This is a genomic window from Enterobacter kobei, assembly GCF_001729765.1.
GTDB classification, from domain to species: Bacteria; Pseudomonadota; Gammaproteobacteria; order Enterobacterales; family Enterobacteriaceae; genus Enterobacter; species Enterobacter kobei.
On sequence record NZ_CP017181.1, the window covers coordinates 2627021 to 2683377 of the forward strand.

At 53.3% G+C, this 56357-nt stretch carries 60 protein-coding genes, 2 tRNA genes and 2 pseudogenes (1 of these 64 cut by a window edge); 14 read left to right on the top strand and 50 right to left on the bottom strand.

Annotated elements, in window-relative coordinates:
• From BFV64_RS12695 to BFV64_RS12745, 11 genes are all read right to left on the bottom strand, one after another.
• Positions 1-484 carry the 5' end (the start) of a phage tail tape measure protein gene (locus BFV64_RS12695; RefSeq protein WP_069602142.1) on the bottom strand. 1964 nt of this gene lie to the left of the window's left edge, so the window shows 484 of its 2448 coding nt (coding positions 1-484); it begins with the start codon at positions 482-484; its stop codon lies off the left edge, out of view.
• Complete coding sequence (locus BFV64_RS12700; RefSeq protein ID WP_240326290.1) at positions 474-632, bottom strand: GpE family phage tail protein; 159 nt, start codon at positions 630-632, stop codon at positions 474-476. The genes BFV64_RS12695 and BFV64_RS12700 overlap by 11 nt, the downstream gene beginning before the upstream one ends.
• On the bottom strand, positions 629-937 hold the full coding sequence (locus BFV64_RS12705) for a phage tail assembly protein (protein ID WP_014884126.1): 309 nt from the start codon (positions 935-937) through the stop codon (positions 629-631). The genes BFV64_RS12700 and BFV64_RS12705 overlap by 4 nt, the downstream gene beginning before the upstream one ends.
• Positions 938-997: 60 nt before the next feature.
• Positions 998-1516 carry a phage major tail tube protein gene (locus BFV64_RS12710; protein WP_069602143.1) on the bottom strand — a complete coding sequence of 173 codons (519 nt, stop codon included), beginning with the start codon at positions 1514-1516 and terminating at the stop codon, positions 998-1000.
• Between the two features lie 12 nt (positions 1517-1528).
• Entirely contained in the window at positions 1529-2722 is a 1194-nt protein-coding gene (locus tag BFV64_RS12715) for a phage tail sheath protein (protein ID WP_069602144.1), read from the bottom strand.
• A gap of 122 nt (positions 2723-2844) precedes the next feature.
• A complete protein-coding gene (locus BFV64_RS12720) occupies positions 2845-3249 on the bottom strand; it encodes a tail fiber assembly protein (RefSeq protein WP_023333113.1) in 405 nt (134 codons plus the stop codon).
• Between the two features lie 11 nt (positions 3250-3260).
• Positions 3261-5312, bottom strand: a complete 2052-nt coding sequence (locus tag BFV64_RS12725; RefSeq protein ID WP_069602145.1) for a phage tail-collar fiber domain-containing protein — start codon at positions 5310-5312, stop codon at positions 3261-3263.
• 11 nt (positions 5313-5323) lie between these two features.
• Positions 5324-5854 (bottom strand): phage tail protein I, encoded by a 531-nt coding sequence (locus tag BFV64_RS12730; protein WP_069602146.1) that lies wholly within the window; start codon positions 5852-5854, stop codon positions 5324-5326.
• Positions 5847-6755: a baseplate assembly protein gene (locus tag BFV64_RS12735; RefSeq protein WP_069602147.1), complete on the bottom strand. Its 909-nt coding sequence runs from the start codon at positions 6753-6755 to the stop codon at positions 5847-5849. Before BFV64_RS12735 ends, BFV64_RS12730 begins: the two co-directional genes overlap by 8 nt.
• Positions 6756-6760: 5 nt before the next feature.
• Complete coding sequence (locus tag BFV64_RS12740; protein ID WP_069602148.1) at positions 6761-7111, bottom strand: GPW/gp25 family protein; 351 nt, start codon at positions 7109-7111, stop codon at positions 6761-6763.
• Positions 7108-7749 carry a phage baseplate assembly protein V gene (locus BFV64_RS12745; RefSeq protein WP_069602149.1) on the bottom strand — a complete coding sequence of 214 codons (642 nt, stop codon included), beginning with the start codon at positions 7747-7749 and terminating at the stop codon, positions 7108-7110. Before BFV64_RS12745 ends, BFV64_RS12740 begins: the two co-directional genes overlap by 4 nt.
• A 188-nt stretch (positions 7750-7937) precedes the next feature.
• Here BFV64_RS12745 and BFV64_RS12750 point away from each other — a divergent pair, with 188 nt between their 5' ends.
• Complete coding sequence (locus tag BFV64_RS12750; RefSeq protein ID WP_069602150.1) at positions 7938-9122, top strand: DUF2971 domain-containing protein; 1185 nt, start codon at positions 7938-7940, stop codon at positions 9120-9122.
• Between the two features lie 39 nt (positions 9123-9161).
• On the opposite strand, the gene BFV64_RS12755 is transcribed toward BFV64_RS12750, so the two are convergent.
• The 11 genes from BFV64_RS12755 to BFV64_RS12800 all read right to left on the bottom strand — a co-directional run bounded on the left by BFV64_RS12755 (position 9162) and on the right by BFV64_RS12800 (position 14836).
• Positions 9162-9614: a phage virion morphogenesis protein gene (locus tag BFV64_RS12755; RefSeq protein ID WP_069602151.1), complete on the bottom strand. Its 453-nt coding sequence runs from the start codon at positions 9612-9614 to the stop codon at positions 9162-9164.
• Positions 9607-10074: a phage tail protein gene (locus BFV64_RS12760; RefSeq protein WP_069602152.1), complete on the bottom strand. Its 468-nt coding sequence runs from the start codon at positions 10072-10074 to the stop codon at positions 9607-9609. Before BFV64_RS12760 ends, BFV64_RS12755 begins: the two co-directional genes overlap by 8 nt.
• Positions 10037-10282: an Rz1-like lysis system protein LysC gene (gene lysC / locus BFV64_RS25915; RefSeq protein ID WP_081330962.1), complete on the bottom strand. Its 246-nt coding sequence runs from the start codon at positions 10280-10282 to the stop codon at positions 10037-10039. Before lysC ends, BFV64_RS12760 begins: the two co-directional genes overlap by 38 nt.
• Entirely contained in the window at positions 10170-10595 is a 426-nt protein-coding gene (gene lysB, locus BFV64_RS12765) for an Rz-like lysis system protein LysB (protein WP_069602153.1), read from the bottom strand. Before lysB ends, lysC begins: the two co-directional genes overlap by 113 nt.
• Positions 10592-11101 (bottom strand): lysozyme, encoded by a 510-nt coding sequence (locus tag BFV64_RS12770; protein ID WP_069602154.1) that lies wholly within the window; start codon positions 11099-11101, stop codon positions 10592-10594. Before BFV64_RS12770 ends, lysB begins: the two co-directional genes overlap by 4 nt.
• Positions 11085-11306: a hypothetical protein gene (locus BFV64_RS12775; RefSeq protein ID WP_001354073.1), complete on the bottom strand. Its 222-nt coding sequence runs from the start codon at positions 11304-11306 to the stop codon at positions 11085-11087. Before BFV64_RS12775 ends, BFV64_RS12770 begins: the two co-directional genes overlap by 17 nt.
• The gene (locus BFV64_RS12780; protein ID WP_069602155.1) at positions 11297-11500 is read right to left on the bottom strand and encodes a tail protein X; all 204 of its coding nucleotides are present in this window, start codon (positions 11498-11500) and stop codon (positions 11297-11299) included. The genes BFV64_RS12775 and BFV64_RS12780 overlap by 10 nt, the downstream gene beginning before the upstream one ends.
• Positions 11500-12006: a head completion/stabilization protein gene (locus tag BFV64_RS12785; protein ID WP_069602156.1), complete on the bottom strand. Its 507-nt coding sequence runs from the start codon at positions 12004-12006 to the stop codon at positions 11500-11502. The genes BFV64_RS12780 and BFV64_RS12785 overlap by 1 nt, the downstream gene beginning before the upstream one ends.
• Before the next feature lie 99 nt (positions 12007-12105).
• The gene (locus BFV64_RS12790) at positions 12106-12855 is read right to left on the bottom strand and encodes a phage terminase small subunit (RefSeq protein ID WP_069602157.1); all 750 of its coding nucleotides are present in this window, start codon (positions 12853-12855) and stop codon (positions 12106-12108) included.
• Between the two features lie 3 nt (positions 12856-12858).
• Complete coding sequence (locus tag BFV64_RS12795) at positions 12859-13926, bottom strand: phage major capsid protein, P2 family (protein ID WP_069602158.1); 1068 nt, start codon at positions 13924-13926, stop codon at positions 12859-12861.
• A 55-nt stretch (positions 13927-13981) separates the two neighbouring features.
• A complete protein-coding gene (locus BFV64_RS12800) occupies positions 13982-14836 on the bottom strand; it encodes a GPO family capsid scaffolding protein (RefSeq protein WP_069602159.1) in 855 nt (284 codons plus the stop codon).
• A gap of 167 nt (positions 14837-15003) precedes the next feature.
• Here BFV64_RS12800 and BFV64_RS12805 point away from each other — a divergent pair, with 167 nt between their 5' ends.
• Positions 15004-16773 carry a terminase ATPase subunit family protein gene (locus BFV64_RS12805; RefSeq protein ID WP_069602160.1) on the top strand — a complete coding sequence of 590 codons (1770 nt, stop codon included), beginning with the start codon at positions 15004-15006 and terminating at the stop codon, positions 16771-16773.
• 1 nt (position 16774) lies between these two features.
• A complete protein-coding gene (locus BFV64_RS12810; RefSeq protein WP_069602161.1) occupies positions 16775-17800 on the top strand; it encodes a phage portal protein in 1026 nt (341 codons plus the stop codon).
• Between the two features lie 356 nt (positions 17801-18156).
• Here the strand turns inward: BFV64_RS12810 and BFV64_RS12815 are convergent, their stop codons facing one another.
• From BFV64_RS12815 to BFV64_RS12845, 7 genes are all read right to left on the bottom strand, one after another.
• On the bottom strand, positions 18157-18711 hold the full coding sequence (locus BFV64_RS12815; protein WP_032609409.1) for a hypothetical protein: 555 nt from the start codon (positions 18709-18711) through the stop codon (positions 18157-18159).
• A 147-nt stretch (positions 18712-18858) separates the two neighbouring features.
• Positions 18859-19143, bottom strand: coding sequence for a hypothetical protein (locus BFV64_RS12820; RefSeq protein WP_032609411.1), 285 nt, complete (start codon positions 19141-19143; stop codon positions 18859-18861).
• Positions 19140-21437 (bottom strand): replication endonuclease, encoded by a 2298-nt coding sequence (locus BFV64_RS12825; protein ID WP_069602162.1) that lies wholly within the window; start codon positions 21435-21437, stop codon positions 19140-19142. Before BFV64_RS12825 ends, BFV64_RS12820 begins: the two co-directional genes overlap by 4 nt.
• A 1-nt stretch (position 21438) precedes the next feature.
• Complete coding sequence (locus tag BFV64_RS12830) at positions 21439-21702, bottom strand: DUF5405 family protein (protein ID WP_045630572.1); 264 nt, start codon at positions 21700-21702, stop codon at positions 21439-21441.
• Positions 21703-21724: 22 nt separating this feature from the next.
• The gene (locus tag BFV64_RS12835) at positions 21725-21943 is read right to left on the bottom strand and encodes a DUF2732 family protein (RefSeq protein WP_014884152.1); all 219 of its coding nucleotides are present in this window, start codon (positions 21941-21943) and stop codon (positions 21725-21727) included.
• Positions 21944-22009: 66 nt separating this feature from the next.
• A complete protein-coding gene (locus BFV64_RS12840) occupies positions 22010-22510 on the bottom strand; it encodes a replication protein B (protein ID WP_069602163.1) in 501 nt (166 codons plus the stop codon).
• A 166-nt stretch (positions 22511-22676) separates the two neighbouring features.
• Positions 22677-22952: a regulatory phage cox family protein gene (locus BFV64_RS12845; protein WP_032658818.1), complete on the bottom strand. Its 276-nt coding sequence runs from the start codon at positions 22950-22952 to the stop codon at positions 22677-22679.
• A gap of 135 nt (positions 22953-23087) precedes the next feature.
• Here BFV64_RS12845 and BFV64_RS12850 point away from each other — a divergent pair, with 135 nt between their 5' ends.
• Both BFV64_RS12850 and BFV64_RS12855 read left to right on the top strand, forming a co-directional pair.
• Complete coding sequence (locus BFV64_RS12850; RefSeq protein WP_069602164.1) at positions 23088-23384, top strand: helix-turn-helix domain-containing protein; 297 nt, start codon at positions 23088-23090, stop codon at positions 23382-23384.
• Positions 23385-23447: 63 nt separating this feature from the next.
• Positions 23448-24491: a phage integrase gene (locus BFV64_RS12855; protein WP_069602165.1), complete on the top strand. Its 1044-nt coding sequence runs from the start codon at positions 23448-23450 to the stop codon at positions 24489-24491.
• A gap of 110 nt (positions 24492-24601) precedes the next feature.
• On the opposite strand, the gene leuE is transcribed toward BFV64_RS12855, so the two are convergent.
• Both leuE and BFV64_RS25405 read right to left on the bottom strand, forming a co-directional pair.
• Positions 24602-25237, bottom strand: coding sequence for a leucine efflux protein LeuE (gene leuE / locus BFV64_RS12860; RefSeq protein WP_014884157.1), 636 nt, complete (start codon positions 25235-25237; stop codon positions 24602-24604).
• Between the two features lie 106 nt (positions 25238-25343).
• Positions 25344-25517, bottom strand: coding sequence for a YciY family protein (locus BFV64_RS25405; protein WP_017384232.1), 174 nt, complete (start codon positions 25515-25517; stop codon positions 25344-25346).
• 143 nt (positions 25518-25660) lie between these two features.
• On the opposite strand from BFV64_RS25405, the gene cls reads away from it, so the two are divergent.
• Positions 25661-27121, top strand: coding sequence for a cardiolipin synthase (gene cls / locus BFV64_RS12865; RefSeq protein ID WP_023330570.1), 1461 nt, complete (start codon positions 25661-25663; stop codon positions 27119-27121).
• 33 nt (positions 27122-27154) lie between these two features.
• Entirely contained in the window at positions 27155-27484 is a 330-nt protein-coding gene (locus tag BFV64_RS12870) for an HI1450 family dsDNA-mimic protein (RefSeq protein WP_003856748.1), read from the top strand.
• Positions 27485-27515: 31 nt separating this feature from the next.
• Here BFV64_RS12870 and BFV64_RS12875 read toward each other — a convergent pair whose 3' ends face one another.
• The 7 genes from BFV64_RS12875 to BFV64_RS12905 form a co-directional block, all read right to left on the bottom strand.
• A complete protein-coding gene (locus tag BFV64_RS12875; protein ID WP_023330571.1) occupies positions 27516-28385 on the bottom strand; it encodes an ion transporter in 870 nt (289 codons plus the stop codon).
• Positions 28386-28399: 14 nt separating this feature from the next.
• Positions 28400-29404, bottom strand: coding sequence for a murein tripeptide/oligopeptide ABC transporter ATP-binding protein OppF (oppF, locus tag BFV64_RS12880; protein WP_014884159.1), 1005 nt, complete (start codon positions 29402-29404; stop codon positions 28400-28402).
• Positions 29401-30414, bottom strand: coding sequence for an ABC transporter ATP-binding protein (gene oppD / locus BFV64_RS12885; protein WP_014884160.1), 1014 nt, complete (start codon positions 30412-30414; stop codon positions 29401-29403). Before oppD ends, oppF begins: the two co-directional genes overlap by 4 nt.
• A gap of 11 nt (positions 30415-30425) precedes the next feature.
• Positions 30426-31334 (bottom strand): oligopeptide ABC transporter permease OppC, encoded by a 909-nt coding sequence (oppC, locus tag BFV64_RS12890; RefSeq protein WP_014884161.1) that lies wholly within the window; start codon positions 31332-31334, stop codon positions 30426-30428.
• A 12-nt stretch (positions 31335-31346) separates the two neighbouring features.
• Positions 31347-32267: an oligopeptide ABC transporter permease OppB gene (gene oppB, locus BFV64_RS12895; protein ID WP_014884162.1), complete on the bottom strand. Its 921-nt coding sequence runs from the start codon at positions 32265-32267 to the stop codon at positions 31347-31349.
• Positions 32268-32350: 83 nt separating this feature from the next.
• Positions 32351-33982, bottom strand: a complete 1632-nt coding sequence (gene oppA / locus BFV64_RS12900) for an oligopeptide ABC transporter substrate-binding protein OppA (RefSeq protein ID WP_023330572.1) — start codon at positions 33980-33982, stop codon at positions 32351-32353.
• A gap of 771 nt (positions 33983-34753) precedes the next feature.
• Positions 34754-35401, bottom strand: a complete 648-nt coding sequence (locus BFV64_RS12905; RefSeq protein WP_006810888.1) for a YchE family NAAT transporter — start codon at positions 35399-35401, stop codon at positions 34754-34756.
• A 481-nt stretch (positions 35402-35882) separates the two neighbouring features.
• Between BFV64_RS12905 and adhE the strand changes: the two genes are divergently transcribed.
• Positions 35883-38561 carry a bifunctional acetaldehyde-CoA/alcohol dehydrogenase gene (adhE, locus tag BFV64_RS12910; protein WP_023330573.1) on the top strand — a complete coding sequence of 893 codons (2679 nt, stop codon included), beginning with the start codon at positions 35883-35885 and terminating at the stop codon, positions 38559-38561.
• A 64-nt stretch (positions 38562-38625) separates the two neighbouring features.
• Here adhE and tdk read toward each other — a convergent pair whose 3' ends face one another.
• Positions 38626-39240: a thymidine kinase gene (tdk, locus tag BFV64_RS12915; protein WP_045135478.1), complete on the bottom strand. Its 615-nt coding sequence runs from the start codon at positions 39238-39240 to the stop codon at positions 38626-38628.
• A gap of 550 nt (positions 39241-39790) precedes the next feature.
• Between tdk and hns the strand changes: the two genes are divergently transcribed.
• The gene (gene hns, locus BFV64_RS12920) at positions 39791-40204 is read left to right on the top strand and encodes a histone-like nucleoid-structuring protein H-NS (protein WP_008502781.1); all 414 of its coding nucleotides are present in this window, start codon (positions 39791-39793) and stop codon (positions 40202-40204) included.
• 200 nt (positions 40205-40404) lie between these two features.
• Here hns and galU read toward each other — a convergent pair whose 3' ends face one another.
• The 5 genes and pseudogenes from galU to rssA form a co-directional block, all read right to left on the bottom strand.
• Entirely contained in the window at positions 40405-41313 is a 909-nt protein-coding gene (galU, locus tag BFV64_RS12925; RefSeq protein ID WP_014884167.1) for a UTP--glucose-1-phosphate uridylyltransferase GalU, read from the bottom strand.
• 200 nt (positions 41314-41513) lie between these two features.
• Positions 41514-41684, bottom strand: a pseudogene (locus tag BFV64_RS24260) (two-component system response regulator RssB); the annotation flags it as partial.
• A gap of 14 nt (positions 41685-41698) precedes the next feature.
• Positions 41699-42396, bottom strand: a protein-coding gene (locus tag BFV64_RS12930; protein ID WP_223216367.1) for an IS1 family transposase whose coding sequence is annotated in 2 segments (ribosomal slippage) — positions 41699-42147 and positions 42147-42396 — 699 coding nt in all. Because the reading frame shifts where the segments join, the coding sequence is not laid out codon by codon here.
• 55 nt (positions 42397-42451) lie between these two features.
• Positions 42452-43303, bottom strand: a pseudogene (gene rssB, locus BFV64_RS12935) (two-component system response regulator RssB); the annotation flags it as partial.
• A gap of 91 nt (positions 43304-43394) precedes the next feature.
• A complete protein-coding gene (rssA, locus tag BFV64_RS12940; protein WP_023330575.1) occupies positions 43395-44297 on the bottom strand; it encodes a patatin-like phospholipase RssA in 903 nt (300 codons plus the stop codon).
• Between the two features lie 114 nt (positions 44298-44411).
• Between rssA and BFV64_RS12945 the strand changes: the two genes are divergently transcribed.
• The 4 genes from BFV64_RS12945 to BFV64_RS12960 all read left to right on the top strand — a co-directional run bounded on the left by BFV64_RS12945 (position 44412) and on the right by BFV64_RS12960 (position 46120).
• On the top strand, positions 44412-44870 hold the full coding sequence (locus tag BFV64_RS12945; protein WP_023330576.1) for a YchJ family protein: 459 nt from the start codon (positions 44412-44414) through the stop codon (positions 44868-44870).
• A gap of 46 nt (positions 44871-44916) precedes the next feature.
• On the top strand, positions 44917-45759 hold the full coding sequence (purU, locus tag BFV64_RS12950) for a formyltetrahydrofolate deformylase (RefSeq protein ID WP_014884171.1): 843 nt from the start codon (positions 44917-44919) through the stop codon (positions 45757-45759).
• A gap of 156 nt (positions 45760-45915) precedes the next feature.
• A tRNA-Tyr gene (locus tag BFV64_RS12955) sits at positions 45916-46000 on the top strand.
• Positions 46001-46035: 35 nt separating this feature from the next.
• A tRNA-Tyr gene (locus tag BFV64_RS12960) sits at positions 46036-46120 on the top strand.
• An 84-nt stretch (positions 46121-46204) separates the two neighbouring features.
• Here the strand turns inward: BFV64_RS12960 and BFV64_RS12965 are convergent.
• A complete protein-coding gene (locus tag BFV64_RS12965) occupies positions 46205-46648 on the bottom strand; it encodes an Lrp/AsnC family transcriptional regulator (RefSeq protein ID WP_032636269.1) in 444 nt (147 codons plus the stop codon).
• Positions 46649-46756: 108 nt separating this feature from the next.
• Here BFV64_RS12965 and BFV64_RS12970 point away from each other — a divergent pair, with 108 nt between their 5' ends.
• Positions 46757-47653, top strand: a complete 897-nt coding sequence (locus BFV64_RS12970; RefSeq protein ID WP_045281226.1) for a DMT family transporter — start codon at positions 46757-46759, stop codon at positions 47651-47653.
• On the opposite strand, the gene narI is transcribed toward BFV64_RS12970, so the two are convergent.
• The 5 genes from narI to BFV64_RS12995 all read right to left on the bottom strand — a co-directional run bounded on the left by narI (position 47650) and on the right by BFV64_RS12995 (position 56086).
• Complete coding sequence (gene narI / locus BFV64_RS12975; RefSeq protein ID WP_045281225.1) at positions 47650-48327, bottom strand: respiratory nitrate reductase subunit gamma; 678 nt, start codon at positions 48325-48327, stop codon at positions 47650-47652. The genes BFV64_RS12970 and narI overlap by 4 nt on opposite strands.
• Positions 48327-49037: a nitrate reductase molybdenum cofactor assembly chaperone gene (narJ, locus tag BFV64_RS12980; protein ID WP_069602166.1), complete on the bottom strand. Its 711-nt coding sequence runs from the start codon at positions 49035-49037 to the stop codon at positions 48327-48329. The genes narI and narJ overlap by 1 nt, the downstream gene beginning before the upstream one ends.
• Entirely contained in the window at positions 49034-50569 is a 1536-nt protein-coding gene (gene narH, locus BFV64_RS12985; RefSeq protein ID WP_063943228.1) for a nitrate reductase subunit beta, read from the bottom strand. Before narH ends, narJ begins: the two co-directional genes overlap by 4 nt.
• Positions 50566-54309 carry a nitrate reductase subunit alpha gene (locus BFV64_RS12990; RefSeq protein WP_023338400.1) on the bottom strand — a complete coding sequence of 1248 codons (3744 nt, stop codon included), beginning with the start codon at positions 54307-54309 and terminating at the stop codon, positions 50566-50568. Before BFV64_RS12990 ends, narH begins: the two co-directional genes overlap by 4 nt.
• Positions 54310-54688: 379 nt before the next feature.
• Positions 54689-56086, bottom strand: coding sequence for a NarK family nitrate/nitrite MFS transporter (locus BFV64_RS12995; RefSeq protein ID WP_069602167.1), 1398 nt, complete (start codon positions 56084-56086; stop codon positions 54689-54691).
• Between the last annotated feature and the right edge of the window lie 271 nt (positions 56087-56357).

Here is a 56357-nt window from a genome sequence, read left to right on the forward strand (position 1 = left end):
GCGCCAGTGCCCCGCGTTGCCGGTTTAGCTGTGCGGTCGTCTCACTGATGCTGGTTTTCAGGCGGCGCTCATCCGCCGACAGGGTACGGGTATTAATACCAGCCCGCGCGAGTTCGGTGCGCTGGCGCTGTACCGACAGCCTGAGGCTGTTGTATTTGAGCTGCAGGTCAGCGGCGGATTTCTTCGCCGCCTCCATCGCGCGCGCCTGCGCGGTAGTCGGGTTCTGCGTGTTTTTAAACTGGACGGCCAGCGCGGCGGCTTCCTGTTTCGCCTTGTTAAGCGACTGGCCGGTCACGGCAAGCTGTGCGCTCGCTTTCCTGAATCCGTCAATTCGGCCAGCCTGCGCATTCAGATCGCGCAGGCTGTTTTGAGAAGTGCGGATATCGCCAGCAAGGGTCTTGCTGGCAGTCTGGATAGCTTTGAGCGGTCGGCTTGCCCGGTCGACTGCGTTCAGCAGTACCTCAATCCTGACGTTATTGCTCATGGTGGTGTCCGCTTCGCTGCAGCGCCTTTTCGCGCCATGTGATGAGCTCGGTCACGCTCAGGGAATTCAGCTCTGATGGCGGCCAGTGAAATATCACCGCGATATCCGCCATCAGGTCATCGACCGAAAGGTTATCCGGGAAGGTCAGCGAGCCGAAGATGGCGACAAAAAACCGACCACCTTACCGGCGAACAAAATCAGGTCTGACGCTTCCAGACGCATGACCTCATGCTCGGTCAGCGCCGGGTACGTCATACGCGGCAGCACCTTAATCAGCGCGTCGACGTCAGAGTTTGCCAGCGACGCCAGACTCACGCCGCGCAGGGTTCCCGCGTTGGGTTTGGTCACAGTCACCTGTTCGATTTTCTGCTCACCGCGCATGACGGGATTATCGAGGATCACAATGTTCGGATTTTCGTTTACGGTGGTGGCGGTTTCGTTGATGTTTTCCATGATGTTGCTCTCTTTGAATCTGAGTAAGTGACCGGCCAGCCTGGCTGACCGGTTAACGGGTTACAGGCCAATCGCCCGGCGGTGCTCAGCGAGACGGTCGACGCCGTCGACTTTCATCACCATGTTGATGACGTCAATCTCGATGACCTCTTTGCCGTCAATCGTGAGCTGGTAGTAAGAGCACTCGGTCGCGATTTTAGTCGTGCCGCTTTCACCCTGTTTGTTTTCGCCGCCGTCGAACTCCTTATGACGGCCACGCATGACCACCTCAACGGCAGAAATAGCGCCAGTGTCATCGCGCTGGAATGAGCCGGTGAAGCGCAGCGGCACGCTATCCGCCCCCGGTGACGCGTACTGCGCCCACAGCTCGACGTCAGGCAGACCGCCCAGCGTCCACTCAAGCGACAGCGCGTCGTCATCGAGACCGAGGTCAATCGACACCGAGCCGGGCATCCCGCCGCCACGGTATTTCTCAAGCTTACGGGTCAGCTTTGGCAGGGTGACGGATTCAACGGCGCCCATATAGCTGAGACCGTCGTTAAACATGTTCAGGTATTTCAGTTTGCGTGGTAACGCCATGCTCTGAGCTCCTTAGCTGTTGACCGAGTCTGACAGGTCTGCCAGATAGGTATCGGTGATGCGCTGGCGCAGGGTCAGGTTTTCCAGCGGCGGGACGGGGGTGTAGTCGTAATCGATATACAGCTTCCCGGCTTTCAGGGTTTCCACGCTGTTCGACTCCGGGTCGTACCAGCACGTACCGTCAACGATATAGCCGTTGTTTTTCAGCTCGCGGAATTTGGCATTGATACCGGCGACAATGTCGCGGATAAGCGTTGCGGTAACGGGTTTATCAATCGCCCACGCGTGCGCCTCCGCCATCGTGTCGGCCAGCACCTGCGCCGTGCGGGTGTAGTTTTCAAACAGGAAAAGCGGGTCATCTGAGCAGGTACGGTTGCCCCAAAATTTAAAGCCGTCGTTACGGATGAGCGTTGTCACCCCGGCCTGATTTAACAGGTTCGCGTCAGTGGCCTTCTCCTGCAAATCCCATGAGACCGAGGTACTGACGCCGGTGACGCCATTCACGCCGACGTTAGAGAGCGTTTTGTGCCAGCCGGTCTCCTGGTCGATTTTGGCGCGCAGGCCGAGCGCGCGGGCGGTCGCCCATGCGGTCTGGGTTTCGTTCGTCGTGGTGTCCCATGCCAGAAAATCAGGGTGAATGACCATCAGCTCGCGCTGGCTGAAGTTTTCCCGATAGGTGATCGCCTCGGAAATGGTCTTGCAGCCCCACGCGCTCACGTAGCCGAACGCGCGCAGGCTCTGGCAGGTCGACGCAAGCGCGGTCGCCACTTCCTGCGTATCCAGTCCCGGCACGCCGAGAATGCGCGGCTTAACGCCGGTGACGGTTTTCGCCGTTAACAGCGCTTTCAGCCCGGTGTATTTGCCGTTTTCATCGGTCGTGCCAATGATGTTGGAAATGGTTTCTTTCTGCGCCGCTTCCGGGTCTTCCGGGTCGTCGATACCTTCGGGAACGCGCACCACCACAATGACCGGCTTGGACTGGTCGGCGATGGCCTGCAGGGATTTTGACAGCGTGCCTTTTTTACCGGCTTTACCGATAGCTGTTTGCACACTGGTAATCAGCACCGGCTCGTTAAGCGGAAACGTCTTTTCGTCAGCATCGCTGGCCGTGCAGACCATGCCGATAATGGCCGTCGAGACAGTGGAAATGGTGCGCGTGCCATCGTTAATCTCGATGACCTCGACGCCGTGATGATAGTCGCCCATCTGTTTAACTCCGTGGTTAAGGGGTGCGACTATTTTCTGTTGTGTGCTGCACGGGTGCGATGCAATGCCGTTGGTGGGGGAATGAAACAACAAACAAAAGCCCTCCGGGTGGAGGGCTCAGGTCAGACTGGTTTTTCAGGCCATTCTATTGATGGCGCCGCGCTGATATCGAGTCGGTTTAACATCACCCGGTAACGCTTCCAGCGGGTGAGCAATTCAGCCTCTTCCCCGGTGTCAATCCCGAGCTCGTAAGCATCCTGCAGCGGCGTGATTCTGGCGTTAGCCTCAGCCATCAGTGCAGTCCGGGTTTCTTCAGCCAGTGCAATGAGCGCATCAGCCGAGGGCTCCGGCGGGTCGACTAAAATGGGGTTTCCGGCCTCGTCAGCGGCAATCACTTTTCCCGTGGATTGCCCCTCACGCAGCGAAAAGTATGATTCTTCACTGATTTCCACGGCATCAGCAGGAGTGGATTTATTCACCTCATCGCAATAAAAACCCAGCGTTGTTTTCGAAAAATAATAATTCATCTTTTATCTTCCTAATAACCAATTGCAAACCAGCATAACTGGCGATCTGTTGCGGCAGTATTTGACAGGGAATATTGTGATGCCGATTTAATAAATCCCGTCATTGAGTTTTCGCCAGCCGTTCGCTCGATGTTGTTTGATACCGTCAGCGATGCGCAACCAGTCGGAAACGAAACCGGGAAACTGAATGTCCGCGTGGTTGCCCCGCTAACGCTCTCAATCCCCCACTGAAATATCATTCCCGTGTTTGAATCTTTAAACCATCCGCGAGACCCTCTCGATGCAGTATTGACCTTCTGGAAAGTGCTGTTAGCCAGCGTCTTGGTATAAAACCGGTTATCGAAATTTTCATAACTGCCCGGCTTAATCTGGCCTCTCGCCTCCACATGCCCGCCACGGGTATCGACAAAGACCGTGACGCCCTCACTGCCGGTGAGAGTGCAATAAAATCCGATACCGTTCCATGATTTCAGCATCAGGTTATTACTGGAAAAACCTGCGGCATCCTCACCCTGATAAATCCCCGTTGCGTTCCTGATTTTCACACCTTCAGAGAACGTAACTTCTTTCTGGTAAGTGCCGCCCTTTGACGCTGAAACGGCATCGACTTCATCAGCCGAGGGTGGGTTATTTGAATCGTAGAGCTTAATCCAGCCCTGCCACTCGCCGTTCATTTTTGTGCGGTGGCGCAATGGCTCATCCGGGCGACCTGCACGCCAGCCAATCTGACGGCCGGTATTCTGGTCGTACTGGCAATGAATCAGCTCAGAAGCCTGATTCGCAACCGGGCCATGAATACCCTCGGCGCTCATTCTGAAAAAACCATTAAAATTGATATTATTAGCATCAGTCAGGCCGACTCCTGCCACCGCACCAACACCAAAATCACCCACCTTCAAGACCCGCCCGCCAGTGGTATCGATATTGGAGGTGGTCACATCTTTTGTGGCAGCTGTACCCGCATCATCCAGATTCGTGGTTTTCAGGGTGATATCGGACGTACCATCAAAAGCCACTCCGGCAATTTTTCGCGCGGTGGCGAGTTTCTTTGCGGCTTCCGCTGTGCCTTTGGCCGGTAACGCGCCGACATCATCGGCGGTGGGTTTATACCCTTCATGGTAGATAGCCTTATCGTCATACTTCAGCTCGCCCGTATGCTTCAGTTGCAGAAACTTATTCGACGTACCGTTAGCGATATACACATCTGAGTTACCCACCCCAAACGACACGCTGCCAATAGAGGTTTTAATTCCAAACCCGCCTGTCAGCCAGCCGCCCGCTATCGGTAAACGGGTATTCGCATTTTCATTGGCCGCTTTCGCATTATCGTTTGCTACCTTCACCGCTTTTGGCGTCGCTGCGACACTCTCTGAGGTGCTGTCTACCGCGCTACTGAGCTGGACGATACCCTTTTGCGTCGTGGTGGCGTCCTGAGCCGTATATTTCCCTTTCGCAAGGTCATACGCCGCCTTAACCGCTTTTGACGTCGCTGCGACGCTCTCAGACGCGCTGTCAGTAGCACTGCTTAACCGGGTGAAACCCTTTTCGGTGAGCGTGGCGTCAGGATGACGACGGGACTGCTCATGCTCCGCGAGCTTGTCGTCAACGTAGTCCTGCGTTGCCATCACCATTGAGGTGTCAATCGTGAGCTCGACCGACTCGATGTCGCTTACCATGATGACCATACGCACGGTCTGCGCACGGCCTGACCCCTCTGCCAGCGCTGGCTTGTAGCTTTCGGCCATGTTACCGACCGCAATTAGCGTGCCGGTATCATCATAAAGACCCATTTCACGCATCCAGAAACCGCCGGTCTCCGGCGGGATAAGCAGCTCCGCCACGACATAATTTTTGTTTTTATTGTCCTGGCTGATTTTGTTCAGCGCGTGACGCCAGACCTCTTTGACGAGCTTTGTCTGGTTCGGGTCAGGCACCGGCAGCGTGCCGCCACCGTCGCCGATGGCCATCGCCGTAAAATTCACTTTTTTACCGTCAGGGACGGTCGCTGCGGCCAGCTTAACTGCACCGGCTTTGGTGATGACCGTTTTGTATTTCACTGTCATTGTTCTCTCACTTATCCGGGATAAACCGTGATGATGTCGCCGTCATAGGTCAGGGCTCCGGTGTAGAGGTAGCCGGGAATGTCCTGAATAATGGTCAGGCCGATAAGGTGGCGGCTGGCTGGTTTGGCATCCGCGATGAGCCGTTCCATTTCGTAATACATTTCCTCGGTGATGCCGGTCTCTAACACACCGATATCGAGGCGAAACGTGCCGGGCGGGTCGTTAGTTTCCCACCACTCGGACACGTTAATCAGGTAGCCGAGCGGCTCCACCACGCGACGCACAGCCCCAATCGTTCCTTTGTGCGCATGGATAAACCACGCCGCGCGGATCACATCCCGCTTTGTGGCCTCCGGCCAGTTCTCATCCCAGCGGTCAACAGAAAACGCCCACGCCAGCCACGGCAGCAGATTTGCCGGGCAGTCGTCAGGACTCCAGAGGCGACGCAGCGGAACGGGGGTATTTTCAATCTCAGCGCAGGCGCGAGCCGCCGCCACCTCAAGCGGTGATGAACCCACCGGCAGCAGGCGGGTATCATTCATCGTTGCCTCCGATAGTCACACTGTACTCGCTGCACCATGACGCCTGCGTGTCATCGAGCACGATGTCGGCCACCGGTTCTGCCAGCTCGACACGCTGCACGCCTTCGACGTGGAGCGCGGCGTAAATCGCTGATTTGCGGATATCGCGCCCGAGCCGGTGCTGCGCGGTGATGTACGCCTGCAGCTTAGTTTTTGCCGCGCTGAGCACCGGCTCGCTTTCGGGGCCAGGGTAAAGGTAAAGCGATGCGGTGATTTTATAGTCGACAATGTTCGCCGACTGCACGGTCACGCGGTCAGCGACCGGCCTGACGTCCTCATCGTTCAGCGCGGAGCGCACGATGGCGAGCAGCTCGTCAGAAGCTATCCCGTTATTTTCGCGGGACAGCACCGTGACCGTGACACACGCAGGCTCGGGACTGATAACCGAAATATCGGCGACCCGCCCGTCAGCACTGCGGCCATGAAACTGATAGGAGCCGGTAGAGCCTGCGGTACTCAGCCCCTCAAAAGCCTGCTGAATACGCAGCCGGTAGTCGGTGTCCGACTCCATCACGGCAGGCGTCGGCGGTAACGTCGTATCGTCTGCAGGCGTGATGACAAGGCGCTCGACGTTGTAATTTGCGCCTATCTGGTCGAGGTCTGCGTCGGTGGCGTAGGCCAGCATGACCGCGCGCGAGGCTTCGTTGACGCGCTGTCGCCAGATAACCTCCCGGTAGGCGTTTTCCTGCAGTAGCTTCACCAGCGGCTCAGACTCAAGCGAGAGCGTGCGCGCGATCGCGTCCTGCTGGTCTTCCGGGTACAGCGAGACGAGCGTCGCCTTTCGCTCGCTCAGGATGGTTTCATAGTCCAGCTCTTCCACCACGTCGGGCGCGGCGAGCTGGTTAAGGTCAACGATTGCCATAGCGTTTAACTCAGTGGAATGGTGAGTGAAAAAGGCTGGCCGCCGGTTGAGCGGGTGCCGGTGATGTCGACATACAGCCCGCCGCTGGTCTCCGACCGTTCAAAGGTGATGGTCGTGAGGCTGACGCGTGGCTCCCACTTCTGGATCGCGGAATAGCACGCGGCCATAATCTGCAGGCGCAGCGCCGGGGTCTGCGGCTGGTCAATCATCTGCGACAGGAGCGAGCCGTATTCACGGCGCATGACGCGCGACCCAACCGGCGTGACCAGAATGTCGCGCACGCTTTGCCGGATATGCTCAACCTCAGAGATACTGAGGCCGGTCTGGCTGTTCATTCCCAGATAACGCACCGTCATTGCGTCCCCTTAGTCCAGCTTCCGCCGCTCTGTACGTTTCCGTGCGCGTGGTTATCCAGCTGCACGCCGTTTGATTTCAGTGTCCCGCCGGTGTGCTCGATGTTCCCGCGCATGGTGCCGCCGTTCTGCACTTCTAGCGTGCCGGTCGTCAGCTTGTTGGTGCAAACCACCTCCGGCGTATCGAGCGTGATGCGGCTCGACGCTTTCACCAGCACCACCGGCACGGTGGCCGTAATGGAATCCGACGCGGTGACGTCTGCGGTTTTGATGCCTGACACGGTGAGCGCGCTGTTTTCGGGCTCGTACTCAATAACCGCCCCGTCAGGAAAGGAAACATGAAGCGCATCACGGGAGGCAGACGGCGCGGGATTGTCATCCGAGAAAATGCCGGGCAGCACAAACGCCGTATCGAGCTCGCCGCCGACAGCCAGCAAAAGCACCTGCTCGCCAACGGAGGGAGCCCACCATACGCGTGAGCGACCGGCGCGGCAGGTAAGCCAGTTCAGCCAGGTGGTTTCCATGCCGCCGGTCTGGACACGACAAAGCCCCTCGTCGTGGTCGACGTCGGTCACGATGCCGGTGCGGATAAGGTTGCGGATCGCGCGTGCGATTTCCTGCAGAGAATTTAGATTATTCATGGGGAAAGGATGCCGCCGGGCGAGGCTATCGGCAATGAAGCGGTGTTTTGTGGTGGATACAACAACGTATCCTGTTGTTCTCGTGCCTAATGCTTTGAAGATCTTTGATGGATAAAAAAATTAAGATTTGAAAAGTAAAATCAACTCCTATTTAATCTGTAAGCATGATTCACACATAAGGAATTGAGATGTATTTTTATAAATACCTGAGGGTCGATAACCTTAATCTTTCTATGCTTCGTCACGGAGAGGTTTTCTTTGCATCACCAAAAGAGTTAAATGACATTCATGAATGCAAACCGCAATTTATATTTAATGCCAGCCGTGAATTATGGTCAAGGCTTATCCATGAAATTATCACCGGCATTTGCATTGAAATGAAGTTAAAAACAAAATCCTATGTATTGATGACGCTATTCTCTTTCAAGGAAGACATCGTCACAGCTCTTTTAAATAAAAAAAAGAAACTATCGCTTAATTATGAAGAGACAATAAATAGAATTTCACACGAAATCAGCACAAAGGCCATCGAAAATTTAGATTTTGTTGATGCACGAAAAGTGATAAAAGCCCTCGACTCATATATACAAGATAAGTTAAATACCGAACTAAACGATAAGCTATACATCACATCCTTTTCAAAGAGCGCTACCATTCTGACAATGTGGGGGCATTATGGTAATGCAGAAAAAGGTTTTGCAATTATTTATGAAACAAATGACGGGAACATTAACTTAGAAAGCAATATAAAAATATTCCCTTCACATACAAAGCTATCTGAATCAAATTATTCACTAGGTATATCAAGATTCAGTAAAGCTGAACTCCTCGAGGTAGAGTACAAGAACAAACCTGTTAGAGCAAATGGCTTCAGGAAACTAATACCTGCGTTTTCTTTTAGTGAACAGGAAGACTTTTACGATTGCCGAGAGTCTTTATTATCAGATATCCCAAAATACAATGAGAATGATATAGGGCGAGTGAAATACACCGACTGGAAGTATGAAAAAGAACTGCGCTTACACTTACCGGTCTATGATGAATTACCACCACCACTAAGAAGCATAAAAATATCCACGCAGCACATTAAAGGTGTTATTTTTGGAACAAACACAAGTGACAATGACAAAGAAAGCATTCTTTCCGCTTGTTATTACCTAAAAAAATCGCATACAACCGAAAGTGAGCTGTATATTTTTCAGGCAAAATCCATCCCAGGGCAATATAAAATAAAAGCGTTCCCCTTAGGTAGAGTATGTGACATTCAAGTTCGAGGATTACCTTTCATAGAGAAAGTAAACCCCAAAAATATAGAACACACTAAACACCATGAAGAAATATTAAAAATGACAGAAGCAATAAATGCAAGTTAGCATTCGGATGCTTATAAGCCCCTTGCAAGGGGTTTTTTATTATATATTGCTGAGGTGCTTTATAATCAACTTTTCTACCATATCCTTGCTATTCTGGCTAAACCCTAATAACTGGCGCTGTGGGTATTGCACGTCACTGCTTTGCGGATTTGGCCTATCCTTTAGCCCGTACTGATGGACTCGCGCGATACGCTGCACTTTGCCGGTAAATTCCACCACCGCGCTGTTTTCACGGCCAGTGGCTTTCATGTATCGGCTTGTGCGTAGCTTCTGGAACATCGCCCGTTTAATCCGCCCGGTCTTAGCCCTGAGCGGCTGACGCTTTCGCGCCTGATACGGTGAGCCGTCCGGTGCTTTCTGCAGCTTGATACGTTGCTGTTGCGACTTGCGCAGCTCCTTTGCTATCTCTCCGGCCAGCTTACGGCGTGCAGCCGGTGACAGGGCAGCTAACAGACCATTGAGCCGGTCGTCAAAGGGCTTAAATTCACTCATCCCATTTGCTCACCAGTTCGCCGTTGATATAGAGCTCTTTAGGCCGGGTGACGGGCTCCGGCAGCGGCGGCTCAGGGGCATAGCTTACGTGCAGCGCGCCGTTTTCCTCCCTGATGAGGGTGCGCTCGGTGAGCTGCAGGCTGATGCTGATATCGACGCTGTCCCCGTCGTTCAAATCCATCTGGAAACGGTAGCCCTTTTTGCGGCCGTCATCGAGCGTGCAGATATCCGGCTGGTTTTCCCTGAGCCATGCGGCCACCGGCACGAAAATCAGGTCAGGGTCGCCCACAAAGTCACACACGATCACATTCAGGGTGTAAATCTTTTCGTGTGACAGCGTGGCCGCGAGCCGCGCATCGATATTCCCCTCATCGGCAAAGATGCGCATCATTTCGGGGTTTGTTTCAAGCTGCGGAACGGCTTTAATCAGCGCTTCGCGCAGGCTGCGTGCTTTCTTCATCGAGTTTATCCTGACAGTCTTTGACGGTTTCAACCTGCAGCGCGCAGGCGGCGAGCGCGTGCTCAAGCCTGCGAATATCGGCGCTCAGATCGCCATTAGTGGTCGGGTCGCTTCCCTGCATCGGGCAATAGCTCACTTTCGGGCAGGCGCTGTAAACAATGACCGGCGGAGGCACAGGCGGCGCGGGTGTGCAGCCGACGCACAACATCAGGCAGCTCAGCGCTGTACCAGCGGCGTAAGGTTTCATTCTCATTTATCAGCCTCGTAATGGTTTGTTCACGCCGCACGGCCATCGCACCGGCGGCCAGCAGTTCGCCGCGTAGACTGACCTGCGCGGTTTCATTTCGCCTGGCAATTCCCTGCGAAACGGAAAGCTGATTTTTCAGCATTCCGATCGCGGTTTTTTGTTCAGTGGCGACCCTGTTCGCCCGTTCAAACGAGCGCGTCAGGTTGCCGTTTTCATGACGCTGCCAGAGCACAACCGCAATAAGCGCGGCCAGTAAAAACAACATCACTTTCATTGAATCCCCCTGAGGCAGTAAGCACGCTCACGCGCGCGGCGGTTTTCCAGCCCCTTGTTAATTTCGCCGTTCACGTAAACCCAGCGGGTGAGCTGGTCGCACGCCTGCGCCCATTGCTGGCGTTTGATAAACGAGACCAGCGTCGACCGGCAGGCCGCGCCGGTTCCCACGTTGAATGAGAAACTGACCAGCGCGTCGTAAACCTGCGGCGGCATTTTCACCGGCGCGCACACGGCCAGACGTTTCTCGACGTTCAGCACATCCGCGACGAGGTTAGCCGCCGCCTGACGTTCGGTGATTTCCCCTTTCGGCACGACGCCTGCAGTGTGGCCGATGCCCGACGTCCACACTCCCGCGCTGCACTGGTAAGGCGTCAGGCGACAACCTTCGAGGTCGGCAATCAGCGCCAGCCCCCCGGGCGAGGTGTTAAGCAGACGAAAATCAGGCATCAGCGCTGCCAGCGCCAGCACGGCGGCCACACTGCATTTTTTAACGATTGATTTCACGAATAGCCCCTTTATCGAGTCCGAGCGATGTCAGATAGAGGTACGTCTTGCGCTTAAACCAGTAGTTCGTCAGCGCGGTAAAAATGGCGCATCCGCCGCCCACGTAAAGCGCCATCTTTTCGGGGGACATTGCCCCGACATACGCCAGCCCCACGGCCAGCCAGTAGGCGATAAACGTGGTGATTTTTTCCATACTCAGTCCCATAGATTCACCGTTTCGGTTCTGGCCGCGCTCTCGGTCTCGGGCAGCTCTACTGCCGTGCCGTGCGGCAGGATCACACCGAGTTCAGACAGATCGGGATTCACTTCTAAGACCGTTTCGACCACGCCCTCAGTGCGCCCGTAGTACCGGGCGCAAATCGCGTCGAGGGTGTCACCCTGCAGCGCATACGCTTTCATCAGATTTGCCCCACAATGCAGCGCGCTTTGTCCTGGATGCGCGCGACAGACCAGCGCATGTCCCGCCACATTTCATCGATAGTGCTGTCGATGCTGTCGGCCTTTTTGTCCCCTTTGGCGGTCGCATCCACGCCGCGAAAACGCTCATAAAGCGTGGCCGTCGTCATCGAACACACGGCGTTGAAGTAGTGGAAAACGCGCACGCTCTCGCCGTCGAGCTCGTCGGTCGGGACATCCGCCAGCGTGGCGTAACCGGCATCGAGCTGAATTTCGCGCCAGTCGCTCAGCTCCGCGTTAGTCTCCGCAATCGCGGTCTTAATCGCCCTGCGCAGGCGAACGGGGGAAACGGTCTGCTCCAGTCGCATTTCTTCCCGCACGCGCTTCGGATCAACGTCAGGAAAAAACGGGGTGTTTATGATTACCGGCTCGCTCACGCCCGGCGGCGGTATCACCACGCCCGGCACATCCTGCGGCTCTTTTTTTGGCTCAATAATCAGTGTCGTCATGACAACCTCAGGTAATGGGTGGGCGGTGGACGCCGGTCGCAGTCAGGGCAATTGATACCCGCTTTGACCGGCGTGCCGCCCGGCTCGGGGAGCGCTCGTTTAACCTGCGGCTTTTGCCGCCTTTGGTGGACGCCCGCGCCGTGCCGCTGGTTTGGCGGCAGGCTTGCGCGTGCGCGGTTTAGTCGTTTTCGGTGCCGGTTCGGTTTTTGGCCTGAGCTGACGCTCTAACTGCTCGATATCCTTTTTCACCCCGATAGTGCTTTCTAACTGGATCGCACGCTGCAGGTGCGCCAGCGCCTCCGGCAGTTGCTCCGCATCACGCAGCACGTAGCCGGTGATTTTGTGCAGCTTCGCACGCACGATATCGGGCATATCCGCGCGCTCGGTCAGCGCGATAGTGTCGAGCAGGTTCGCCAAATTGACCGGCTGTTTTGCCGTCAGCAGGCGCTGCGCGGCCAGTGCCACTTCTTCGGCCAGCAGGCACGGCGTCGGACGGCGACCGACCGGCATGGTGAGGCCGTAGGTCATGGCGTAACGGGCGATATCCAGCGCCCCGGCGATATCATCAGCATCGAGACGCCAGAGCATCACCGTCATGACAATGTCATCCTGTGCGCCTTTGCCGTTTTCGAGGACGCCAGCGACCCACGGCAGGTAGAACGGCAGCAGCTCGCGCTTTTTCGCGGCTTTGCGCTCTTTGGAGCTGATTTGTTTCAGCGTGCGGTTGTCTGCGGCCAGCTTAACGAGCATCTGCTCATAGGCAGTTGCATTGCGCAGCGGGACGGCAGCCCGCTGCGCTGTTTCAGAGGCCGAGACCCGCATCATGTGACGCGCTGCGGGACTCGTCATGGCTTACTCTCCGCTTTCCGGTGCTGCAGGTGCGGTGAAGTCACCGAGTTTGATGTTTTCAATCAGGCAACCGGCGGCGTAAGCCTCGACCACATAGTCAACATTCATTGACTCGTAGTTTTCTACGCGGTCTTTCTTCGGGTTTTCGATGATGCTGCGGCGGTGCGCGTCATCCATGAAGTAGACAGACAGGTTGTCGAGACGCGTCACCATCAGCGCATCTGCCGGGAAGTAAGGTACGCGCACGGCTGGCAGGTTGCCGATTCGCTTCTGGCTGATGATGATGTCAGCGGCCAGCGACTCGGTGTTTGCCTGCTCTTTGTTGACGATAGGGAAATATTTATCCGCCATCAGCTTACGCCCGGTGATGACAACCAGCTCCGGGTCATCCTGATAAATCTCGTCAATCAGGTTGCCGGTGGCATCCATGACCAGCGCGTCGAGGTTCGCATAGTCGCCGTTTTTACCCACGCGGATCACTTCAGAAATCACCGCACCTTCTTCGTCGGTGATTTTTGACATCACGCGCGCTGGCGCTTCATTGCGGTACTTCTGCAACCAGCCGATCGCCACGTCCTGCAGCATCGGATTCTTTTTGCGGTCGGAGGTCGCCGCGCGCTCAATGCCGTTGAAACCGGCCATGATGAAATCGAGGGACTGACGTTTGATGATGGCGTCACGGATACGGGTCTGGAAGTCCTGGAATCGCGCCCAAAGGTCGAGCTGTTTGTAGCGGATATGGAAGTCAAAGTTAATCTGGTCGCACTCGTATTTATTGGACTCCAGCGCGGTAAAGTCAGCGGTCTTACGCTCATCATCACCGGCGGTGTCGGCGGTGCTCGCAATCGTACCGTTAACGCCAACCCCGACTTTTTCGCCTTTCAGCTCATCGACCGGCACGATGTTGATTTTGGTCAGAAACGCGGATGACATCTGCAGGGTGGTCATCAGGGTTTGCGTGACCGACGGCTCGACGGTGAATTTCTTCGCCACGTCATCGGTGGAAATACCGTTCAGCTCCGCGACGCGGGACAGGTAGGCATTAAATTTGAAGCGGGTATCTTTACGCATGGTTTTTCCTGTTCAGGTAAAAAGGTTGAGACCGGGCAACGCGCCCGGCGCGTTATCAGCAGTTGGTCAGCAGCTCGTCGCCCGTACCGCCTTTTGAAAGCTCGCGGCGCGGCTGGCGCTGGCTTTCGGTGCTGTCGAGGGAGCTTTTCAGGGAGGTAAACGCCAGCGCGTTTTCATCGACTTTGCTGGTCACGTCCTGCTTGAGCTGCGCAAAAGCGGTCTCCAGCTCGGTGACGCGCTGGTCGGTAGCGTTGAGATTGGTTTGCACCTGCTCGGTGACGGTGGTCACCGCCTCATGGACATCGGCGAAACGGGCATCATCGCTGGCCTGCTTACGGCCAAAAATGGCTCTGACCTTATCAGTCAGGCTGTTGAGCATGGTGTCGGGGACATCCTCAAACTCCAGCTCAGCCAGTGAGGCCACTGAGAAAACGTCGTCCGGCTGGTCTTTTTTACCGGCGAGCGGGTTCTGCGCGGCGCGGCTGCAGAATTCGAGGTATTCCGTGCCGAGGCTTGCCGGGTCATCGGTGACGGCCAGGCCAACGAGGTAACACTTGCCGCTGTTGGCAAAGTTCGGGCGGATCTCCATGGAGGTGTATACCTTCTGCCCGGCCTTCACCATGCTGACCAGCTCGTCGAGCGGCTGGATTTTGCCGTACAGCGCTTTTTTGCCATCGAGCGCAGAGCCATCGCTGATAATCTCCGCCTTGAGCTCGGTCACATCGCCATAGCGTTTAAACGGACTGTCAGGCATCAGCCCCCGGATATGTTCGAGGTTAATGCGGCAGCCGTAGACGCGCGGGTCGAACGTGTCGGCCATATCCTGAATATCATCGCCGCTGATGACACGGCCATCGCAGGTGTCACCCTCGACGCCGATGCGAAACCATTTAGAAACTTTCTTTGCCATTGTTCAGGTGTCCTGATGTTGGGTTTTCGGGTCGGGTTTAGTTTCCCGACTCTGACCCGTATCAGCCACCGCTTACGATCTGATTAGATCTCACACAACAGGCACTTAGCGCGAATAACCCCCCATTTCCTTAGCCTTGCCACGTAACACCAAAAAACGAGGCAAGCATGACCATTTCAACTGACCTTTCACTGCTTAATGACCCGCGACGACAGGCGCGGCTGTTGTACTGGCAGGGGTTCGCCGTGCCGCAAATCTGCGACATGCTGCAGCTCAAGCGTCCGACCGTGCAGAGCTGGAAACAGCGCGATGGATGGGAGGAAACCGCCCCGATTAACCGCGTGGAATCCACATTAGAGGCGCGGCTTATCCAGCTCTACGCAAAGCCAGACCTGACCGCGCATGACTTCAAAGTCGCGGATTTTCTGTCGCGCCAGATGGAGCGGCTCGCGCGCGTTAACCGCTACGGCCAGACCGGAAACGAGGTGGATTTAAACCCTAATATCGCCAGCCGCAACAAAGGGGATCGCAAAAAAACCAAACGCAATTTCTTCAGTGAGGAAGCGATAGAAAAGCTGGAAGAGATTTTCTTCGACCAGTCGTTTGACTATCAGCTCCGCTGGCATAAAGCGGGGTTAGAGCACCGCATCCGCCACATCCTGAAATCGCGACAGATTGGCGCGACGTTCTACTTTGCGCGCGAGTCACTTCTGCGCGCGCTTAAGACCGGGCAGAACCAGATATTTTTGTCGGCCAGTAAAACGCAGGCTTACGTGTTCCGTAAGTACATCATCGCCTTTGCCCGTCTGGTTGACGTCGACCTGTCAGGCGACCCGATCGTCATCGGCAACAATGGCGCTGAGCTGATTTTCCTCGGGACCAATTCCAACACCGCGCAGAGCCACAACGGCGACCTGTACGTCGATGAAATTTTCTGGATCCCCAATTTTCAGAAGCTGCGCAAAGTCGCCTCGGGCATGGCCTCGCAGTCACACCTGCGCACAACCTATTTTTCGACCCCGTCGACGCTGGCGCACGGCGCTTACCCGTTCTGGTCAGGCGAGCTGTTTAACCGTGGCCGCAGCAACCGCGACGAACGTGTCGACATTGATATCAGTCATCAGGCGCTTGCCGGTGGCATGTTATGCGGTGACGGCCAGTGGCGGCAGATTGTCACCATTGAGGACGCGCTCGCCGGTGGCTGCACCCTGTTTAACCTCGACCAGCTTAAGCAGGAAAACAGCGCGGATGACTTCCGCAACCTGTTTATGTGCGAGTTCGTCGACGATAAGGCGTCGGTATTCCCGTTCGAGGAGCTGCAGCGCTGCATGGTCGATGCGATGGAAGAATGGGAGGACTTCGATCCGTTCGCCGACCGTCCGTTTAACTGGCGTCCTGTCTGGATTGGCTATGACCCGTCACACACCGGCGACAGCGCAGGCTGTGCGGTACTGGCTCCGCCGCTGGTTGCCGGTGGCAAGTTCCGCATCCTTGAGCGTCACCAGTGGAAAGGCATGGACTTTGCTGCGCAGGCCGATGCCATCCGGGCGCTGACCGAGAAATACACCGTTGACTATATCGGCATCGATGCGACCGGCATCGGCCAGGGTGTTTACCAGCTCGTGCGCTCATTCTTCCCGGCGGCGCGCGCCATCCGCTACACGCCGGAAATGAAAACCGCCATGGTGCTGAAAGCGAAAGACACCATCAGGCGCGGGTGTCTGGAATATGACGCCGGTGCGACCGACATCACGCAGTCATTTATGGCTATCCGAAAAACCATGACCAGCAGCGGCCGCAGCGCCACCTTTGAAGCCAGCCGCAGCGAGGAAGCCAGCCACGCGGATATCGCGTGGGCGACCATGCACGCCCTGTTAAACGAGCCGCTTTCCGCCGGTAGCGGTATGCAATCAAGTTCAATTCTGGATATTAACTAAGATGAAAAAACGCCAAAAGAAACAGCCAAAACAGACCAACATGACCGCCAGCGCGTCGCAGAAAATGGAGGCGTTCACCTTTGGTGAGCCGTCACCCGTTTTGGATCGCCGCGACATCCTCGACTATGTCGAGTGCATCAATAACGGCAAATGGTACGAGCCGCCGGTAAACTTCTCGGGACTGGCAAAAAGCCTGCGCGCCGCCGTGCACCACAGCTCCCCGATTTACGTTAAGCGCAACATTCTGACCAGTACCTTTATCCCGCACCCGTTGCTGTCCCGTCAGGACTTCAGCCGCCTTGTGCTTGATTATCTGGTGTTTGCAAACGGCTATCTCGAAAAGCGCATGAGCGTGACCGGCCAGCTCTTTAAACTGGAAACCTCCCCGGCCAAATACACCCGCCGTGGTGTCGAGGATGGCGTTTACTGGTACGTGTCGAGCTTTACCAATCCGCACCAGTTCGCCCCCGGTTCGGTGTTTCATCTGCTTGAGCCTGATATCAATCAGGAGCTCTACGGGATGCCGGAATACCTGAGCGCGCTCAATTCCGCCTGGCTGAATGAATCTGCCACGCTGTTTCGCCGCAAGTATTACCAGAACGGTGCGCACGCGGGTTACATCATGTACGTAACCGACGCGGCACAGAGCAGCACCGACGTCGAGGCGCTGCGCTCCGCAATGCGCGACTCGAAGGGACTCGGGAATTTCAAAAACCTGTTTTTCTACGCCCCGAACGGGAAACCGGATGGTATTAAGATCGTGCCGTTGAGTGAAGTCGCCACGAAGGATGATTTTTTTAACATTAAGAAGGTGAGCGCCGCTGACCTGCTTGATGCGCACCGCGTGCCGTTCCAGCTCATGGGCGGCAAGCCTGAAAATATCGGCTCAATGGGCGATATCGAGAAGGTAGCGCGGGTGTTTGTGCGCAACGAGCTGACGCCGCTGCAGGAGCGTTTCAAAGAGATAAACGACTGGTTAGAAATGGAGGTGATCCGCTTTAAGGATTACAACATCGATACCGAGTAGCCCTGCCGAAAATGCCGCCTACGGGCGGCACTGCCTCAGAGCTCACCAGACGCCGCACACGCCACGCAACCCTCACGATCACCCTCATCGCTCAGCGCGCCGCCACGACGCGCACAGACGTGTAAAATAAATCCTGTCACCACGTCTGGCGCGCAGTGCTATCCCCGCCTCGCCTGCCCGCTTGATGTATCTCTTTTCATGCAGGTGCAACGGGAGAGCCGACCCGCGCCAGCGCTGGCGCTAAATGCTATTAATAAATATCCTAATCGCATGCAATCGAATGCACCTGATTCATGCGCAGCTATCTTTGACACTAACAGTGAAAAGCTGGCCCCAAAAAGGCCAGCTAAAACTCATTATTCCCCGCTACTTTCTGCTTTGAGATCATCATCAACTTGTTGCTGTATAAATCCGATGGTGCTCATTTTATTATTTTTTCCATGCAAAAAATCAGCCTGAGCCTTTAGGACTTTTTGGATTTCTTTTTGTATCGAATCGAAGAAGACATTCAATTCACGCCCGTCATCATCACGCGATACCTTAAATGTTGAGTCCGAGCCCAAGAGACCTACAGTATGAGAACTATCAATGTTGCGGAGGAACTTGATCCCGATTTGCAAAGGAAGTTGAGGGTGCATATTTTTCTGCTCGTAAATTGTAAGCCTAATCCCCATACACCAGTAGCCATCATCGCCAAGATGTGTTGCGCCGAAAGGGCTGTATGTTGAATTGACCTTTTCCTCACCCACTAAAGGTATCAACCTGAATGCGGGTGAGCTGTGGTCTATCCCCAAATATGATAGATATTGTGCAACTAGCCAGCCTGAAAAACTAATTGCATCCTCCCTTACAGATGAATATTCAGACCTAAAGTTTTTGTATGCCGCGCATAGTTCATCGAATTTTGACATCATTACACCTTTAAATGCTCATAAATTATATACTAATTAATGACTTATAAAGTCATGCTCTTGTCAGCCTGAGCTAATCCTATATCTAAATAATTCGTCCCGTAAATGCAAAATGTCAAAGCGAGCAATTTTTTTGCAGATATCTGATTAATAACGTTGTTCAACACCACCGGCACTGAAAGCAAGTTTCAGCACCGGTGGCGTTGCTATCGTTGGTGTACTGTTAAGGGCTGCGTAGAGAATGCGCACTTCCCCATTCGGGGACGGCGTGGGACACATTTCAACTTCATAACGTTCAGGTAATTTCACCTCCCGCGCCTGCAGTTCTGCTATGCGCTTCTCTGCTTCATCAGCCTTAACAACGTGCACATGGCCGTGTCCTGGGTCTTGTGTGCTACCGAATGCCATCGGATGGATGTAATAAGTTTTCATAAAGCCCACTCCTTTTTAGTTGAATTTCCCGGCCACTCATCAGCAACCGGATATCTGAATTTTTTATCGCCATAAATCACCATTGCCCCACGAGTCAGCGCATCGAGCTCCCACCGTTCCGGGGAAATGCCCTCCTGAGCTAAATCGAAACGAATTTTTGCGACGCGATCCCTTTCGGGTTTTGTCATCCTGGCTGATGGCGCTTGCTCGCTGGTTTTGAGCGGCGCATTGCTTCTTTGCTGCCGATTTTTGCGCGGTGCGCCAGCTTTTAACGCCCTGTTAAGCACCTTCACGACGTCCGGCTCATTCCAGCCGATAACCCCACGCTCAATCAGATTTAACACCGCTGCGGCTTGCTCAGACGGTGTGGGTGTCATAACTGGATCGCCAGCGGCGGTGAGCTTTCCACAGTTATTGACAGGACTCCGAGGCGCGGCAGAGCCGCTTTTTAAGGTCAAAGGCTCAACGGCCAAAACCTTTGGAACGATTCGCCATTCGGCTGTACGGGTTACATGGACACGGTCAGCCCCGAGATGAGGGGCATAAATCCCGACCACCCTCTCGATATCTTCCTCGTATTCGTTGACCTCATCCGTCACCTTACGGGCGACCCTGACGGCCTGAGCATCACGCGGCATGTTTGCCCCACCCTGCGCGATGATGTACCGCTCAAAGTCCCCTTCATCTGCAGCAGCTCGCGCGGCTTCAACCCTGTCGTCAAACTCGCTGGCAATACTCACCCCACGCGGCAGCTTGCGCAGTTCGCGGTAAGCGCCCATCGTCGGGAGACCAATCGGTTTAAACTGCGGGATGCGCCATGTAGACGCCCATGCGGTGACGGCTGCGGCCGTATCTTTCAGAGGCTTGCCGGTGTCGTGATCGAGCTGGCCGTCGAGCGCGTAACCGTCGATATTTTTTGCAATGTATTTAGCGATATAACCCGCCGCTCCGCCCTGATTAAGATGGCGTGACTCAAAGCGCTGTTTTGACGCGCCCTTTTCGTGTCCGTCCTCTTTGAGGGCATAACGACGCATAATTTCGTTAATGGCTTTACGCTGACCGGGTTTGCAAAAAAGCATCATGTGCCAGTGTGGCGTGCCGTCGTGGTGCGGTTCGACAACGCGCATCCCGTAAACATCTAAATCGTTATCTTTGAAAGCTGTACGCATCAGGCTCCAGATTCGGCATAGATAGCGCTGGCCGTCTTTGGGTGTGAATGCTGTTTCGTTCCAGCCGTGATTGAGCTGTACCGTTTTGCTTTCACCTTTGCCAACCTGACGGGTCGGGTGATACTTCGATGGCGTGGTCAGCGTGATAAACATCCCCACGTCACCAACGCTGGTCGCGTAGCGTTCAATCCCGGCGATAGTATTCATCAGCTCCATACGACGTATTTCAGGGTTAGAAATGCTGCCCATGACCTTACTGATGAGATCGATACGTTCGCCGGTGACTTTGTTTTCCAGCTCGCAGGATTTCAGGTATTCGAGGTTAGCCAGGCGGCGCGCGTGAACATCGCGGATCGCCATTTTGCTTGCGTAAGGTGAACGGTCTTTGTTGACCTCACCTGCTGCTATGAGCAACGCCTCGCGCCAGCGCATCCGCTGAACCTTGAGCTGGTTGCCCCACCACTCGTCTTTAATAAGCCGTGAAATAGCGGAAAATGCCATGCGGATCGTCATCTGACCCTTACGGAATTTTTTCCAGTACATCGGGGTGATGTTAAATGCGCGAGCAATACCGGCCACTTGCCCGTATAGGTGCGACTGAGCTTCATCGGTGAAAAGTGTCTCTTTCCCGCCGTGAGCCTCCGCCCATGCGTCGCTTAACTCCTCGTATTTGCTCCAGAGCTGCGAGGCAATTCTGGCCGCAAACTTCCTGAGCTCTTTGTCATTCATATCTGGTAAGCGCGCATACTGGTCGCGCTCGGACAGAAACCCAATCGAGGCGGATTCATTCATCCCGCACAGCTGATTAACACGCTCAAGACGCGGCAGCAGCTTGCGCTCAAACGTGTTTTTAAGGAAATACAGCCCGCCCAAAGGGCTCTTTTTACGGCGGATGAAGTTATAACGCGATGTAAACAGCGTTTGCAGGAAAAACGGCAAACGGTCAATACGGTTTAAAACACCTTGCACCTGACGGAGTTCGGCACGTGTAAGGGGTCTGTCGCGGCCAATGGCCTCTTTGTTGACGTTATTCCAGGGATAAGCACCAACGAATGAATCACTGGTGCCCTTCAAAAATGGTGGTGGTGGCGAGGGGGCAATACGCCCCCGAGATTCGATGGACATACTATTTAAAGGCGTCCAGACATTGCTTCCCCAGGCGTTCAATTCGAGCTTCCAAAGCTGAGAAACCAATAAGATCGCTGGTCAAAAGATCATGCAATATCAGGCCTGAGATAAGCTTAGGGATAGTTGGGTAGTAACCCACAGCGTCCAGCCAATCCTTGCCTTTGTTCTTCCCGGATGTTGCGGTCTTCTTCTCCTGCAAAATGAATTGATAACGGTCACTGGTGATGACGTATTGGTTATTTATCTCGATGCGTATGCTCATTTTTGCTTCCTGTTAACAGTGGTTAACCAGCTCGACCGAAAATTGAGTTGTGTAACTTTTCCGACTCCTGGCCTAATAACTCGATAATCTCGGTACGATTTAGTTCTGACTTACTGATGTACGCGATAAGCCCATCAAACTGAGAAGAGAAACGGGTCGCCAAGTCGCGCTGTGCCTCGCTTACTGCCTGCGCCAGAAGTGCCGAATACATCCCCCGCTGCGCTGTATTTTGCTTTTGCATTTGCCTATCTCCGGACAAAAGGAATCCCCACGCTGTAAGGCGCGTAATAAATCGAATCCAGATTAATTAATGTAAATACTGCTCAGGTTTTACCGAGGTTAAAATTGTTGGTGCGTACTCAAAAAGGCTAAACAGTTCTCGCAAAGCGCGGAAAAGTTTGTCACGCCAATAACAGTCCTCTTCATTTAAACGCCAGTGCGGCATCATAAATTCCTGTTCTGTCAGTCCCGCATGAAGAAACAATGAGCGCCTTTGGCTAACGGTCAGGCGACTGATGAAAGTTGCTTTTGACGAGCCAATTTGGCGGTGACGGGCAAATGCATTTCTCAATTCATCAAGCGCACAAACAAGACGCTCACGGTCTGCTTCGGTCATTTCCTCTAAGCGCATGACCGAGTGACGCTGTTTTAATTGAGCGTGGAAACAAACCGTAAGACGCTCCCGCTCCATCATCTGATTGTAAAAATCACAGGTATCCTGCCAGCGAGGCTGAGCCAAATACTTGCAGACCAGACCGCGAAGCGCTGTTGGTTGTTTCTGGATCACGTCCAGTGTCATTACCGTCATAACCACAGTCCTCTCTTTTTGACCAGCCGACGAAGCTTCTCGATAACGCCCGACTTTCGGGTTCGGATGATGATGCCCTTACGTCCACGACCATGAGTGATAGTGAAGTTGATAGAATTAGGGCTTTCTCTTCGAAGCAACTGTGCAATACAGCGAGGTTCACTATTCATACTGGCTCTCCTAATCCGAGCCACATCAGCCAACCATCACGAATTTCCTTCGGGCGGCTGTCATATGCCATCTTCATACCCTTGTTCCATGCAGGCAGATAAACCCAATATTCCCCTGCGCGCCCACTCGTTGACTGCGGATCAGTCATCTCGACAACAGGAAGCTTGCCCTTTTCAATCATGCCTTTAACGGCTGCAGGTGTTTTACCAATAAGGCGCGCGAATTCCTGATATGGAACGGCGTCGCTCACACTATCAATGACCCTATTCATTTGTGAGTATTCCTCGTTAGTGTTTTAATTGCTCCTAATGGCTATTAATTGCCATATTGGAGCCATTAGTTTGCGATAACGAATTGAAGATTACTCCGTTATCGTTTTTCTATCAATAGTGGAGTGTTAATTACGATGATACCCGTAAATGAAAAGCTAGCGATCATACGTGAGTCAGAACGTATGAATAGGAAAGAATTCAGTGACTTAACAGGCGTTCCATACAGCTCTCTTTCGAGTTACGAGAAGGGTGTAAAAGATATGGGCATACAGGCGGTGATGAAGATTTTGAATCATCCTCAGTTCAAAAAATACACTATGTGGTTCATGACAGAGACGATATCACCTGAAGCTGGGCAGATTGCACCGGCTCTCGCGCACTTTGGGCAGCAGACAACAACGTCATCCCACTCAGACCAGAAAACTGGCTAACTATTTATGGCGCTTATTTGTGCAGTAAATGCACAGTTAGTTTTTGCTATTTAAATCAGGAAATTGAAGTACGCAGTAACATCATCGGGAGGCTTTACGTCTGTTAAAAAGCTCGATGATGGTCGATATGAAGTGGACATTAGACCGACTGGGCGTAACGGAAAACGCATCCGTCGGAAGTTCGACAAGAAAAGCGAGGCGATGGCTTTTGAAAAGCATACTCAATATAACCATCACTCAAAGGAATGGCTTTCAAAACCAACGGACAAACGCCAATTGTCGGAACTGAAAGAGTTATGGTGGAAGCTGAAAGGTAAACATGAGGAGCACGGTCAATCGTATCTCAGGAAAATTGAGCGTTTCGAAACGATGACCGGAAATCCGTGCGCTTTCCAGATCACCAAGAGCCTGATAACGCAATATTGTGCTCAACGCCGGGGTGAAGGTATTAAGCCAACTACCATCAACCGCGACCTGATCACGCTAGGTGGGATGTTCACAACCCTGATTGAGTCAGAACTGTATAACGGTGAACATCCATTCAGGGGATTCAAAAAACTGAAAGAGCAGACAGCCGAAACGGGCTATCTCACTCTTGAGGAAATTGACGCCTTACTTGCTGCGCTCTCAGGTGATAATCGTAAAATTGCGGTTTTGTGTTTGAGTACCGGGGCAAGATGGGGAGAAGCTGCGCGATTGAAGGCGGAGAATGTGATTCATAACCGGGTGTCTTTCGTTAAGACGAAAACCAACACACCGCGCACGGTCCCGATCTCTGATGACGTTGCGGCTTACATAGTCGGCAAAGCACGAGGCTTTCTGTTTCCTGAGGCCAGTTATGCTGAATTCAGGCGAATCCTCAAAGCGGTTAAACCAGATTTACCGGCCGGGCAAGCGACACATGCGCTGCGACACACTTTCGCCACGCACTTTATGATTAACGGGGGAAACATCATCACACTGCAGAGGATCTTAGGTCATACGAAAATTGCGCAGACAATGGTCTATGCGCACTTCGCTCCTCAGTACCTGCAGGACGCGATTTCGCTTAATCCGTTGAAGGGTGCTAATGGTGGTCAGAGTGTCCACAATGTGTCCACACCCTAGCCGCTTTTTATGGCTTTTGACTGCTAGTAGTAAAACGTGAAGCCTTGTCTGGCGCGGCTTTCCAGCTACGCCAGACATTAAAAAGGCTCCCTCAGGAGCCTTTCTTCACATCAATGCAGTGACGCTAACCGCGCCGCAAATCCGACAAACAGCAGCCCTATCAGCCCGTTCCCCAGCTTTGCCAGTTTCTTTTTGGTTTTCAGATAACGCGTGACAAACGCACCGGAGAAGATCAGAAAGCTCATGTACATAAAGCTAATCAACTCAAGCGTGGTGGCGAGGATCAGGAAAGAGGTCCCGGTATTTTGTGCATTCACGTCAATAAACTGCACAAAGAACGAAACGTAGAACAGAATCGCTTTTGGATTCGTCAGGCTCAGTACCAGGGCGCGTTTCATGATCATACTGGCAGGTTCAGTTCCGCTCTCGTGAGCATGATTCTGACGGTTAATCACCGACCAGAGCATTTTGCCGCCCAGCCAGAGTAAATAGAAAGCACCCAGATAGCGTACGATATTAAACAGTACAGGCGTGGTCTGGATTAAAGCCGCGACACCGGCCCAGGCGAGAAACATCAGAACCGCATCGCCGATAAACACACCTGTGGCGGCAAGATATCCTTTTTTAACGCCGTGACCGATCCCGGTCTTCAACACAAACAGGGTATTCGGGCCCGGCACCAGCACAATAAAAAATGCGCCAACAACATACGTCCAGAAATTCAGTACGCCAAACTCCGCAAACACCTCTCCCTCCTTTTGCTAAACATCACCGGAATATCGCAGCAATAACGATATTCTCTAAATAAGACACTATAAAATCAGCGGGCACCTTGCGGTGCCCTCAGGGTTTTCAGATATCCTGGACGGCGAACAGCAACGCGTTGCGGTGCCTGTTCAATCCACATTTTCTGATGGCGTGGATACGCATATTGCGGCGGGATTGTGCTTCCAGCCAACGAGCCTTACGACGACTCACCTGTCGCAACATGCGCCAGCGCCCTACTTCTGTTCTACTGCGCTTCATGTCTACAACTCTTTCTCAAACAGAGCCGCCATTATAAACCCAACCCGGCAGCAAACCAGCGCTTTTACCTGGCGTTTTTATTTGCCAGATGAATCCTGATGCGTACACTCATAACAATACGCTTTCAAAAGGATTTTTTAACCATGACAACCTTCTACACCGTGGTGAGTTGGCTGGTCATTTTGGGATACTGGCTGTTAATCGCGGGTGTGACATTACGCATCCTGATGAAGCGCAGAGCCGTACCCTCTGCCATGGCCTGGCTTCTGATCATTTACATCCTCCCGCTGGTGGGAATTATTGCCTATCTCTCTTTCGGTGAGCTTCATCTGGGTAAACGCCGGGCCGAGCGGGCGCGTGCCATGTGGCCTTCCACCGCGAAGTGGCTTAACGATCTTAAAGCCTGCGAACATATCTTTGCCGAGGAGAACAGCAGCGTCGCCTCCTCGCTGTTTAAGCTCTGCGAACGGCGTCAGGGGATTGGCGGCGTTAAGGGGAACCAGCTCCAGCTTCTGACCTCCTCCGATGACGTGATGCAGGCGTTGATCCGCGATATCCAGCTTGCTCGCCATAACATTGAGATGGTGTTCTATATCTGGCAGCCCGGCGGCATGGCCGACCAGGTCGCTGAATCCCTGATGGCGGCCGCGCGTCGGGGGATCCACTGCCGTCTGATGCTGGACTCCGCAGGCAGCGTGGCCTTTTTCCGCAGCCCCTGGGCAGGCATGATGCGTAATGCCGGTATCGAAGTGGTTGAGGCGCTAAAGGTAAATCTCCTGCGCGTCTTTCTGCGCCGGATGGACCTTCGCCAGCACCGTAAAATGATCATGATTGATAATTATATTGCCTACACCGGCAGTATGAACATGGTTGACCCGCGCTTCTTTAAACAGGACTCCGGCGTCGGGCAATGGGTGGATCTGATGGCACGAATGGAGGGGCCGATTGCCACCTCGATGGGAATCGTGTACTCCTGCGACTGGGAGATAGAGACCGGCAAGCGTATTCTGCCGCCGCCGCCAGATGGCAACATCATGCCGTTTGAAGAGGCCAGCGGTCATACTATTCATACCATTGCCTCCGGGCCGGGATTCCCGGAGGACTTAATTCATCAGGCGCTGCTGACGGCTACCTACTCAGCGCGTGAATATTTGATCATGACGACGCCCTACTTCGTCCCCAGCGATGACCTGCTGCACGCGATCTGTACCGCAGCACAGCGTGGTGTCGATGTGAGTATCATTTTGCCCCGCAAAAATGACTCGCTTCTGGTGGGCTGGGCCAGCCGCGCCTTCTTTAGCGAACTGCTGGCCGCCGGGGTGAAAATATACCAGTTTGAAGGCGGGCTGCTGCACACCAAGAGCGTGCTTGTCGACGGCGAATTAAGCCTGGTGGGCACGGTAAACCTCGATATGCGCAGCCTGTGGCTGAACTTTGAAATCACCCTGGTGATTGATGACGCCGGATTTGGCGGTGACCTGGCGGCGGTGCAGGATGATTATATCTCCCGCTCGCGGCTGCTGGATGCCAGGCTGTGGGTAAAACGCCCGCTGTGGCAGAGAATAGCTGAACGACTGTTTTACTTCTTTAGTCCGTTGCTGTAAAACGTGCCCAACGATGTTAAACAGGTAGTCATCATGGAAATGGATCTGAACAATCGCCTGACCGAAGACGAAACGCTCGAGCAGGCCTATGACATTTTTCTCGAACTGGCGGTTGATAACCTCGATCCCGCAGACGTGATCCTCTTTAATCTGCAGTTCGAAGAGCGCGGCGGTGCCGAATTGTTCGACCCTGCAGAGGACTGGGCTGAACATGTGGATTTCGACCTGAATCCTGACTTCTTTGCCGAAGTGGTGATTGGGCTGGCTGACGAAGATGGTGGGGAAATTAACGACATTTTCGCTCGCGTCCTGCTCTGCCGGGAGAAAGACCACAAGCTGTGCCACATTCTCTGGCGCGAATAATAAAAAAGGCTGCGATGGAAGCCTTTTTTATTTACTTCGGTAACTCGCTCCCACAACGGTTGCAAAACCGCGCGCTCTGCTCATGCTCACCCTGATGACAGCGCGGACATTTACGCTGCGCTTTATGGCTTTGAAATGCACTGCTCATGTGCGTGGTAATTAACCCCGTCGGGATAGCAATCACCGAATACCCAATCAGAATGAGCACGGATGCCACTATGCGCCCCAGCGGCGTATGGGGTGTGATATCACCGTACCCCACGGTCGTCACGGTCACGATAGCCCAGTAGACGGATGCGTTGAGCGTTGTGAAGCCGTATTTGGGCCCTTCTATCAAATACATCAGCGCGCCGAAAACAATCATCACAATGGCAATAAACGAGTAAAACAGAATAAGCTGATGTCGTGCGCTAACGATGGCACTCCAGAATACGCGCAGCGACGGCATAAAACGCAGCAATTTAAGAATTCGCAATACGCGAATCACGCGCATGGCGCGCCAGGCGAAAACATAGTTGAGACTGATTTCTGGCCATAGCCACATGACATAGAGCGGCAGGATAGTCGCTAAATCGATAAAACCCCAGAAGCTGAATACGTACTTTGCCGGATTGGGCCAGCAAACGACCCGCAGAATATACTCAGCGGTAAAGACCAGGGTGATCGCCAGTTCAAGCCAGACAAAGGCATGCCATTCATCAAATGTCAGGTGATATTGTGTCCCGACACCGGATTCAATAAAGATGACAATGACGCTGAGTAACGCAAACAGCGCGCAGAGTCCCTCAAAACGGCGTCCCGATACCGTTTCTGGATCGAATAAAAGATGATAGAGCCGTCGACGGGCTGAAGTGAATAAACGCGACACGGTAACCTCGCAATAAATAAGGGCTGACATCATGTCAGCCCTTGCGATTATAACGGGTCTACTTTCAGGCAGGAAACCGCATGTCGGAAACTGCCTTCCAGAACCGGTCGTGTTTTCGCACATTCCGGCCCGGCCATCGGGCAGCGCGTACGGAAGACGCAACCTGACGGCGGGTTAATTGGTGAAGGCAATTCTCCTTCGAGAAGCTGGATCGTTTTATTTTTCTCCAGATCGGGATCGGGGATGGGTACTGCAGACATCAGTGCTTTGGTGTAAGGGTGCAGCGGATTGTGGTACACCTCATCATACGTGCCCAGCTCCACGGCATGACCCAGATACATCACCAGTACACGGTCAGAAATGTGTTTTACCACGGCCAGATCGTGCGCAATGAAGATCAGCGACAGCCCCATCTCGCGCTGCAGCTTCTGCAGCAGGTTAACCACCTGCGCCTGAATGGAAACGTCCAGCGCGGAAACCGGTTCATCACAGATAATCAGCTTCGGCTCAAGGATCAGCGCACGCGCAATACCAATTCGCTGACACTGACCGCCGGAGAATTCGTGCGGATAACGGTTAATGAGGTTAGGCAACAGCCCCACTTTCAGCATCATCGCCTTTACGCGGTCACGGACTTCCTGACGCGGCATCTTAGGATGATAGGTGCGCAGCGGCTCGGCAATAATCTCTCCGATGGTCATACGCGGGTTAAGTGATGCCAGCGGATCCTGGAAAATCATCTGGATGTCGCTTCGCACGTCGCGCCACTCGTCGGGCTTCATCCCCAGAAGGTCTTTACCCAGCCACGCCACTTTTCCGTCGGTAGCTTTGACCAGGCCGATTATGGCACGTGCGAAAGTGGATTTCCCACAGCCGGACTCGCCCACGACCCCCAGGGTCTCCCCCTCGTACAGACGCAGGGTGACGCCATCCACGGCTTTCAGGGTTTTCGGCGGCTGCCAGAACCACTGTTTACCATCCTTAATATCGAAATGCACCTTAAGGTCAGCGATTTCGAGCAGCACATTGCGTTTTTCATCTAATGCGTTCATACCAGCTCCTCCTGCGGCTTAAAGCAGGCGCGCAGACGGCCTGGTGCAAATGCTTCCAGCGGCGGCGCGCTGTTGCAGATTTCCATCGCATGCGGACAGCGTGGCTGGAACGGACAGCCTTTTGGCAGACGCAGCAGGTTTGGCGGGTTGCCCGGAATGGTGAGCAGGGATTCCCCTTCCGCATCAAGCCGCGGCACCGCGTTCAGCAGGCCAATGGAGTATGGATGGGCAGGCTGATAGAACACGTCACGCGCTTTGCCGTATTCCATCGTACGACCGGCATACATCACCAGTACTTTGTCACAGATACCGGCAACAACACCCAGATCGTGGGTAATCATGATAATCGCCGTGTTGAACTCACGCTTAAGCTCGTTCAGCAGGGTCATGATTTGCGCCTGAACGGTAACGTCCAGTGCGGTAGTCGGTTCATCGGCAATCAGCAGTTTTGGCCGGCACAGCAGTGCCATAGCAATCATCACGCGCTGACGCATACCGCCGGAGAATTCGTGAGGAAACATGCGCATGCGCTTACGCGCTTCCGGCATTTTTACCGCATCCAGCATTTTGACGGATTCCTCAAACGCTTCCGCTTTCCCCAGACCTTTATGCAGCATCAGGACTTCCATCAGCTGCTCACCGACGCGCATATACGGGTTCAGCGAGGTCATCGGGTCCTGGAAAATCATCGAAATCTGCTCGGCACGCAGCTTGTTCAGCTCGTGCTCCGGCAGGTTGAGGATTTCGCGACCATTGAATTTTGCGGAACCGCCAATCACACCGTTAGATGCCAGCAGGCCCATCAACGCAAAGGCGGTCTGGGATTTTCCGGAGCCGGATTCACCGACAATCCCAAGCGTTTCACCCGCGCTCAGGTTGAAGTTGAGATCGTTGACGGCGGTAACATCCCCGTCAGGGGTTTTAAAGGTCACACGGAGGTCTTTTACGTCCAGCAGAAGATTGCTCTGCTGTTGCGCCTGTGGCGCAGTGGCCGTTTCAATAATTGTCATGACGGCGCTCCTTAACGGTCTTTCGGGTCGAGGGCATCACGCAGGCCATCGCCGATAAAGTTGAAACAAAACAGTGTGACCACCAGGAAACCCGCCGGGTAGAGCAACAGCCACGGTGACACTTCCATCGAGTTTGCACCATCGCTCAACAGCGCGCCCCAGCTGCTCAGTGGTTCCTGCGTACCCAGCCCCAGGAAGCTGAGGAAGGATTCAAACAGGATCATGCTTGGCACCAGCAGTGAGGCATAGACCACAACCACCCCCAGCACGTTAGGAACAATATGGCGAACCACGATATTTCGGGTAGATACGCCACCAACCTGCGCGGCTTCGATAAATTCTTTACGTTTCAGGCTCAGCGTCTGGCCGCGTACGATACGCGCCATATCCAGCCAGGAAACCATCCCGATGGCCACGAAAATCAACAGAATGTTCTGGCCGAAGAAGGTCACCAGCAGAATGACGAAGAACATAAACGGGAAGGAGTTCAGGATTTCCAGCAAACGCATCATCACTGAGTCCACTTTGCCGCCAAGGTAGCCGGAAAGTGAGCCGTAGAGCGTACCCAGAATTACCGCCACCAGCGCGGCGGCGATACCGACCATCAACGAGATACGCCCCCCAATCGCGACGCGCACCAGCAGATCACGGCCGGATGAGTCGGTCCCGAAATAGTGACCGGATTCCATATCCGGCGCGCTGGACATCATGCCCCAGTCCGTATCGAAATAGGTAAATTGCGACAGCATCGGTGCCAGGGTCACAAACAGCGCGATGATCACCAGAACCACCAGACTGGCGACGGCGGCACGGTTGTGCATAAAGCGACGGCGTGCATCCTGCCAGAGACTACGACCTTCCACTTCCAGTTTTTCACTGAAGTTTTCCAGCGCCTCGCTGTTTTTCTTACTCAACATCATGGCGTGCTCCAGTTAGTAACGGATTTTCGGGTCGATGACGGCATACAGCACATCAACGATCGCGTTAAAGAGAATGGTGAGCGCACCAACGAGGATCGTCAGGCTCAGTACCAGCGAATAGTCGCGGTTGAGCGCGCCGTTAACGAACAGCTGACCAATGCCCGGCAGGCCGTAGATGGTTTCGATAACCATCGAGCCCGTGATGATCCCAACGAATGCAGGCCCCATATAGGAGAGCACCGGCAGCAGCGCCGGCTTGAGCGCATGGCGGAAGATAATCCGGCGCATCGGCAGCCCTTTCGCGCGCGCGGTGCGGATGAAGTTCGAATGCAGCACTTCGATCATAGAACCACGGGTGATACGCGCGATACTGGCGATATAGGCCAGAGATAATGCCACCATTGGCAAAATCATGAACTTCAGAGCCCCGCCGTTCCAGCCGCCGCCAGGCAGCCACTTCAGCGTAATGGCAAATATCATCACCAGTAATGGCGCGACAACGAAGCTGGGTATCACTACCCCGGTCATTGCCACCCCCATTACGGCATAATCCCATTTGGTATTTTGTCTGAGCGCGGCGATAACGCCTGCGGTGACCCCGAGAACGACGGCCAGAATGAATGCCGCAGCACCCAGTTTTGCCGAAACCGGGAAGCTGGAGGCCACCAGGTCGTTTACGGAATAGTCTTTATATTTAAATGACGGTCCAAAATCACCGTGCGCCAGCTGCTTCAAATAATTGAAGTATTGGGTAGTGATGGGATCGTTTAAGTGATACTTCGCCTCGATATTCGCCATAACTTCCGGCGGCAGCGTACGTTCACCGGTAAATGGACTTCCCGGTGCGAGACGCATCATAAAGAAGGAAATCGTAATTAGAATAAATAACGTTGGTATCGCTTCTAGACAGCGACGCAGGATAAATTTCAACATTGCCCGTACCTTCTGGCGTGTGCCTGATGAATGTTACAAAGTAGACACAGTGGGGCAAGCCAGGCTCACCCCACGTATTGCCATTAATGCTTGATAATATAAAGATTCTTAACGGAAATATTATCCAACGGGTCTTTACCGGTATAACCCCCTACCCACGGTTTCACCAGACGGGCGTTAACGTAGTAGTAAACCGGTACGATTGCAGAGTCTTTATCGAGCTGCTCTTCAGATTTCGCGTACAATTCTGCGCGTTGCGCATCGTCAGACACTTTCAGCGTATCAGCGATGATCTTGTCGAACGCCGGGCTCTTATAGTGCGCAGTGTTGTTTGAACTGTCGCTGAGCATCGTGTTCAGGAAGGAGGTCGGTTCGTTATAGTCCGCACACCAGCCTGCACGCGCCACGTCGAAGGTTCCCTGATGACGCGTATCGAGGAAGGTTTTCCACTCCTGGTTTTCCAGCTTAACGTTGACGCCCAGGTTTTTCTTCCAGATAGACGCGACGGCGATAGCCAGTTTTTTATGCAGATCTGACGTGTTGTACAGCAGGTTAAACGTTAATGGCTTATCGGCAGTGTAGCCCGCTTCAGCCAGCAGCTTTTTCGCTTCTTCGTTACGTTTTTCCTGTGACCACTTGAACCATTCAGGCTCAACCAGTTTCATTCCATCGGTATAAGGAGGGGTGTAGCTATACGCCGGGAGATCGCCCTGGTTTTTCACTTTGTTCACGATAATATCGCGATCCAGTGCCAGCTTCAGCGCAGTACGAACGCGTACGTCGGTGAACGGTGCTTTCTGGTTGTTGATTTCGTAGTAATAGGTGCACAGGTATGGGTCGACGTGAACTTCTTTCGGGATCTCTTTTTTCAGCTTCTGGAACAGTTCAATCGGCATGTTGTTATAGGTCATGTCGATTTCACCGCTACGGTAGCGGTTAACATCCGTTACTTCAGAAGAGATTGGCAGGTAGGTGACCTGATTAATCACGGTCTTCGCGTTATCCCAGTATTGCGGGTTACGCTCCAGGACCATACGTTCGTTGACCACCCAGTCTTTCAGCTTATAGGCACCGTTGGTCACGATATTGGCAGGTTGCGTCCATTTTTCACCAAATTTTTCCACAGCGGATTTTGGTACCGGGGAAACGGATGGGTGAACCAGCAACTTATAGAAGTACGGAACAGGTTCGCTCAACGTCACTTCAAAGGTATTGGCATCGATCGCTTTCACGCCCAGGTCGGTGACCGGCTTTTTACCGGCGATGATGTCATCGATATTGGCGATGTGGCCATATTGCAGATAGCTCGCATACGGAGAGGCGGTATTTGGATTCGCCAGGCGCTGCCAGCTATACACGAAATCTTCGGCGGTAACCGGCGTACCGTCGGACCATTTGGCATCTTTACGCAGATGGAAGGTCCAGACTTTAAAATCTTTATTTTCCCACTTTTCTGCCACACCCGGTGCCGGGTGGCCGTCAACGTCAGTCACCAGTAGACCTTCGAACAGGTCACGGTTAACGTTTGACTCAGGAACACCTTCAATTTTGTGCGGGTCAAGAGACTGAACTTCCGCACCGTTGTTACGCACCAGCGTCTGTTTTTCCGCCAGTTGTACTCCTGCAGGAACGTCCGCAGCCATTGCAGCATTGCCCGCGATTAGCGCAGTTAAAATCCCCGCCGCTACCAGATTTTTTTTTGTGATGATGGACATTGTGTTGGTACTCCACTCATTATAATTACTGGCTTTCGCCAGCTGTCTATTCCCCTGTTGGGGCCTGTACAGCGCAGGAGTTTTTTTTGCTGCTGTCAGGTTCTTCTTTTACTACTTGCTATCACCGACTTTTTTATTACTGACTGCTCGTATGGCCGTCTTGCGTCGATTCTTCACAGGCCTCCCCTGTTTGAGACCTGAGCTGGATATCTGAGAAGAGAGCTATATGAAAATAATTCTCATCTGATTGTTTTATGCTGCAAAATAATAGGCCGGAAAGTATCAAATGGCGTAAACGCGCGCCAATACATTTTGCAAATTTGTTAAGCAATTCTCTTTTACGAAGTACGTCGTATCGTTGGGGGCAGTCCTGCCAGACATCGAAATCCGGTAAAAACACCGGTTATTCAATAAGGTAGAGAAAACTTCCTCTACTCGCGCGTCGCTGCGCTACTTTTGAGTGATTTTGTACAAAAATTTAACAACTGATCATTATTTAGCACATTCCTCTAAGGGAAAGTTGAAATTACTAATAACATTTCGGTTATCTCTCAGCAAGCCCCAGAGTATCGTGTGAGTAAAATAACAGAGCGTTCGAAGATTTTCTGTGCAGGCGGGATTGTGCGAAATTCATAACTCTTTGAAATAAAAGAAATGAACATTATTAGTAGAATTTATTATGATATGTGAGCATTTCAACTTTAGTTATATGATTTGCTGATATTCACGTAAAAAAAACGGAGCCGTAGCTCCGTTCTTTCATTCGAAATATTAGTGTAACAAGCCGGGGAAAATGCTTTTAATACCGGTGACAATGAATTCGATCCCTAACGCCATCAACAACAACCCCATGATACGGGTGATGACGTTAATCCCCGTCTGTCCCAACAGGCGTACCAGCCATGGCGCCATGCGGAATACACCCCAACAGCAGAGCGCGAAAAGCGCAATGGCGACAGAAAAGCCAATCAGGTGCATGAGGCTATGGTAACGCGTGCCCCAGACAATGGTTGAACTGATGGCACCGGGACCGGCCATGAGCGGTAAAGCCAGTGGCACCACGCCGATACTTTCGCGTATCGCGGTTTCTGACTTCTCCTGCTTGTTCTGTTTATCCTCGCCCAGCTTACCGCTGATCATCGACATGGCGATGGTCACCACCAGGATCCCACCCGCAATGCGGAAGGAGTCGATGGAGATACCGAAGACCTGGAGAATGGCATCCCCCAGGAAAAGCGAGGTGAGCAAGATGATCGCCACAGACAGGTTAGCGGTGAGATTGGTTTTGTTCCGGGCCGCCGCCGTCTGGTAACTGGTCATACTAATAAAGACAGGAATGATACCCACCGGGTTAACCAGGGCAAACAAACCGATAAAAAATTTGAAATACGTTGGAAAATCAAAGAGCGTTTGGATCACGTTTTGCTCCGCCTTTGCACATGCCCGGGACTGACAACGTTGTCATGAAAAATCGCGCTGAAGATACGCTTTTTATTAGCATACTTCACCAGAAATCTGTGCCAAAACGTTAGCATTTCAGAATGTTAAACATATGTTGAATCATTGATGCCACCACTTCCAATAGTTACTTAATTAATTAACAGTGGAAAAATATCCATGAAATAACCCTGCTGAAAGGTATCAGCTTGGGGAGAAATTGACGCAGATCATGATTTCCGTACTCAGAAGTGAGTAATCTTGATTACGCCCCCCAGGAAGGTCACCTGTCAAAAAGGGATGATGCTAAGGTAAGGCTCTTTTAGTAAATTAGTGTGCTGGAGCATAAAGTAACCCATTGTTTTACTTTATGTAACGCAAGTCGTATTGGCACTGTCTATACTGTCTGACGTATCGAGCGCTGGTTTACTAAAAGAGTTTAAAACATTATCAGGAGAGCATTATGGCTGTTACTAATATCGCTGAACTGAACGCCCTCGTCGAGCGCGTTAAAAAAGCCCAGCGTGAATATGCCAATTTCACCCAAGAACAGGTTGATAAAATCTTCCGCGCTGCCGCTCTGGCTGCTGCAGATGCTCGAATCCCTCTCGCTAAAATGGCCGTTGCCGAATCTGGCATGGGTATCGTTGAAGATAAAGTGATCAAAAACCACTTTGCTTCAGAGTATATCTACAACGCCTATAAAGATGAGAAAACCTGTGGCGTGCTGTCTGAAGACGACACCTTCGGCACGATCACCATCGCTGAACCTATCGGTATTATCTGCGGTATTGTTCCAACGACTAACCCAACTTCAACGGCTATCTTCAAATCTCTGATCAGCCTGAAGACGCGTAACGCAATTATCTTCTCTCCACATCCACGTGCAAAAGATGCGACCAACAAGGCAGCAGATATCGTTCTGCAGGCTGCGATTGCCGCAGGCGCACCAAAAGATCTGATTGGCTGGATCGACCAACCTTCCGTTGAGCTGTCCAACGCACTGATGCACCATCCTGACATTAACCTGATCCTGGCGACCGGTGGTCCTGGCATGGTTAAAGCTGCATACAGCTCCGGTAAACCTGCCATCGGTGTTGGCGCGGGTAACACCCCTGTTGTTATCGACGAAACTGCTGATATCAAACGTGCCGTTGCTTCTGTACTGATGTCTAAAACCTTCGATAACGGCGTTATCTGTGCATCTGAACAGTCTGTTGTTGTGGTTGATTCCGTATACGACGCTGTACGCGAGCGTTTCGCCAGCCACGGCGGCTACCTGCTGCAGGGTAAAGAGCTGAAAGCGGTTCAGGACATCATTCTGAAAAATGGCGCACTGAACGCCGCTATCGTAGGTCAACCCGCCTATAAAATTGCTGAACTCGCAGGCTTTACCGTTCCGGCAACCACCAAGATCCTGATCGGTGAAGTAAAAGTTGTCGACGAAAGCGAGCCGTTTGCTCACGAAAAACTGTCTCCTACGCTTGCCATGTACCGTGCGAAAGATTTCGAAGACGCGGTAGAGAAAGCCGAGAAACTGGTTGCCATGGGCGGTATCGGTCACACCTCTTGCCTGTACACCGACCAGGACAACCAGCCTGAGCGTGTTGCTCACTTCGGTCAGATGATGAAAACTGCCCGTATCCTGATTAACACCCCTGCTTCTCAGGGTGGTATCGGTGACCTGTACAACTTCAAACTCGCACCTTCCCTGACTCTGGGTTGTGGTTCCTGGGGTGGTAACTCCATCTCTGAAAACGTTGGTCCGAAACATCTGATCAACAAGAAAACCGTTGCTAAGCGAGCTGAAAACATGTTGTGGCACAAACTTCCGAAATCTATCTACTTCCGCCGTGGCTCTCTGCCAATCGCGCTGGATGAAGTGATTACTGATGGCCACAAGCGTGCGCTCATCGTGACTGACCGTTTCCTGTTCAACAACGGCTACGCTGACCAGATCACCTCTGTTCTGAAAGCGTCTGGCGTTGAAACTGAAGTGTTCTTTGAAGTTGAAGCTGACCCAACACTGAGCGTGGTGCGTAAAGGTGCTGAACTGGCGAACTCCTTCAAACCAGATGTGATTATCGCTCTGGGTGGTGGTTCCCCAATGGATGCCGCGAAAATTATGTGGGTTATGTACGAACATCCAGAAACCCACTTCGAAGAACTGGCGCTGCGCTTTATGGACATCCGTAAACGTATCTACAAGTTCCCGAAAATGGGCGTGAAAGCGAAAATGATCGCCGTCACCACCACTTCCGGTACGGGTTCAGAAGTTACGCCATTTGCAGTAGTAACTGACGATGCAACCGGTCAGAAATACCCACTGGCTGACTACGCCCTGACCCCAGATATGGCTATCGTTGATGCCAACCTGGTTATGGAAATGCCGAAATCACTGTGTGCCTTCGGTGGTCTGGATGCCGTGACTCACGCTCTGGAAGCTTACGTTTCTGTTCTGGCATCTGAGTTCTCTGACGGTCAGGCTCTGCAGGCACTGAAACTGCTGAAAGAAAACCTGCCAGCGTCTTACAACGAAGGTTCTAAGAACCCTGTAGCGCGCGAACGTGTCCACAGTGCAGCCACTATCGCCGGTATCGCGTTTGCGAACGCCTTCCTGGGTGTTTGCCACTCTATGGCGCACAAACTGGGTTCACAGTTCCACATTCCTCACGGTCTGGCGAACGCCCTGTTGATCAGCAACGTTATCCGTTATAACGCCAACGACAACCCAACCAAGCAGACGGCTTTCAGCCAGTACGACCGTCCGCAAGCGCGCCGTCGTTATGCTGAAATCGCTGACCACCTTGGTCTGAGCGCACCGGGCGACCGCACTGCTGCGAAGATTGAGAAACTGCTGGCATGGCTGGAAAGCCTGAAAGCTGAACTGGGTATTCCTAAATCTATCCGTGAAGCAGGCGTTCAGGAAGCTGACTTCCTCGCTCACGTAGACAAGCTGTCTGAAGATGCATTCGATGACCAGTGTACTGGTGCTAACCCGCGCTACCCACTGATCTCCGAGCTGAAACAGATTCTGCTGGATACCTACTACGGTCGTGAGTTCAAAGAAGGTGACGTTGCTGCTGTGAAAACAGAAGCACCTGTCATTAAAGCTGACAAGAAAGCGAAGAAAAGCGCTTAACTGACAGCCTGATGAAAAAACCCGCCTTCCAGGCGGGTTTTTTTATGTCTGAATACCAAAGAGGTTATTTTCTGTTGTCGTGCTGAATCGCCGTCAGAGAGCCGACTGACAGCGCTTCTTTATAATGCTTACGACAGACCGAGACATAGCGTTCATTGCCGCCTATCACCACCTGCTCCCCATCTGCATAAGGTTTTCCGGCCTGATCGAGTCGAAGCACCATGCTGGCTTTACGTCCGCAGAAGCAGATAGTTTTCAGTTCCACGAGCTTATCTGACCAGGCGAGCAGATACTGGCTCCCGGCGAACAGCTCCCCGCGAAAGTCCGTACGCAGCCCGTAGCACAGGACGGGAATATCCAGCTCATCCACCACTTCAGAGAGCGCATGAACCTGTTCACGCGTCAGGAATTGGCTCTCATCAACCAGAACGCAATGAATAGGCTCTGACGCATGCGCAGCGCGGATGTCATTCAGCAGGTCAGATTGCGGGTTAAACAATCTGGCTGGCGAAGACAGGCCTATTCTTGAACTCACCTTTCCGGCACCGAAGCGGTCGTCGATTTCAGCGGTATAAACAACGGTACGCATCCCTCGTTCCTGGTAATTGTATGAGGATTGCAGCAGTGCGGTAGATTTGCCGGCATTCATTGCCGAATAGTAGAAATAAAGCTGTGCCATTGGCCGTAAAACCCTAATCAATGTGTAATATTACCGATGATTCATTGTACCATATTTTGTCTGGTCTTCCGCGACAGGCCGCACAGAAGATGCCTTGCTGAAAGGTGTAAAACAGCTACTTCTGACGAAAATAATCCGTTAAAACAGAGAGTAAAGATAAGCTCATTTGTGAATATGTTATAGGGTGAGCCAAACATAACACTTCTTTTTATAGTGGCATCAGCGTTCATTAAAATTCACTATTTATTAACTATTCCTGCCTTAACACCCCAGCCTGGAACTAATACAAAAGGCTGATATTTATCCGCCGAAACTATAATTCCTGCGGTAAATGTCACAAAAAAAAGATGCAATCGGCGGGGTTAAGCAGGTTAACGTGATTACAAGCGACACACAGACGACGAGGAAATTTAAGTTAGCGTAATTAATAATAGTGGCTTAATTTAGTATTTTTTGAATTCCTTACATTCCAGGCTATTGCACAACTGAATTTATGGCTCTATTATTAGGACAACAAACCACCCCCCATTATAAGTTTGAGATTACTACAATGAGCGAAGCACTTAAAATTCTGAACAACATCCGTACTCTTCGTGCGCAGGCAAGAGAATGTACCCTTGAAACGCTCGAAGAAATGCTGGAAAAATTAGAAGTTGTAGTTAATGAACGTCGCGAAGAAGAAAGCGCTGCTGCTGCTGAAATCGAAGAGCGTACTCGTAAACTGCAGCAATATCGTGAAATGCTGATTGCTGATGGTATCGATCCAAATGAATTGCTGAACAGCATGGCTGCAGCTAAAACCGGTACCAAAGCAAAACGCGCTGCGCGTCCAGCTAAATATAGCTACGTTGATGAGAACGGCGAAACTAAAACCTGGACTGGCCAGGGCCGCACTCCTGCTGTAATCAAGAAAGCTATGGATGAGCAAGGTAAACAGCTGGATGACTTCCTGATCAAGGATTAATCACGCCGAATTCAGAAAAATCCCGCTTCTGGCGGGATTTTTTTTGGCCGCAATTTATTGCAAACATCCTCTTACACAACGTCATAAAGCGTTATTCATCGATATAGCTATGCTTACAATCAGGCACCCCGGGGCGTTTTATGGGCATAAAAAAACCGGTGGGCAACGCCACACCGGTTTCAGACATTTACACCGGGGGGTTATTTCTTAATACCCATACTCTCATTGAGCCAGGCTTTAAATTCTTCACCCAGTGAATTGTGGCGAATGCCATATTCAACGAAAGCCTGCATATAACCGAGCTTATTACCGCAGTCATGGCTCTTACCTTTCATATGGTAAGCCTCAACGGTCTCTTTCTCGATCAGCATATCGATAGCATCCGTCAGCTGGATTTCATCCCCTGCGCCTGGAGGCGTTTTCGCCAGCAGAGGCCAGATTTCAGCACTCAGGACATAGCGACCCACAACCGCCAGATTAGAAGGCGCTACGTCGGCTTTAGGCTTCTCTACAACGCCAACCATAGGTACGCTTTCGCCGGGTTCAAGGTTAACGCCTTTGCAGTCAACCACGCCGTAAGCCGTCACGTCATCAACAGGCTCAACCATGATCTGGCTGCTACCCGTTTCATCGAAACGCTTGATCATCTCTGCCAGGTTGTCCTGGGAAAGATCGGATTCGTATTCATCCAGAATAACGTCAGGCAGAATAACCGCTACCGGCTCATCACCGACAACCGGGTGTGCACACATCACCGCGTGACCCAGGCCTTTAGCCAGCCCCTGACGCACCTGCATAATGGTGACGTGCGGAGGGCAAATAGACTGGACTTCTTCTAACAGCTGACGCTTAACACGTTTTTCCAGCATGGCTTCGAGTTCAAAACTTGTATCGAAGTGGTTTTCGATAGAGTTTTTTGATGAATGCGTAACCAGCACAATTTCAGTGATGCCGGCTGCAATACACTCATTGACGACATACTGAATTAATGGCTTATCAACCAGAGGCAACATCTCTTTAGGAATCGCCTTAGTTGCTGGTAACATCCTGGTCCCCAATCCCGCTACCGGGATGACGGCCTTTCTGACTTTCGAATTTAGGGCAGCCATTCAAATTCTCCTGATTTGTTCAAGTTTTGAACTTTTATGCAATAAATAACGCGTTGAGTATATCAGCCTCGCCCTGCAGTCCGGGTCTGAAAAGAACGCGTTGCCGATCAATTAGGACAAATACGCATGATTCTGGGCTGCGATAGTAGCACTCCCGAGAAAACAGAGGTAAAGCAATCTTAAAATTACGCTCCAGTTGCTTATTCCGTGGACAACATTAAGCGTAGCCTTCCCCCAGCCCCCCAAATTTGGCACTGCCATGAGGAACAACGGTGACTAATTTGATTAAGATACGCCGTACCCAGTGTTCCAAGCGGTACACCGTTACTCACCTGAATATGGTGTTCACCCGTATTCAGTGACGCATTCAGGTAATGACTCCAACTTACTGATAGTGTTTTATGTTCAGATAATGCCCGATGACCTTGTCATGCAGCTCCACCGATTTTGAGAACGACAGTGACTTCCGTCCCAGCCTTGCCAGATGTTGTCTCAGATTCAGGTTATGCCGCTCAATTCGCTGAGTGTAACGCTTGCTGATTACGTGCAGCTTTCCCTTCAGGCGGGATTCATACAGCGGCCAGCCATCCGTCATCCATACCACGACCTCAAAGGCCGACAGCAGGCTCAGAAGACGCTCCAGTGTGGCCAGAGTGCGTTCACCGAAGACGTGCGCCACAACCGTCCTCCGTATCCTGTCATACGCGTAAAACAGCCAGCGCTGACGTGATTTAGCACCGACGTAGCCCCACTGTTCGTCCATTTCAGCGCAGACAATCACATCACTGCCCGGCTGTATGCGCGAGGTTACCGACTGCGGCCTGAGTTTTTTAAGTGACGTAAAATCGTGTTGAGGCCAACGCCCATAATGCGGGCGGTTGCCCGGCATCCAACACCATTCATGGCCATATCAATGATTTTCTGGTGTGTACCGGGCTGAGAGGCGGTGTAAGTGAACTGTAGCTGCCATGTTTTACGGCAGTGAGAGCAGAGATAGCGCTGATGTCCGGCAGTACTTTTACCGTTACGCACCACGCCTTCAGTAGCTGAGCAGGAGGGACAACTGATGGAGATGGAAGCCACGGGAGCACCTCAAAAACACCATCGTACACTAAATCAGTAAGTTGGCACCATTACCCGCATTCAGACCTGCTGAAACGAGGATAAGATTTTTTAAACCGCTATGGTAATAACCCACCAGCAGCGGGAACTGTCCCGGTAAATTGGCCTGACGAAAAAGCTGGTTTACTTGTTTGAGTAAACTGCCTAACTCAGGAAGCCGTTGTCCCTGATGCGATAACTGTTCCTGCAATAAACCGTTAAATAGCGCACGAAGTAACAACGCGGCTAATACGCCATTATCCCCTGCACGGGTTACGTCCAGAGAATAAAACGCGAGATCAGAGTCAGACAGTGGCGCAATATCCAGCACCAGCCCAGGCTGGTCAGCCGCCACCAGCTGGCGATAATTTACGCGGCAGTGTGAAATAGTCTGCTGAACGGGTGGCTGAAGTTCTTGCAACAGTTTGGCTGCCGCAGGCGGATCACTTACCAGCGCGTCCCAGTCCTGGAAAAGACGTTCCTCTTCCTCAACGCGGGAATTAAACATATTCGGATAGAGGCACGCTAATACCGTTTCACGTAACCGGTTCAGATCTTTAACGGGTTTAAGCAGGATATCCTGGACGCCAAGGCGCAATGCTTTGGCGATATCCGCCATATTTTCTGTCGCAGAGATCACCAGAATGGGCATCTGGTCACCCTCGTTACGCAGATGTTCAACCAGTTTCAGTCCGTTCATGCGCGGCATCGCGATATCGCAAATCATCAGATCGGGCGCAATGCTGGTCATTTTTTCCAGCGCGTCGATGCCATCTTCAGCCAGTAACGTGTTTGCGCCCAGTGAGGATAACCATGAATCCAGTAGCGATCGGAAAACGGGCTCGTCTTCAACAATCAAAATGTGTTTTCCGGCCAATGGCTGCGTCATGGTTCCTCCCCTGGCTGATAGTTACTAAATAGTGGCATGCTATCGGTACTATCGCCTGTCAGATTTTGCTGAAGTAGTCAAAAAAAGGTGCTTAACGTGCTGTTCGCACAAATGGCAGCAACTCGTCTATTTTCTTTTCGACGGCTAATGAGCCCGCTGCGATGGCGGCCTCAGCCCGATGGAAATCAAGGGTAGAGATTTGTGGACAGTATGGCTGAATAAGAATATCCGGAGGATCGCCAGCCATACGGTTACGTTTAAGGCGATTCTCAAGAACCTGAATAGAGGTGGTCATGATTTCCATCGCCGTCGGTGCGGCGACCGAGCGTCGTGCGGCCAGACGCCCAATTCTTCCGCGCAAACGCGCGTGCCAGGCAAGCTTCTCGCCTTCGGCATCTTCGCTCTGGAGATTGACCGGCATAAGGTCTTGCTGCATCAGGTGAGCATCGTGCTGCAAATCCACGGCAATCACGATATCGGCCCCCATGGCACGCGTCAGAGAGATGGGAACAGGATTAACGACGCCACCGTCGACAAGCCAATAACCGTTATGGGGGACAGGTGCCATAAGCCCGGGAATGCTGCATGAGGCACGCACCGCAAGGTGAATATCTCCTTCGGTCAGCCAGAGTTCGCGTCCGGTGCTGAGATTCGTCGCGACGGCGCCGAAAGGCATCTGACAATCCGTGAAGTCCTGAAGAGGCATAACCTGGCGGAACTGGTTAAAGACGCGTTCGCCGCGCAACAGTCCACCGCGTTGCCAGGAGAGATCCATCAGGCGAAGCACGTCCCAGTAGCTGAAGGAACGTACCCAGGTTTCGAGTTCCGGGAGTTTGCCGCACGCATACGCGGAGCCGACAAGCGATCCTATGGAACATCCCGCAACGATATCGACGTCAACGCCCATCTTGTTTAAGGCATTAATCACGCCGATGTGGGACCATCCCCGGGCTGCACCTGAGCCCAGCGCCAGTCCAATTTTAACCTTTCTCATTAGCCCTGTTTTACTTCCCCTGGATTCCTGACATAGCGTCAACGCAACAGCTCAGTTAACATAGTGCTACCCGAGGCGTTTAACGCCCTTATTTTTTATTCCAGGAAGAGAATCGTGTCTCAACTCTGCCCCTGTGGTAGCGCTCTGGAGTATAGCCTATGTTGCCAGCGATATCTTTCTGGCAATCAGGTTGCACCGGACCCGTCACACCTCATGCGTTCACGGTATACTGCTTTTGTGATCAAAGACGCAGACTACCTGATAAAAACCTGGCACCCATCCTGCCACGCCGCCGACTTCAGACAAGAGATCGAAGCCGGGTTTACGCATACCCAATGGCTAGGACTTACCGTCTTTGAATCGTCACCCGGCAGTCACGACGACGAAGGCTTTGTCAGCTTTGTCGCCCGCTTTACCGAGAACAATAAACCTGGCGCCATTATCGAGCGTTCCCGGTTCTTAAAGGAAAGCGGGCAATGGTATTATATTGACGGTACGCGCCCACAGTTTGGTCGTAACGATCCCTGCCCTTGTGGTTCAGGTAAAAAATTTAAAAAGTGTTGCGGGCAGTAACGCCTGACAACCCAGACTTCGCAAATACAAACAGGATTTCCCGGCGATGCAATCATTACAACGTAAAGTTCTGCGCACTATCTGTCCCGATCAAAAAGGGCTGATCGCACGAATTACCAACATTTGCTACAAACATGAACTGAATATCGTGCAGAACAACGAGTTCGTTGACCACCGTACCGGTCGTTTCTTCATGCGAACCGAACTGGAAGGTATTTTCAACGACACCACCCTGCTTGCCGATTTGGACAGCGCGCTGCCGGAAGGTTCGGTGCGTGAGCTGAATCCAGCGGGCCGTCGTCGCGTTGTGATTCTGGTGACGAAAGAAGCTCACTGCCTGGGCGATCTGCTAATGAAAGCCAATTACGGCGGTCTGGATGTTGAAATTGCCGCGGTTATCGGCAACCACGAGACCCTGCGCACGCTGGTTGAACGGTTTGATATTCCGTTTGAACTGGTGAGCCATGAAGGCCATACCCGTGAAGAGCATGACAACCTGATGGCTGAAGCCATTGAAGCGCATAATCCGGACTACGTGGTGCTGGCGAAATATATGCGCGTGCTGACGCCCTCTTTCGTGGCGCGTTTCCCGAACAAGATCATCAACATTCACCACTCATTCCTGCCAGCCTTCATTGGTGCCCGCCCTTACCATCAGGCGTACGAGCGCGGCGTGAAGATCATCGGCGCGACCGCGCACTACGTGAATGACAATCTGGACGAAGGCCCAATCATCATGCAGGACGTCATTCACGTGGATCACACCTACACGGCTGAAGACATGATGCGCGCAGGCCGCGACGTTGAGAAGAATGTGTTAAGCCGTGCGCTGTATCAGGTGCTGGCACAGCGTGTCTTTGTCTACGGTAACAGAACGATTATTCTTTAATCGACAATGAAATGAACTGGTTAGCTTTCCAGCTTTCCGCGTAAAAATCAGGCAACCAGTTTATTTTTATTGTGGTAACGCTTTACAGGGGCGTGTCATTTGATATGATGCGCCCGCTTCCAGCAGGAAGCGGGCCAGTAAATAGCATTACCCCGTGGTGGGGTTCCCGAGCGGCCAAAGGGAGCAGACTGTAAATCTGCCGTCATCGACTTCGAAGGTTCGAATCCTTCCCCCACCACCATCTCTCAGCATTACCTCAAAATGTGAATTACCCCTGGTGGGGTTCCCGAGCGGCCAAAGGGAGCAGACTGTAAATCTGCCGTCATCGACTTCGAAGGTTCGAATCCTTCCCCCACCACCATCATTTAAAAAAATCATCACAGAACCGAACTTAGCCCACTTTTGTAGGCCGGGTAAGGCGCAGCCACCACCCGGCGACAGGCAGCTACATCGGTGGCAATCGTCGCTTCACCGGCGAACTCTTCACAATCGACGTATTACACTGCGCATGTTCCGCCAGCCCGTCCAGCAACACATCCAGTTGCTCTATCGAGCGCACCACCAGCCTGATCACGAAGCAATCTTCCCCGGTCACTTTGTCGCTCTCAATACACTCCGGCATCGCCTGAATGTACTTATCCACTTTATGCAGCAACCCAGGCAGCGGCCGCACGCGCACCAGCGCCTGCAGCGTATATCCCAACGCCGCCAGATTCACCCGCGCACGATATCCCTGAATCACACCGCGTTCTTCCAGCCTTTTCAGCCGTTCTGCCGTGCTGGGTGAGGTCAAACCGATACGGCCACTGAGCACCTTCAGCGACATGCGCGCATCTTCAACCAGGCAGGTTAATATGTGTCTGTCGATCTCATCGAGAAGGTTTTCCATCGATTTTGCCTCATTTTAAAAAGTCATCACTCTCTTTCACCTTATATCACCCCTGTAAAACCCGACAGCGATTTTCGACAATAAGGTCATTAAATCAGGAGGTGGATAATGCGTGATTTCCATAAAGGCGTCTGGCAAATGAGCCTGGCGATGTTAATTTCCGGCTCTATCGGTGCGTTTGTTTTACTCTCCGGTCTGCCCGTCACGGAAGTGGTCTTCTGGCGCTGTCTTATTGGGGCCATAACACTTTTTATTTTTATCCGGGTCAGTCAAAAGCCCTTTAGTCCCCTCACCCGCACCACGCTGATGCTGGCGATTCTCGGGGGTGTGGCATTAGTTGTGAACTGGCTACTGCTTTTCGCCGCTTACGAACGTATCTCTATTGGCCTGTCTACCGTGGTATATAACACCCAGCCGTTTATGCTGGTATTGATGGGGATGTTTTTAGGTGAGCGCGTCAGCCTGGTAAAATGGGGCTGGCTGTTCCTCGCCTTTGGCGGAGTGGTGATATTGCTCTCCAGTGAGCTGACCGGAGCCCATAACAGTAAATGGCTCGCAGGGGTTGGTCTGGCCATGGCCGCGGCCTTCTTCTATGCGCTGACGGCAATCATTGCGCGCAAACTCAAAACAATCGCCCCACAGCATATCGCTTTTATCCAGGTGCTGACCGGCGTGGTGATGCTGCTGCCTTTTGCCAGCCAGCCGTCGCTCTCCGGCGATTTTCCCTGGCCGATCTTGCTGACGCTGGGCATCGTCCATACCGGTATTATGTATCAACTGCTGTATAGCGCGATCCAGAAACTGCCAACGCCGGTGACCGGCTCCCTGTCGTTTATCTATCCGGTGGTGGCAATTATTGTAGATAATCTGGTGTTCGGACACGCATTGAACCTGACGCAGCTGGCGGGTGGCGCGTTAATCCTGTTTGCCGCGGCGGGCAACAACCTGGGCTGGGGCGAAAAAAAACCCCGCGAGTGCGGGGTTGGTATTAAAACGGTGCATTAGCGACGGGCACGCACAATCTGATACTTGCGCGTCAGGTACTCCACCGGCGCGCTCCAGATGTGTACCAGACGGGAGAACGGGAACAGCACAAACATCGTCATCCCCAGCACCAGGTGAACGCGGAAGATAAACGCCACGCCGTCCAGGTGTTCGGACGCGCCACCGTGGAAAGTCACCACGGACTGCGCCCAGCCGACCAGCTTCATCATTTCACTGCCGTCCATATGCTGCGCCGAGAACGGAATGGTCAGCAGACCCAGCGCGCATTGCACCACCAGCAGGGAAAGGATCAGGATGTCCGCCGCAGTGGTCGTTGCCCTCACCCGCGGGCTGAACAGACGACGTTTCAGCAACAGCAGGCCCCCGACGAGGGTCATCACGCCGCAGGCACCGCCCGCGATCATCGCCATCTTCTGTTTCACCTCAATCGGCAGCCACGCTTCGTACATCCAGTGCGGGGTCAGCATCCCGAGGAAGTGCCCGGCAAAAATCCCGAGGATCCCGATATGAAACAGGTTAGACGCGACGTGCATCCCCTTACGATCCAGCATCTGGCTGGAGGCAGCACGCCAGGTGTACTGGCCGTAGTCATAACGCAGCCAGCTTCCCACCAGGAACACGGTGCCCGCGATATACGGGTAAATGTCAAAGAAGAACATATTCAGGAAGTGCATTAGTGCCGTCCTCCGTTAGAGATATCCAAATATTGCGGAGCGACCGCCCCGGCAAAACGACGCTGGTGAGCGGAGATTTCAGACTCGCCGCAGCTCTGGTCAGCAAAGAATTTCACCTGCTCTTCCTCCCAGACCGCATCCAGCGCTTGCGGGGTATCATCGCGGGCTTCATCCGCGATTTTCTCCGCCACTTTTTCACTGTCGACAGCGGCGTTTGCAAGCTTCATCAGCAGGTCGAACAGCACCGCATAGCGGCTCTGACGCTGCTGAAGACGCGCGCTGAGCAATGCCAGGATCGGCGCGATGTCCTGCAGACCGCCCAGCGCCTCGTCTTTCGGCAGTTGAGCCAGATACTCCAGGTACAGCGGCAGATGGTCCGGCAGCTCGCGGCTGTCGAGCATCAGGCCGTGCTGCTCGTACTGAGCCATCAGGTCCACCATCGCCTGACCCCGGTCGCGGGATTCACCATGAACGTGTTCGAACAGCAGTAACGACGTTGCACGGCCACGGTCAAACAGCTGGCTGTAGTCCGCCTGCGCGTCGAGCAGATCGCGCGATAACAGGTCGCGGAGGAAAACGCCCAGCGTCTGGGCATCCTCTTTATCCAGGTTTTCAGATGACGCGAGTGCATCAAAAAGCTCCTGCTGATGCTGCGCAAGCGCAGCATCCGGATACTCGAGCAGACGCGAAACAATGACGAGTTCAATCATTGGTGCGGCTCCGTTTTGCTGGTCACATCCATGGCGTCGATGCGGCGGCTGTTAAACAGGTTGAATTTGCTGTCTGACCCATGGCAACCGTCGCCAAAACTAAAGCCACAGCCATTTTTCTCCGGGAAGGCCTCGCGAGCCAGTTCACGGTGGCTGCTCGGCACCACGAAACGGTCTTCATAGTTCGCAATTGCCAGGTAGCGGTACATCTCCTGGGCCTGTGCTTCAGTCAGACCGACCTCGTCCAGCGCGCGGGTATCGTTAACGCCATCAACGGTTTCCGCACGCTTAAAGTGACGCATCGCCAGCATACGTTTCAGCGCCAGCAGTACCGGCTGGGTATCCCCTGCGGTCAGCAGGTTTGCCAGATACTGAACCGGGATACGCAGGCTCTCGACGTCCGGCAGAATGCCGTTGCTGCCCAGCTCGCCTGCATCGGCAGCAGACTGGATTGGCGACAGCGGCGGCACGTACCAGACCATCGGCAGCGTGCGGTATTCCGGATGAAGCGGCAGAGCCAGCTTCCAGTCCATCGCCATTTTATACACCGGCGACTGTTGCGCCGCGTCGATAACGCTCTGTGGAATACCGTCCTTCAGCGCCTGCTCAATGACTTTCGGATCGTTCGGGTCAAGGAACACGTCAAGCTGACGCTGATACAGATCTTTCTCGTTCTCAGTGCTCGCGGCATTTTCAATCGCGTCTGCGTCATACAGCAGCACGCCGAGGTAGCGGATACGGCCTACGCAGCTTTCGGAGCAGACGGTTGGCATACCGGCTTCGATACGCGGGTAGCAGAAGATGCACTTCTCTGATTTCCCGCTCTTCCAGTTGAAGTAGATTTTTTTGTACGGGCAGCCGGTGATGCACATACGCCAGCCGCGGCATTTGTCCTGGTCGATCAGAACGATGCCGTCCTCTTCACGCTTGTAGATGGCGCCGCTTGGGCAGGTCGCCACGCACGCCGGGTTCAGGCAGTGCTCGCAAAGGCGCGGCAGATACATCATGAAGGTGTTTTCGAACTGGCCGTACATCGCCTTCTGCATGTTCTCGAAGTTCTGGTCTTTGGCGCGTTTTTCGAACTCGCCGCCCAGAATCTCCTCCCAGTTTGGACCGCTGGTAATTTTGTCCATGCGCTTGCCGGTGATCAGCGAGCGAGGACGCGCGATCGGCTGGTGTTTGCTTTCTGGCGCGTTGTGCAGGTTCTGGTAGTCATAGTCAAACGGCTCGTAGTAATCCTCAATGCCCGGCAGATGCGGGTTAGCGAAGATTTTTCCCAGAAGCATCGCGCGGTTACCCATGCGCGGCTGCAGCTTGCCGTTGATTTTACGGATCCAACCGCCCTTCCACTTCTCCTGGTTTTCCCAGTCGGTCGGGAAGCCGGTACCCGGCTTGCTTTCCACGTTGTTGAACCAGGCGTACTCCATACCTTCACGGCTGGTCCAGACGTTTTTACAGGTGACCGAGCAGGTGTGACAGCCGATGCATTTATCCAGATTCAGCACCATGCCGACTTGTGAACGAATTTTCATTTTACGCTCTCCTGTACCTGGTCATTACCTTCACCGTCTAACCAGTTAATGTTCTTCATCTTACGTACCACCACGAACTCATCGCGGTTCGATCCTACGGTGCCGTAGTAGTTAAAGCCGTAGGCCAGCTGTGCATAGCCCCCGATCATATGGGTCGGCTTCGGCGTAATACGGGTCACGGAGTTGTGGATCCCGCCGCGCTGTTCGGTGATTTCTGACCCCGGCAGGTTAACGATACGTTCCTGCGCGTGGTACATCATGGTCATCCCGGCCGGTACGCGCTGGCTCACCACCGCACGCGCCGTCAGGGCACCGTTGCTGTTAAACACCTCGATCCAGTCGTTATCTTCAATACCCAGATCTTTGGCATCCGTCTCGCTCATCCAGACAATCGGACCGCCGCGCGAAAGCGTCAGCATCAGCAGGTTGTCGCTATAGGTCGAGTGGATCCCCCACTTCTGGTGCGGCGTCAGGAAGTTCAGCGCCTTTTCAGGGTTACCGTTGGATTTCGCGCCCATAACTGCGGTTACGGAGCGGGTGTCGATTGGCGGACGGTACACCAGCAGGCTTTCACCGAAGTCACGCATCCACTGGTGATCCTGATACAGGGACTGACGACCGGACAGCGTGCGCCATGGGATCAGCTCGTGAACGTTGGTGTAACCGGCGTTATAGGAGACATGCTCATCTTCAAGTCCTGACCAGGTCGGGCTGGAGATAATCTTGCGCGGCTGGGCCTGAATATCGCGGAAGCGGATTTTCTCTTCCTCTTTATTCGTTGCCAGATGCGTGTGGTCACGACCGGTAAACTCGCTCAGCGCTGCCCACGCCTTCACCGCCACGTGGCCGTTGGTTTCCGGCGCCAGGGTCAGGATCATCTCTGCGGCATCAATCGCCGTGTTCAGCATTGGCTGGCCTTTCGCCGGGCCGTCCGCTTTGGTGTAATTGAGCTTACGCAGCAGATCCATTTCGCTCTGGGTATTCCAGGCAATCCCTTTCCCGCCGTTACCGATTTTCTCCATCAGCGGACCGATAGAGGTAAATCGCTCGTACGTCGCCGGGTAATCACGCTCCACCGGAATGATGTGCGGCGCGGTCACGCCCGGGATCAGGTCACATTCGCCTTTTTTCCAGTCTTTGACGTCCAGCGGCTGCGCCAGCTCGGCCGCAGAGTCGTGCTGGATTGGCAGCGTCACCACGTCGGTCTCTTTGCCCAGATGCCCGACGCACACTTCAGAGAATTTCTTCGCGATATCTTTGTAGATATCCCAGTCGCTTTTCGACTCCCACGCCGGGTCAACCGCGGCAGACAGTGGATGAATAAACGGATGCATATCCGAGGTATTCATGTCGTCTTTTTCGTACCAGGTCGCGGTTGGCAGCACGATATCGGAATACAGGCAGGTACTGGACAGACGGAAGTCGAGGGTCACCACCAGATCCAGCTTGCCGTCCAGACCGTTGTCTTTCCATTCCACCTCTTCCGGCTTCACGCCACCCTGCCTGCCGAGATCTTTCCCCTGGATACCGTTCTCGGTACCGAGCAGGTATTTCAGCATGTACTCGTGACCTTTACCGGACGAGCCCAGCAGGTTGGAGCGCCAGATGAACAGGTTACGCGGATGGTTTTTGCCGTTCTCAGGCTGTTCAGCCGCGAAACGGATTGAGCCGTCTTTCAGGGACTTAACGGTGTAATCCACCGGTGACATTCCAGCTTTTTTCGCCTCTTCCGCGATGCGCAGCGGGTTAGTACCCAGCTGCGGCGCAGACGGCAGCCAGCCCATGCGCTCAGCACGGACGTTGAAGTCAATCAGGTGGCCACTGTAGCGGGATTTATCCGCCATTGGCGACAGCAATTCCTGCGCGGTAACCGTCTCGTAGCGCCACTGGCTGGAGTGGTTATAGAAGTACGAGGTACTGTTCATGTGACGTGCAGGACGCTGCCAGTCAAGGGCAAACGCCAGCGGCTGCCAGCCGGTCTGCGGACGCAGTTTTTCCTGGCCTACGTAGTGGGCCCAACCGCCGCCGCTCTGACCGACACAGCCGCAGAAGATCAGCATGTTGATCAGGCCACGATAGTTCATATCGAGGTGATACCAGTGGTTCAGACCCGCGCCGACGATGATCATTGAGCGACCGTGCGTCTTATCCGCGTTTTCTGCAAATTCGCGGGCGATACGGGTAATCTGTGCGCGAGGAACGCCGGTGATCTGCTCCGCCCATGCCGGGGTGTAGGCTTTTACGTCGTCATAGCTGGTTGCGCAGTTTTCATCATTCAGACCCCGTTCCAGACCGTAGTTCGCCATGGTCAAATCGTAAACGGTAGTGACGAGCGCCGTTGAGCCATCAGCCAGCTGCAGGCGTTTAACCGGCAGTTTATGCATCAGAACATTTTTCAGTTCAACCTTGTTGAAGTGCTCTGATCCTTCGCCTCCAAAGTACGGGAAGCCGACCTCGGCGATCTCGTCCTGGCTGCCCAGCATGCTGAGACGCAGTTCCGTCTCTTCACCGGTGGTACCGTTACGCTGTTCGAGGTTCCACTTGCCCTTCTCACCCCAGCGGAAGCCGATAGAGCCGTTAGGTGCCACCAGCTCGCCGTTGCTGTTATACGCAACGGTTTTCCATTCAGGGTTATTTTCCTGGCCCAGCGCGTCCACCAGATCGGCGGCGCGCAGCGTACGGCCAGCGGCGTAGTAACCATCACGCTCTTCCAGCATCACCAGCATCGGCATGTCGGTGTAGCGACGTACATAGTCGGTGAAATACTGACTTGGTTTATCGAGGTGGAATTCGCGCAGCATAACGTGGCCCATCGCCATCGCCATCGCGGCGTCGGTACCCTGTTTCGGTGCCAGCCACAGGTCACACAGTTTGGCAATTTCCGCGTAGTCCGGGGTGATCGCAACGGTTTTGGTCCCTTTGTAGCGGACTTCGGTAAAGAAGTGCGCGTCCGGGGTACGGGTCTGCGGAACGTTAGAGCCCCAGGCGATGAGGTAGCTTGAGTTGTACCAGTCAGCAGATTCCGGCACGTCGGTTTGCTCGCCCCAGGTCTGCGGAGACGCAGGCGGCAGGTCGCAGTACCAGTCGTAGAAGCTCAGACAGGTGCCGCCGATCAGTGACAGATAGCGCGCGCCGGAGGCGTAAGAGACCATCGACATCGCCGGGATCGGCGAGAAGCCTGCCACGCGGTCAGGGCCGTAGGTTTTGACAGTGTAGACGTTAGAGGCGGCAATCAGCTCGTTCACCTCTTTCCAGGAGGAACGAACAAAGCCACCGCGGCCGCGAGCCTGCTTAAAGCTTTTCGCTTTATCCGCATCTTCGATGATGGACGCCCAGGCATCAACCGGATCGCTGTGCTGCACTTTCGCTTCACGCCACATTTTCATCAGACGCTTACGCATCAGCGGGTATTTCAGACGGTTAGCGCTATAGAGATACCAGGAGTAGCTGGCGCCACGCGGGCAGCCGCGCGGTTCGTGGTTCGGCATATCCGGGCGGGTGCGCGGATAGTCGGTCTGCTGCATTTCCCAGGTCACCAGACCGTTTTTAACGAAAATCTTCCAGCTACATGAGCCAGTGCAGTTTACGCCGTGGGTTGAACGGACAACTTTGTCATGCTGCCAGCGTTGACGGTAACCGTCTTCCCAGTCCCGGTTGGTATCCAGAACCTGGCCGTGCCCATCGGCAAAAGTTTCACCCTTCTGTTTGAAGTAGCGAAACCGGTCCAAAAATTTGCTCATCGGGTATCTCCTGTGTGGAGCCTGTGGCTCTCTAAATCGACATTGCTGATTTGCAGCGAAGGTAACGCTCTGAAAGAGGAGGAGAATTGATAACGATCAAGACGACGAGGGACTTTCAGGGGTGGGGTTAGGCCAAATACCACCAAAGCGGTAGATTTTAAAAATTCATAATAATATGATTTTTAATGATATTTTCATTTCATCGTACAATAACCACGGCAAAATTTAACATCTCAGGTATTAAGGGGTAGACCTCCCTGCAAGGCGACGGCGATCACAGTGTTACCGGCGCGCTTCTGTGCAAACCCGCCAGTATGTTGTAACTACTTCCAGATCAAAAAAAACGCGGCCCCAAGGCCGCGCAAACGGATAATCACACTTACTTATTTTTCTTGGTATTACGGCCATATACCAGCCACGTAATCACAACGCAGGCGATATAGAACACAAGGAACACTTTCATCGCACCCGCCGGGGAACCGGTCAGGTCAAGCGAAATACCGAACGCTTTCGGGATAAAGAAGCCGCCAATGGCACCGATGGCAGAGATAAAGCCCAGCGCAGCAGCGGTATCCGTCGCCGCTTCACGCATCGCCTGCTCTTCGCTTCCACCCTGCGCTTTCACGCGATCCATCGTCAGCTTACGGAAGATCACGGAGATCATCTGGAAGGTGGACGCACTCCCCAAACCGGCCGTCAGGAACAGCACCATAAACACGCCGAAGAAGGCGATGAAGTTTCCGCCCTGTCCGTCCGCTGGCAGCGTCAGGAACAGCAACGCACAGAAGACAGCCATCACGACAAAGTTCACCAGCGTCACGCGGGTACCGCCCAGACGGTCAGAAACCATGCCGCCCAGTGAGCGAGCCAGCGCGCCAATAAATGGACCAAAGAAGGCGAATTGCAGGATCTGCACGTCCGGGAACTGGGTTTTCGACAGCATGGCGAAACCGGCAGAGAAACCGATAAACGACCCGAAGGTGGCCAGATACAGCAGCGCCATCACCCAAAGGTGTCCACGTTTCAGCACCGGCAGCTGTTCACTCAGTGACGCCTTCGACGCAGACAGATCGTTCATAAAGAACCACGCTGCCAGGGTGAAGACCACCAGGAACGGCACCCAAATCCAGGCGGCGTTCTGCAGGTAGAGGGAAGAACCATCCGCCTGTTCAACGCCACCGCCACCAAAGGCAGCAAAAATGGACACCGAGATCGCCAGCGGCGCGATCAGCTGCATCACGCTCACGCCCATGTTGCCCAGACCACCGTTAATGCCCAGCGCGCCACCCTGTTTCGCTTTCGGGAAGAAGAAGCTGATGTTCGCCATACTGGAGGCGAAGTTCGCACCCGCAAAACCGCACAGCAGGGAGATGATCACGAACACGCTGAACGGCGTGGACGTATCCTGCACCGCGAAGCCGAGCCACACGCAAGGCACGATCATGATCCCGGTACTGAATGCCGTCCAGCGACGGCCACCAAAGACCGGCACCATAAAGGCGTAAGGAACGCGCAGCAGCGCGCCTGACAGCGACGGCAACGCGGTCAGCATAAACAGCTGATCGGTTGTGAACGTAAACCCAACTTTTGGCAGATTTACCGCCACTGCACTAAACAACATCCATACGCAAAACGCTAATAACAGACACGGAACGGAAATCCACAGATTCCGGCTTGCTACACGATGGCCGCGCTGTTGCCAGAACGCCGGATCCTCTGGACGCCAGTCTGTAATAACGGCACCATTTTCCCTTTCGGGAGCGTATGAGTGACTCATAGACACCTCTGATTCTCGAATGATGCTGCAAACATTAGGGTTTTAGGGCGGCGGTAAGTTGATATAAATCAAAGGAAAAGTGCGAGGATTTGCGGCACGAAAAAAGGTCTTATCCTTAGTGAGTAGGCAAATCAGGTCAAAAAGACGTTGTTTTTCACGGCGCTGACGCGTCCCTGCTCCCCCTACCCTCAGATGCATACTCCACTGGCAATTTAGGAGTAATCATTTATAGGTATGGGTATACTCCAGGGTATGCACCAGAATAGCGCCA

Coding starts and splice junctions, on each gene's coding strand:
- BFV64_RS12705 (WP_014884126.1), bottom strand. CDS start 937: ATGGAAAACATCAACGAAACCGCCACCACCGTAAACGAAAATCCGAAC.
- BFV64_RS12710 (WP_069602143.1), bottom strand. CDS start 1,516: ATGGCGTTACCACGCAAACTGAAATACCTGAACATGTTTAACGACGGT.
- BFV64_RS12715 (WP_069602144.1), bottom strand. CDS start 2,722: ATGGGCGACTATCATCACGGCGTCGAGGTCATCGAGATTAACGATGGC.
- BFV64_RS12720 (WP_023333113.1), bottom strand. CDS start 3,249: ATGAATTATTATTTTTCGAAAACAACGCTGGGTTTTTATTGCGATGAG.
- BFV64_RS12725 (WP_069602145.1), bottom strand. CDS start 5,312: ATGACAGTGAAATACAAAACGGTCATCACCAAAGCCGGTGCAGTTAAG.
- BFV64_RS12730 (WP_069602146.1), bottom strand. CDS start 5,854: ATGAATGATACCCGCCTGCTGCCGGTGGGTTCATCACCGCTTGAGGTG.
- BFV64_RS12735 (WP_069602147.1), bottom strand. CDS start 6,755: ATGGCAATCGTTGACCTTAACCAGCTCGCCGCGCCCGACGTGGTGGAA.
- BFV64_RS12740 (WP_069602148.1), bottom strand. CDS start 7,111: ATGACGGTGCGTTATCTGGGAATGAACAGCCAGACCGGCCTCAGTATC.
- BFV64_RS12745 (WP_069602149.1), bottom strand. CDS start 7,749: ATGAATAATCTAAATTCTCTGCAGGAAATCGCACGCGCGATCCGCAAC.
- BFV64_RS12750 (WP_069602150.1), top strand. CDS start 7,938: ATGTATTTTTATAAATACCTGAGGGTCGATAACCTTAATCTTTCTATG.
- BFV64_RS12755 (WP_069602151.1), bottom strand. CDS start 9,614: ATGAGTGAATTTAAGCCCTTTGACGACCGGCTCAATGGTCTGTTAGCT.
- BFV64_RS12760 (WP_069602152.1), bottom strand. CDS start 10,074: ATGAAGAAAGCACGCAGCCTGCGCGAAGCGCTGATTAAAGCCGTTCCG.
- lysC (WP_081330962.1), bottom strand. CDS start 10,282: ATGTTGTGCGTCGGCTGCACACCCGCGCCGCCTGTGCCTCCGCCGGTC.
- lysB (WP_069602153.1), bottom strand. CDS start 10,595: ATGAAAGTGATGTTGTTTTTACTGGCCGCGCTTATTGCGGTTGTGCTC.
- BFV64_RS12775 (WP_001354073.1), bottom strand. CDS start 11,306: ATGGGACTGAGTATGGAAAAAATCACCACGTTTATCGCCTACTGGCTG.
- BFV64_RS12780 (WP_069602155.1), bottom strand. CDS start 11,500: ATGAAAGCGTATGCGCTGCAGGGTGACACCCTCGACGCGATTTGCGCC.
- BFV64_RS12785 (WP_069602156.1), bottom strand. CDS start 12,006: ATGACGACACTGATTATTGAGCCAAAAAAAGAGCCGCAGGATGTGCCG.
- BFV64_RS12790 (WP_069602157.1), bottom strand. CDS start 12,855: ATGACGAGTCCCGCAGCGCGTCACATGATGCGGGTCTCGGCCTCTGAA.
- BFV64_RS12795 (WP_069602158.1), bottom strand. CDS start 13,926: ATGCGTAAAGATACCCGCTTCAAATTTAATGCCTACCTGTCCCGCGTC.
- BFV64_RS12800 (WP_069602159.1), bottom strand. CDS start 14,836: ATGGCAAAGAAAGTTTCTAAATGGTTTCGCATCGGCGTCGAGGGTGAC.
- BFV64_RS12805 (WP_069602160.1), top strand. CDS start 15,004: ATGACCATTTCAACTGACCTTTCACTGCTTAATGACCCGCGACGACAG.
- BFV64_RS12810 (WP_069602161.1), top strand. CDS start 16,775: ATGAAAAAACGCCAAAAGAAACAGCCAAAACAGACCAACATGACCGCC.
- BFV64_RS12815 (WP_032609409.1), bottom strand. CDS start 18,711: ATGTCAAAATTCGATGAACTATGCGCGGCATACAAAAACTTTAGGTCT.
- BFV64_RS12820 (WP_032609411.1), bottom strand. CDS start 19,143: ATGAAAACTTATTACATCCATCCGATGGCATTCGGTAGCACACAAGAC.
- BFV64_RS12825 (WP_069602162.1), bottom strand. CDS start 21,437: ATGTCCATCGAATCTCGGGGGCGTATTGCCCCCTCGCCACCACCACCA.
- BFV64_RS12830 (WP_045630572.1), bottom strand. CDS start 21,702: ATGAGCATACGCATCGAGATAAATAACCAATACGTCATCACCAGTGAC.
- BFV64_RS12835 (WP_014884152.1), bottom strand. CDS start 21,943: ATGCAAAAGCAAAATACAGCGCAGCGGGGGATGTATTCGGCACTTCTG.
- BFV64_RS12840 (WP_069602163.1), bottom strand. CDS start 22,510: ATGACGGTAATGACACTGGACGTGATCCAGAAACAACCAACAGCGCTT.
- BFV64_RS12845 (WP_032658818.1), bottom strand. CDS start 22,952: ATGAATAGGGTCATTGATAGTGTGAGCGACGCCGTTCCATATCAGGAA.
- BFV64_RS12850 (WP_069602164.1), top strand. CDS start 23,088: ATGATACCCGTAAATGAAAAGCTAGCGATCATACGTGAGTCAGAACGT.
- BFV64_RS25405 (WP_017384232.1), bottom strand. CDS start 25,517: ATGAAGCGCAGTAGAACAGAAGTAGGGCGCTGGCGCATGTTGCGACAG.
- cls (WP_023330570.1), top strand. CDS start 25,661: ATGACAACCTTCTACACCGTGGTGAGTTGGCTGGTCATTTTGGGATAC.
- BFV64_RS12870 (WP_003856748.1), top strand. CDS start 27,155: ATGGAAATGGATCTGAACAATCGCCTGACCGAAGACGAAACGCTCGAG.
- BFV64_RS12875 (WP_023330571.1), bottom strand. CDS start 28,385: ATGATGTCAGCCCTTATTTATTGCGAGGTTACCGTGTCGCGTTTATTC.
- oppF (WP_014884159.1), bottom strand. CDS start 29,404: ATGAACGCATTAGATGAAAAACGCAATGTGCTGCTCGAAATCGCTGAC.
- oppD (WP_014884160.1), bottom strand. CDS start 30,414: ATGACAATTATTGAAACGGCCACTGCGCCACAGGCGCAACAGCAGAGC.
- oppC (WP_014884161.1), bottom strand. CDS start 31,334: ATGATGTTGAGTAAGAAAAACAGCGAGGCGCTGGAAAACTTCAGTGAA.
- oppB (WP_014884162.1), bottom strand. CDS start 32,267: ATGTTGAAATTTATCCTGCGTCGCTGTCTAGAAGCGATACCAACGTTA.
- oppA (WP_023330572.1), bottom strand. CDS start 33,982: ATGTCCATCATCACAAAAAAAAATCTGGTAGCGGCGGGGATTTTAACT.
- adhE (WP_023330573.1), top strand. CDS start 35,883: ATGGCTGTTACTAATATCGCTGAACTGAACGCCCTCGTCGAGCGCGTT.
- tdk (WP_045135478.1), bottom strand. CDS start 39,240: ATGGCACAGCTTTATTTCTACTATTCGGCAATGAATGCCGGCAAATCT.
- hns (WP_008502781.1), top strand. CDS start 39,791: ATGAGCGAAGCACTTAAAATTCTGAACAACATCCGTACTCTTCGTGCG.
- galU (WP_014884167.1), bottom strand. CDS start 41,313: ATGGCTGCCCTAAATTCGAAAGTCAGAAAGGCCGTCATCCCGGTAGCG.
- rssA (WP_023330575.1), bottom strand. CDS start 44,297: ATGAGAAAGGTTAAAATTGGACTGGCGCTGGGCTCAGGTGCAGCCCGG.
- purU (WP_014884171.1), top strand. CDS start 44,917: ATGCAATCATTACAACGTAAAGTTCTGCGCACTATCTGTCCCGATCAA.
- BFV64_RS12965 (WP_032636269.1), bottom strand. CDS start 46,648: ATGGAAAACCTTCTCGATGAGATCGACAGACACATATTAACCTGCCTG.
- BFV64_RS12970 (WP_045281226.1), top strand. CDS start 46,757: ATGCGTGATTTCCATAAAGGCGTCTGGCAAATGAGCCTGGCGATGTTA.
- narI (WP_045281225.1), bottom strand. CDS start 48,327: ATGCACTTCCTGAATATGTTCTTCTTTGACATTTACCCGTATATCGCG.
- narJ (WP_069602166.1), bottom strand. CDS start 49,037: ATGATTGAACTCGTCATTGTTTCGCGTCTGCTCGAGTATCCGGATGCT.
- narH (WP_063943228.1), bottom strand. CDS start 50,569: ATGAAAATTCGTTCACAAGTCGGCATGGTGCTGAATCTGGATAAATGC.
- BFV64_RS12990 (WP_023338400.1), bottom strand. CDS start 54,309: ATGAGCAAATTTTTGGACCGGTTTCGCTACTTCAAACAGAAGGGTGAA.
- BFV64_RS12995 (WP_069602167.1), bottom strand. CDS start 56,086: ATGAGTCACTCATACGCTCCCGAAAGGGAAAATGGTGCCGTTATTACA.